The organism is Amycolatopsis sp. NPDC051716, from assembly GCF_040681595.1.
Classification (GTDB): domain Bacteria; phylum Actinomycetota; class Actinomycetes; order Mycobacteriales; family Pseudonocardiaceae; genus Amycolatopsis.
This window is the reverse complement of record NZ_JBFAZA010000023.1, coordinates 112,981-154,366: the sequence shown is the minus strand read 5'-3', so window position 1 is coordinate 154,366 and position 41,386 is coordinate 112,981. Positions and strand designations below refer to the sequence as shown.

45 protein-coding genes and 1 pseudogene are annotated in these 41,386 nt (G+C 71.6%); 19 read left to right on the top strand and 27 right to left on the bottom strand.

What is annotated here, in order from left to right; all coding sequences use genetic code 11:
- Positions 1-357 precede the first annotated feature (357 nt).
- The gene (locus AB0M30_RS29650) at positions 358-921 is read right to left on the bottom strand and encodes a cadmium resistance transporter (RefSeq protein ID WP_364590107.1); all 564 of its coding nucleotides are present in this window, start codon (positions 919-921) and stop codon (positions 358-360) included.
- 61 nt (positions 922-982) lie between these two features.
- On the opposite strand from AB0M30_RS29650, the gene AB0M30_RS29645 reads away from it, so the two are divergent.
- Positions 983-1,918, top strand: a complete 936-nt coding sequence (locus AB0M30_RS29645; RefSeq protein WP_364590104.1) for a GNAT family N-acetyltransferase — start codon at positions 983-985, stop codon at positions 1,916-1,918.
- 160 nt (positions 1,919-2,078) lie between these two features.
- Here the strand turns inward: AB0M30_RS29645 and AB0M30_RS29640 are convergent, their stop codons facing one another.
- The 6 genes from AB0M30_RS29640 to AB0M30_RS29615 all read right to left on the bottom strand — a co-directional run bounded on the left by AB0M30_RS29640 (position 2,079) and on the right by AB0M30_RS29615 (position 6,671).
- Complete coding sequence (locus tag AB0M30_RS29640) at positions 2,079-3,527, bottom strand: aromatic amino acid lyase (RefSeq protein WP_364590101.1); 1,449 nt, start codon at positions 3,525-3,527, stop codon at positions 2,079-2,081.
- Positions 3,524-4,531, bottom strand: coding sequence for an ornithine cyclodeaminase family protein (locus AB0M30_RS29635; RefSeq protein WP_103341413.1), 1,008 nt, complete (start codon positions 4,529-4,531; stop codon positions 3,524-3,526). The genes AB0M30_RS29640 and AB0M30_RS29635 overlap by 4 nt, the downstream gene beginning before the upstream one ends.
- Positions 4,528-5,070: a YbaK/EbsC family protein gene (locus tag AB0M30_RS29630; RefSeq protein ID WP_364590097.1), complete on the bottom strand. Its 543-nt coding sequence runs from the start codon at positions 5,068-5,070 to the stop codon at positions 4,528-4,530. The genes AB0M30_RS29635 and AB0M30_RS29630 overlap by 4 nt, the downstream gene beginning before the upstream one ends.
- A gap of 114 nt (positions 5,071-5,184) precedes the next feature.
- On the bottom strand, positions 5,185-5,478 hold the full coding sequence (locus tag AB0M30_RS29625) for a DUF2516 family protein (RefSeq protein ID WP_013222364.1): 294 nt from the start codon (positions 5,476-5,478) through the stop codon (positions 5,185-5,187).
- Between the two features lie 84 nt (positions 5,479-5,562).
- Positions 5,563-6,255, bottom strand: coding sequence for a hypothetical protein (locus AB0M30_RS29620; protein ID WP_364590094.1), 693 nt, complete (start codon positions 6,253-6,255; stop codon positions 5,563-5,565).
- Positions 6,252-6,671 (bottom strand): helix-turn-helix transcriptional regulator, encoded by a 420-nt coding sequence (locus AB0M30_RS29615; RefSeq protein ID WP_103341411.1) that lies wholly within the window; start codon positions 6,669-6,671, stop codon positions 6,252-6,254. The genes AB0M30_RS29620 and AB0M30_RS29615 overlap by 4 nt, the downstream gene beginning before the upstream one ends.
- A gap of 147 nt (positions 6,672-6,818) precedes the next feature.
- On the opposite strand from AB0M30_RS29615, the gene AB0M30_RS29610 reads away from it, so the two are divergent.
- Positions 6,819-8,000 (top strand): methyltransferase domain-containing protein, encoded by a 1,182-nt coding sequence (locus AB0M30_RS29610; protein ID WP_364590091.1) that lies wholly within the window; start codon positions 6,819-6,821, stop codon positions 7,998-8,000.
- On the opposite strand, the gene AB0M30_RS29605 is transcribed toward AB0M30_RS29610, so the two are convergent.
- The 3 genes from AB0M30_RS29605 to AB0M30_RS29595 are packed head-to-tail and all read right to left on the bottom strand — an operon-like array spanning position 7,997 to position 9,381.
- Positions 7,997-8,608, bottom strand: coding sequence for a nucleoside kinase (locus AB0M30_RS29605; protein ID WP_364590088.1), 612 nt, complete (start codon positions 8,606-8,608; stop codon positions 7,997-7,999). The two genes, AB0M30_RS29610 and AB0M30_RS29605, sit on opposite strands and share 4 nt — an antisense overlap.
- A gap of 1 nt (position 8,609) precedes the next feature.
- On the bottom strand, positions 8,610-9,005 hold the full coding sequence (locus AB0M30_RS29600) for a zf-TFIIB domain-containing protein (protein ID WP_364590085.1): 396 nt from the start codon (positions 9,003-9,005) through the stop codon (positions 8,610-8,612).
- A 7-nt stretch (positions 9,006-9,012) separates the two neighbouring features.
- A complete protein-coding gene (locus AB0M30_RS29595; RefSeq protein ID WP_364590082.1) occupies positions 9,013-9,381 on the bottom strand; it encodes a VOC family protein in 369 nt (122 codons plus the stop codon).
- A 91-nt stretch (positions 9,382-9,472) separates the two neighbouring features.
- Here AB0M30_RS29595 and AB0M30_RS29590 point away from each other — a divergent pair, with 91 nt between their 5' ends.
- Positions 9,473-9,934 carry a CGNR zinc finger domain-containing protein gene (locus tag AB0M30_RS29590; protein WP_364590079.1) on the top strand — a complete coding sequence of 154 codons (462 nt, stop codon included), beginning with the start codon at positions 9,473-9,475 and terminating at the stop codon, positions 9,932-9,934.
- A gap of 214 nt (positions 9,935-10,148) precedes the next feature.
- Here AB0M30_RS29590 and AB0M30_RS29585 read toward each other — a convergent pair whose 3' ends face one another.
- Positions 10,149-11,447 (bottom strand): DUF445 domain-containing protein, encoded by a 1,299-nt coding sequence (locus AB0M30_RS29585; RefSeq protein WP_364590076.1) that lies wholly within the window; start codon positions 11,445-11,447, stop codon positions 10,149-10,151.
- A gap of 29 nt (positions 11,448-11,476) precedes the next feature.
- Between AB0M30_RS29585 and AB0M30_RS29580 the strand changes: the two genes are divergently transcribed.
- Together AB0M30_RS29580 and AB0M30_RS29575 are read left to right on the top strand one after the other, a co-directional pair.
- Entirely contained in the window at positions 11,477-12,652 is a 1,176-nt protein-coding gene (locus tag AB0M30_RS29580) for a pyridoxal phosphate-dependent aminotransferase (RefSeq protein ID WP_364590073.1), read from the top strand.
- A 747-nt stretch (positions 12,653-13,399) separates the two neighbouring features.
- The gene (locus AB0M30_RS29575; RefSeq protein ID WP_364590070.1) at positions 13,400-14,800 is read left to right on the top strand and encodes a hypothetical protein; all 1,401 of its coding nucleotides are present in this window, start codon (positions 13,400-13,402) and stop codon (positions 14,798-14,800) included.
- A gap of 493 nt (positions 14,801-15,293) precedes the next feature.
- Here AB0M30_RS29575 and AB0M30_RS29570 read toward each other — a convergent pair whose 3' ends face one another.
- On the bottom strand, positions 15,294-16,742 hold the full coding sequence (locus AB0M30_RS29570) for a PLP-dependent aminotransferase family protein (RefSeq protein WP_364590067.1): 1,449 nt from the start codon (positions 16,740-16,742) through the stop codon (positions 15,294-15,296).
- 61 nt (positions 16,743-16,803) lie between these two features.
- On the opposite strand from AB0M30_RS29570, the gene AB0M30_RS29565 reads away from it, so the two are divergent.
- Positions 16,804-17,445 (top strand): hypothetical protein, encoded by a 642-nt coding sequence (locus AB0M30_RS29565; RefSeq protein WP_364590064.1) that lies wholly within the window; start codon positions 16,804-16,806, stop codon positions 17,443-17,445.
- On the opposite strand, the gene AB0M30_RS29560 is transcribed toward AB0M30_RS29565, so the two are convergent.
- A complete protein-coding gene (locus tag AB0M30_RS29560) occupies positions 17,442-17,969 on the bottom strand; it encodes a Clp protease N-terminal domain-containing protein (protein WP_364590061.1) in 528 nt (175 codons plus the stop codon). The two genes, AB0M30_RS29565 and AB0M30_RS29560, sit on opposite strands and share 4 nt — an antisense overlap.
- Entirely contained in the window at positions 17,969-18,178 is a 210-nt protein-coding gene (locus tag AB0M30_RS29555) for a sigma factor-like helix-turn-helix DNA-binding protein (protein WP_014154112.1), read from the bottom strand. Before AB0M30_RS29555 ends, AB0M30_RS29560 begins: the two co-directional genes overlap by 1 nt.
- A gap of 91 nt (positions 18,179-18,269) precedes the next feature.
- Here AB0M30_RS29555 and AB0M30_RS29550 point away from each other — a divergent pair, with 91 nt between their 5' ends.
- Both AB0M30_RS29550 and AB0M30_RS29545 read left to right on the top strand, forming a co-directional pair.
- Complete coding sequence (locus tag AB0M30_RS29550; protein WP_364590057.1) at positions 18,270-19,055, top strand: protein phosphatase 2C domain-containing protein; 786 nt, start codon at positions 18,270-18,272, stop codon at positions 19,053-19,055.
- 34 nt (positions 19,056-19,089) lie between these two features.
- Positions 19,090-19,656: pseudogene (locus AB0M30_RS29545) on the top strand (DUF998 domain-containing protein); the annotation flags it as partial.
- Positions 19,657-19,734: 78 nt separating this feature from the next.
- Here the strand turns inward: AB0M30_RS29545 and AB0M30_RS29540 are convergent.
- Both AB0M30_RS29540 and AB0M30_RS29535 read right to left on the bottom strand, forming a co-directional pair.
- Positions 19,735-20,763: a D-cysteine desulfhydrase family protein gene (locus AB0M30_RS29540; RefSeq protein WP_364590054.1), complete on the bottom strand. Its 1,029-nt coding sequence runs from the start codon at positions 20,761-20,763 to the stop codon at positions 19,735-19,737.
- Positions 20,764-20,791: 28 nt separating this feature from the next.
- Positions 20,792-21,349 (bottom strand): dihydrofolate reductase family protein, encoded by a 558-nt coding sequence (locus tag AB0M30_RS29535; RefSeq protein WP_364590051.1) that lies wholly within the window; start codon positions 21,347-21,349, stop codon positions 20,792-20,794.
- A gap of 128 nt (positions 21,350-21,477) precedes the next feature.
- Between AB0M30_RS29535 and AB0M30_RS29530 the strand changes: the two genes are divergently transcribed.
- From AB0M30_RS29530 to AB0M30_RS29520, 3 genes are read left to right on the top strand one after another with little or no spacing between them, the layout of a single operon-like run.
- The gene (locus AB0M30_RS29530; RefSeq protein WP_364590048.1) at positions 21,478-22,854 is read left to right on the top strand and encodes an amidase; all 1,377 of its coding nucleotides are present in this window, start codon (positions 21,478-21,480) and stop codon (positions 22,852-22,854) included.
- Positions 22,821-23,396 (top strand): TetR family transcriptional regulator, encoded by a 576-nt coding sequence (locus AB0M30_RS29525; RefSeq protein ID WP_364590045.1) that lies wholly within the window; start codon positions 22,821-22,823, stop codon positions 23,394-23,396. The genes AB0M30_RS29530 and AB0M30_RS29525 overlap by 34 nt, the downstream gene beginning before the upstream one ends.
- Positions 23,396-24,262, top strand: coding sequence for an oxygenase MpaB family protein (locus tag AB0M30_RS29520; protein ID WP_364590042.1), 867 nt, complete (start codon positions 23,396-23,398; stop codon positions 24,260-24,262). The genes AB0M30_RS29525 and AB0M30_RS29520 overlap by 1 nt, the downstream gene beginning before the upstream one ends.
- Before the next feature lie 414 nt (positions 24,263-24,676).
- Here AB0M30_RS29520 and AB0M30_RS29515 read toward each other — a convergent pair whose 3' ends face one another.
- Entirely contained in the window at positions 24,677-25,228 is a 552-nt protein-coding gene (locus AB0M30_RS29515) for a CGNR zinc finger domain-containing protein (protein WP_364590039.1), read from the bottom strand.
- Positions 25,229-25,282: 54 nt separating this feature from the next.
- Between AB0M30_RS29515 and AB0M30_RS29510 the strand changes: the two genes are divergently transcribed.
- From AB0M30_RS29510 to AB0M30_RS29490, 5 genes are all read left to right on the top strand, one after another.
- Positions 25,283-26,134: an alpha/beta hydrolase gene (locus AB0M30_RS29510; RefSeq protein ID WP_364590036.1), complete on the top strand. Its 852-nt coding sequence runs from the start codon at positions 25,283-25,285 to the stop codon at positions 26,132-26,134.
- 95 nt (positions 26,135-26,229) lie between these two features.
- Positions 26,230-27,627 (top strand): hypothetical protein, encoded by a 1,398-nt coding sequence (locus AB0M30_RS29505; protein WP_364590033.1) that lies wholly within the window; start codon positions 26,230-26,232, stop codon positions 27,625-27,627.
- Positions 27,624-28,016 carry a FixH family protein gene (locus AB0M30_RS29500; RefSeq protein ID WP_364590030.1) on the top strand — a complete coding sequence of 131 codons (393 nt, stop codon included), beginning with the start codon at positions 27,624-27,626 and terminating at the stop codon, positions 28,014-28,016. The genes AB0M30_RS29505 and AB0M30_RS29500 overlap by 4 nt, the downstream gene beginning before the upstream one ends.
- Before the next feature lie 11 nt (positions 28,017-28,027).
- Positions 28,028-29,170 (top strand): hypothetical protein, encoded by a 1,143-nt coding sequence (locus AB0M30_RS29495; RefSeq protein WP_364590027.1) that lies wholly within the window; start codon positions 28,028-28,030, stop codon positions 29,168-29,170.
- 55 nt (positions 29,171-29,225) lie between these two features.
- Positions 29,226-29,771 carry a hypothetical protein gene (locus AB0M30_RS29490; protein ID WP_364590123.1) on the top strand — a complete coding sequence of 182 codons (546 nt, stop codon included), beginning with the start codon at positions 29,226-29,228 and terminating at the stop codon, positions 29,769-29,771.
- A gap of 111 nt (positions 29,772-29,882) precedes the next feature.
- On the opposite strand, the gene AB0M30_RS29485 is transcribed toward AB0M30_RS29490, so the two are convergent.
- Complete coding sequence (locus AB0M30_RS29485) at positions 29,883-30,137, bottom strand: DUF397 domain-containing protein (RefSeq protein ID WP_103341780.1); 255 nt, start codon at positions 30,135-30,137, stop codon at positions 29,883-29,885.
- A 473-nt stretch (positions 30,138-30,610) separates the two neighbouring features.
- Here AB0M30_RS29485 and AB0M30_RS29480 point away from each other — a divergent pair, with 473 nt between their 5' ends.
- Positions 30,611-30,868: a hypothetical protein gene (locus tag AB0M30_RS29480; protein ID WP_360178141.1), complete on the top strand. Its 258-nt coding sequence runs from the start codon at positions 30,611-30,613 to the stop codon at positions 30,866-30,868.
- Between the two features lie 64 nt (positions 30,869-30,932).
- Here the strand turns inward: AB0M30_RS29480 and AB0M30_RS29475 are convergent, their stop codons facing one another.
- The 4 genes from AB0M30_RS29475 to AB0M30_RS29460 form a co-directional block, all read right to left on the bottom strand.
- Positions 30,933-31,541 carry a class I SAM-dependent methyltransferase gene (locus AB0M30_RS29475; protein ID WP_364590024.1) on the bottom strand — a complete coding sequence of 203 codons (609 nt, stop codon included), beginning with the start codon at positions 31,539-31,541 and terminating at the stop codon, positions 30,933-30,935.
- Positions 31,538-32,386, bottom strand: a complete 849-nt coding sequence (locus AB0M30_RS29470; RefSeq protein ID WP_364590021.1) for an SAM-dependent methyltransferase — start codon at positions 32,384-32,386, stop codon at positions 31,538-31,540. The genes AB0M30_RS29475 and AB0M30_RS29470 overlap by 4 nt, the downstream gene beginning before the upstream one ends.
- Positions 32,358-33,209 (bottom strand): SAM-dependent methyltransferase, encoded by an 852-nt coding sequence (locus tag AB0M30_RS29465; protein WP_364590018.1) that lies wholly within the window; start codon positions 33,207-33,209, stop codon positions 32,358-32,360. Before AB0M30_RS29465 ends, AB0M30_RS29470 begins: the two co-directional genes overlap by 29 nt.
- A 100-nt stretch (positions 33,210-33,309) precedes the next feature.
- Positions 33,310-34,173, bottom strand: a complete 864-nt coding sequence (locus AB0M30_RS29460) for a helix-turn-helix transcriptional regulator (protein ID WP_013222333.1) — start codon at positions 34,171-34,173, stop codon at positions 33,310-33,312.
- Between the two features lie 235 nt (positions 34,174-34,408).
- On the opposite strand from AB0M30_RS29460, the gene AB0M30_RS29455 reads away from it, so the two are divergent.
- Together AB0M30_RS29455 and gndA are read left to right on the top strand one after the other, a co-directional pair.
- Positions 34,409-35,329, top strand: coding sequence for an MBL fold metallo-hydrolase (locus tag AB0M30_RS29455; protein WP_364590015.1), 921 nt, complete (start codon positions 34,409-34,411; stop codon positions 35,327-35,329).
- Between the two features lie 86 nt (positions 35,330-35,415).
- Positions 35,416-36,855 carry an NADP-dependent phosphogluconate dehydrogenase gene (gene gndA / locus AB0M30_RS29450; protein WP_364590012.1) on the top strand — a complete coding sequence of 480 codons (1,440 nt, stop codon included), beginning with the start codon at positions 35,416-35,418 and terminating at the stop codon, positions 36,853-36,855.
- Positions 36,856-36,975: 120 nt separating this feature from the next.
- Here gndA and AB0M30_RS29445 read toward each other — a convergent pair whose 3' ends face one another.
- The 5 genes from AB0M30_RS29445 to AB0M30_RS29425 all read right to left on the bottom strand — a co-directional run bounded on the left by AB0M30_RS29445 (position 36,976) and on the right by AB0M30_RS29425 (position 41,369).
- Complete coding sequence (locus AB0M30_RS29445; protein WP_364590009.1) at positions 36,976-37,713, bottom strand: Clp protease N-terminal domain-containing protein; 738 nt, start codon at positions 37,711-37,713, stop codon at positions 36,976-36,978.
- Positions 37,714-37,780: 67 nt separating this feature from the next.
- The gene (locus tag AB0M30_RS29440; RefSeq protein WP_364590006.1) at positions 37,781-38,995 is read right to left on the bottom strand and encodes an FAD-dependent oxidoreductase; all 1,215 of its coding nucleotides are present in this window, start codon (positions 38,993-38,995) and stop codon (positions 37,781-37,783) included.
- A 53-nt stretch (positions 38,996-39,048) separates the two neighbouring features.
- On the bottom strand, positions 39,049-39,840 hold the full coding sequence (locus tag AB0M30_RS29435; RefSeq protein WP_364590003.1) for an IclR family transcriptional regulator: 792 nt from the start codon (positions 39,838-39,840) through the stop codon (positions 39,049-39,051).
- Between the two features lie 69 nt (positions 39,841-39,909).
- Positions 39,910-40,230, bottom strand: a complete 321-nt coding sequence (locus tag AB0M30_RS29430; RefSeq protein WP_364590000.1) for an NIPSNAP family protein — start codon at positions 40,228-40,230, stop codon at positions 39,910-39,912.
- Positions 40,230-41,369 (bottom strand): 5-methyltetrahydropteroyltriglutamate--homocysteine S-methyltransferase, encoded by a 1,140-nt coding sequence (locus tag AB0M30_RS29425; protein WP_364589997.1) that lies wholly within the window; start codon positions 41,367-41,369, stop codon positions 40,230-40,232. The genes AB0M30_RS29430 and AB0M30_RS29425 overlap by 1 nt, the downstream gene beginning before the upstream one ends.
- Between the last annotated feature and the right edge of the window lie 17 nt (positions 41,370-41,386).

Here is a 41,386-nt window from a genome sequence, read left to right as displayed (position 1 = left end):
ACGGTTTGCGGCGGGGTGGCCGCCGGCGCCGGTACGGCCACGGCCAGGACCGCGGCGAACGTGAACGTGATGGTGGCCAGAATTTTGGTTCTCAGTTTCATGATCGCCACACGCCTTGGCCTGTTGATCGGCTGCGTTGACGTCAGATTCGCCACAATGAGGCAACCTTGAGCGCCCCAGTGGAATCAGCTGCCTGTTGGGGTTAGCGATCGCGATTGTCCTCGGCGCGTGGGCGACCATGGCCGTTTTGAGCACCGCGCGCCGGTCTTTGAGCGCCGACCGTCACGGTTCCGCCTCCGGCCCCGCCCCGCCCCCGCCCCCTCCCCCTCCCCTCCCCCGCTTGCTCGTCGCCCCTCGCTAGAACGCGCCGATCAGGATCAGCACGCCGAGCGCGATCAGTACGGCCGGCAGCGCCACGTGGCCCCAGCGGGCGAGTAGCCGGGCGATGCCCGGGCGGGTCGCCAGGAACCGGCCCGCCGCGCACCACACCGCCACGCCCGCCAGGAACACCGTCACGTAGCCCACCAGGCCCGCGGGCCCGGTCGCCGCGAACGCCGGGACGTACACGCCGACGTTGTCTCCGCCGTTGGCGAAGCACACCGTCGCGATGCCGACCACCCCGGCCGCCGGTGGTGGCTCGTCCTCGTCCTGGCGCCACGCTTGCCACGCCGCGCGTATCCCCAGCAGCACCGGCAGCACGCCCAGCCACCGGACGGCGCCGTCCGGCAGCAGGCCGGCACCGAGCGCTCCGGCGACCGACACCGCCAAGATCGCCGCGAAGCCCAAGAACTGCCCCGCCACGACCTTGAGCTCGCCACGGCGTCCGGCCGCCTGGCCGAAGAACACCGCCAGCAGCACCAGGTCGTCGACGTTCGTCACCGCGAACATCGCGGCCGCGCGCCCGAGTAGCCCGACGTCCAACCCTCCACCTCCGCGGTAAACCGCTTGGCGAAGGCCGGCGCGGCACAGCACGATTCTGCCCATGCCCGCTCTCACGCGCCGCGGCTACGCCGGTCCGGCCGACCTGCGGGCCATGCAGAGCGTGGCCCAGCGGAACTGGTCGAAGGCGAGTTCGCTGCACGTCGGGGATCTCGCGTGGCAGCGGTTCCAGCACGCCGGCCGGGAAGCCGAGTGGCCGACCGTGCTGTGGGAAGCGGATGGCGAAGTCGTCGCGTGGGGCTGGATTTCGCTACCCGGTGAACTCGCGCTGCTCGTGGATCCGGCGCGCCCGGAACTCGCGCTCGAGGTGCTCGGCTGGTTCGAGGACACCGCCTCGGCGGCCGAGCTCGCTGTCACCGTGCTCGACGCCGAGAAGCATGTCGTCGCCGCTCTGGAACGTCGCGGTTACGCGCTTCAGGAGAGTTCCGTTCACCAGTCGTATATGTCTCGCCTCCTCGTCGATTTGCCCGAGCCGGTCGTGCCGGCCGGTTTCACGCTCCGGCCGGTCGTACCGGACGATCTGGCCCGCCGCGTCGCCGTGCACCGCGCGGTCTGGCACCCGTCGAGGGTGACCGAACCGAGCTACCGCAGCGTCATGGCCGCCTGGCCGTACCGGGCCGAACTGGATTGGGTCGTCGAAGCACCCGACGGCCGGTTCGCCGCCCAGTGCCTGATCTGGCTCGACGAACGCAATGCCGTCGGCGAACTGGAGCCCGTCGGAACCTTGCCGGAGTTCCGTCGCACGGGGCTCGCCCGCGCGGTGTGCCTCGCCGCGCTGCACGCGGCCCACCACGCCGGCACTCGCGAAGCCGTCGTGTATCCGGTGATCAACCATCCGAAATCCGCAGGTGCCCTCCCTCTGTATCGCGATCTGGGCTTCCGCCCGTATGCCCGCACCCTCACCTTCACGCGGACCCGCCGTCGTATCCCTCCTTTCCCGGGGTCCGCGTCCCCGGAGGGCGCACAACGACGAAGGTAGCGCCCCGCCCCCGCCGGATGTCCGATTCGGCGGCCTCCGGCGGCCGGTTGTCCACATCGGGGCAAACCTGTGGACAACCCCGCGGATTTCCCTGCGGGCGCCCCGAAATCGTCAGCGCCGCGCGATAGTGTCGAGACGGGGGGCGCCCCCGCGGGGTGGGTCAGGTGAGCGTCGCCAGATCGTCGAAGAAAGCCGCTCGGCAAACAGCAATCAGACGCTCGACTTCCGGTCCGAGAGAGCGGTCCTCGTCCAGCGGCGGTACCACTGACCGCACCCACCCGTAGGCCGCACGAAGCCCCGGCACACCGTCCCCACCGGCCAGGTACCGGGCCTGGGACACCGTGATCAGCTCGCACGCCGTGATCGCGAAAAGGTGCGAAGCCGCCGCGCGCAGTTGCTCGCCGGCCGCCGACGCGAACGCTTGCACGTCCTCCTGGCCGGCCGATGTGTCGATCGAGCCGAGGGTCGCCGGTGTCGCGAGCCGGCGCAGTGCGTGCAGTTCGCCGGCCGCCCGCTTGTGCAGCGGGACCAAGCCCGCCCGCGGCCCCGGATCGGCCGTGAGCTGCGGCGGCAACCCGCTGAACCGCTCGTCCAGCAACCGGTGCGTCCGCTGCACCGAAATCTCGCCGAGGTGCACCAGCGCGGCCGTCACCGCGTCCATCCGCAACCCCAGGTCCACCGCGTGATATCCGGTGCCCGGCACGAAAGCACCGTCGACGAAGGAAGGCGAATCACCCGGCATCGTTTCCCAGCGTCGCCGGGTTTCGTGCAAGTCGCGGTTGACGCGGGACGCGTGCGCCAGCGCCCGCGGCGCGACCCGCACCGAAAGCGGGGCCTGCACCAGACCGGGCCGCACCGGGCCGATGCCGACCAGCTCGGTCAGCTCATGCAGCAACGCACGCAGGTGATCGTCGCCGCCCGCCATGACCGGGGAAAACACCGCACGCGGCGCGCCGAGCACGTCGATCGCCATCGCCGCGGTGAGCGTCTGCAGGTCGATGAGCTGCTGGGTTTCGGTCCAGCCACGCGCGGCGTGCGTCATCGCCAGCGGAGAACCCTGAAGCAGCGAAGCACCTTCCTTCGGCCCAAGGACATAAGGCGTGGCACCACGCGCGGCGAGCGCCGACGCGGCCGGCACTTCGACGCCGTCCTCCAAAACCGTGCCGATGCCCAAGAACGTCTGAAACGCGTGGGAAAGCGCGATGATCTCGCCCGAACTGCCGAGCCCGAAGCGCGGCACCGCGGGCGTGAAGCGGTCGTTCAACCGGTCCACCAGGAACTGCACCAGCTCGGCGCTCACCCCCGACCACGGCCGCAGGAAGTCGCGCAGGCGAACGACGAGCAGCTCGCGGACGTCTTCGGGCGGCAGCCACGGCGGCCCGCCGACGGCCCGGCCGATGAGCAGGTTGCGCTGGTGTTCGGCCTGCTGCCGCGGATCCAGCACGACTCCCGCGAGGCGGCCCATCCCGGTGGTGACCCCGTAGACCGGATTTTCCGGCTCGGCAAGGGCTGTCAAGACCGCGTCCCGGCGACGCTTCAGGGCTTCTACCAGCGGTTTGTCCAGAATCAACCGTTCACTGTCAGCGAACTCGCTGTCGGAGACGATCATCGGTAAGGCAGCATGGTGCCGACGCCGGAAGCCTCGGCACGGGCGAGGATCATGTTCGCCACCGCAACGTCCGTTGTGGACAGTCCGCGGTGCCAGAACAGGATCCGTTCGGCGTCGTGCTCGCGGCCGGGTTTGCTGCCCGCCACGATGTCGCCGATCTCGGCGTGGACGTTGTCCGCGGTGAGGAGGCCGGCGTTGAGCTGCGGGCGCAGGGCGCCGAACCGCGGGTTGCCGGACCGCGATTCGCGCCAGTCGTCGACGACGACCTTGTCGATGTCGTCGAGCAGCGTGAGCTCGAGCGCGCTGATCGTGCCGTAGGGCACCAGGAAGGTGCCCGGCCGGAGGAACTCGCGGCGCACCAGCGCCTCGGGCTCGACGAGCCGGGAGGCCTCGACCTGGATGTCCGCGCCGTCCAGGGTCTCTTCGGCCGTGGCGCAGACGCGGACGTCCTTGCCGAGCCGCTCGGACAGCCGGCGGCCGAAGTCTTCACGCGACTCCGGGCGCTTGCTGGTCACGCGGATCTCGGCGAAGTCGAACAAGGAGTCCAGCAGCACGACGTTCCACCAGGCGGTACCGCGGGCGCCGATGTGCCCGAGCACCCGTGAATCCGGACGGGCCAGGTACTTCGCGCCGACGGCGGTCATCGCGCCGGTGCGGGCCTCGGTGATCATCGTGCCGTCGACGATCGCCCGCGGCATGCCGGTGTCCGGGTCGAGCAACAGGATCAACGCCATTTCCGAAGGGAGGCCCCGTTCGAAGTTCCCCACGAAGTCACCGACGACCTTCACCCCGCTGACCTGCTTGGCGGAGAGGTGGCCGCGGAGGATGTTGAAGTGGCCTTTGCCGCCGTTGTCCGGCACGAGGTGCGTACGCGGCTCGAAGACGACCTGGCCGCGGCCGTGGTCGGCGAGCACGTCCTCGACCGCGGCGACGATCTCGGCGTCGGTGACGCCGAGCGCGTCGATGTCGGCACCGGTCAGGTACCGGAGCCAGACGGACGTCACCGGGCGAGGTCCTCGACGACCTCCGCGCCGGGCAGAGCGGCCAGCGCGGCGCCGGAGATCAGCAGCTTGCTGCCGCGGATCCCGCTGCCGATGACGAGCTCGGGTGCGTCGGCGACGCGGCGGTCGAGCAGGATCGGCCATTCGGCGGGCAGGCCCACCGGCGTGATGCCGCCGTACTCCATCCCGGTCAGCGAGACGGCTTCGTCCATCGGCGCGAACGACGCCTTGCGGACGTCGAGGCGGCGCTTGATCACGCCGTTGACGTCGGCGCGGGTGGTCGCGAGCACGAGCGCGGCCGCGAAGCGGACTTCGCCCGCGCGCTTGCCGGCGACGACGACGCAGTTCGCGGACGCCTCTAGCGGCGAGCCGTAGGCCTCGCAGAAGGCGGCGGTGTCGGCGAGCGAGGAGTCGATCTCCGCGACGCCGACGGCGTCCGGGTCGGCGAGCGCGGCCAGGGCCTTGGCCACGGGCTCGGCGAGCAGGTCAGTACGCGTGGGGGCGGGAACGACGGTGAGGCTCCCGGCGATCGTCCAGGTCACGACCCCATTAAAACAGCGCCCCGCCGGAGCCGGCGCGGGCGGGAAGGAGGCGCACCCGGCAGGAGGGGATGGCAGGGAGAAGACGCACCCGGCGCAACGGCGCCAGGAGCTGGTTCACCAGCTGGAGCCGCCGCGCTGGACTTCGATCAGCTTCGGGCGGACGTCCACGATGTAGACCAGGGCCGCTGCCATGGCGGGCACGTAGAAGATCATCCCGGGGCCCATCACCGGAAACAGCACCATGGCGAGGGTTGCGCCGCCGGTGATCAGCATCCAGATGGGCTTGGTCTTGCGGTCGGCCGCGGAGTAGGCGTCGGCGCGCTGGAGCAGCGCGTGCACGAAGGCGAAGAGCCCGACCAGCGCGCTGCCCCAGTGGATGACATTGAGGATCCAGATGGCGACTAGCACAGCGACAGCTTACGGCAAACCACCCGAACGACCCCGGCCCCGCCACCGGGGGTGCGGTGGCGGGGCCGGGAGTTCACAGCGATGTCACTTGTCGGTCTTCGGCGCGGCCGGCTTCTTCGCGGCGGCGCTGGTGGTGGTCGTCGTCGTGGTCGTGCGGCGGGCCGGGGCGGCCGTCTTCGGGGCCGTCTTGTTCGCGGCCTTGCGGGCGACCGAGCGGGTCTCGTGGGCGAGGTCGTCACCCAGCTCCTCGACGGTGTCGGCGGCTTCGCCGGCGACCTTGGTCACCTTGCGGGCGGTCTTCTCGCCGGCCGAACGGGTGCGCTTGGTCACCTTGGCCAGCACGCCGTCGACGCGCTCGCGGACCTCGGTGGTCACGCCCTCGACCTGGCCCTGCGCGGTGGTCAGGGCCTCTTCGAGCTGCTCGATGGCCTTCTTGACCTGCGGCTGCGTGGCGATCTTGTCCCACGCCTGCTCGCCCGACTCGGCCAGCTTGTTGTACAGCTTGAGCGCGGCCTCGGTGTACTCGTCGATGGCCTTGCGCAGCTCGGCCGGGTCCAGCTTCTCGCGGAGGCTCTCGACGTCGGTCGGCAGCTCCTGCAGGTTCTTGCGGGCGACCTCGCCGCTCTTGGTCACGTTCTCCTTGGCCTTCGCCACGGCGTCGGTGACGGCGTGGGTGGCCAGGTTGCCGGCGCCGAGCGCGGCGAGCAGCGGGGTGCGGACCTGGTCGAGGGCGGTGGTGACGGCCTTCTTGACGTCTTCGGTCTTGGGGGTGGTCATGGTGACTCCTCAGTGTTCGCGGCTGGTGTGGTGTCTGCGGTTTCCGGGGCGGGAGCGGCGGCCGGCCGTGCCGCGGCGTTCTCCCGCCGGAAGGACTCGTACACGTCGAGCAGGACCTGCTTCTGCCGTTCGGTCAGCTCGGCGTCGGCGCGGATCGCGTCGCCCACCGGGCCGCCCGTCGGCAAATCGAGGATCCCGGCCTGCACGTACAGCGCTTCCGCCGAAATGCGCAGGCCCTTGGCGATCTGCTGCAGGATCTCCGCGCTGGGCTTGCGGACCCCGCGCTCGATCTGGCTCAGGTACGGATTGGACACGCCGGCGAGCTTCGACAGCTGGCGCAACGAGATCTTCGCGGTGTTGCGCTGCTGGCGGATGTACTCGCCGATGTCGGAAGCGATGTCCGCGACCTTCTCCATGGGACTGCCGGATCCTGACGTCCCACCGGTCTCTGTCATCCGGTCACCTCCTCGCGACACCTTCGACGGTACGCGGGAGTGCTAGCTATTGCAAGCACACTGCTTGCAACTTTCGGGTGTGGTGGTGCTCACCGCTACCGTGGTCCCATGACGCGCTCGGCCCGGCTGCGGCGACGCCTCGTCGAGCACCTCCTCGACGAGGACGTCCTGCACGCGCCGGAGTGGATCGCCGCCTTCCGCGCGGTCCCCCGCCACGTCTTCCTGCCGCGGTTCTTCGTACCGGCGGGCGGGCTGTGGGCGGCGGTCGACCGCGGCGACCCCGGCTGGCTGGAGACGGTCTACTCCCGCGACGTGCTGGTGACGCAGCTCGACGACGACCCGGACCGCTGGGAGCTCGCCCGGCGCACCGGCCCGGTGGCGGGCACGCCGACGAGCTCGTCGAGCATGCCCTCGATCATGGCGATCATGCTCGAGGACCTGCGGGTGCGCGACGGGCAGTGCGTCCTCGAGATCGGCACCGGCACCGGGTACAACGCCGCGCTGCTGAGCCACCGCTGCGGCGCCGGTCGGGTGTCCACAGTGGACATCGATCCGGTGCTCGTCGCGGCGGCGCGCGAACGGCTGGCCGCCGCGGGGCACCACCCGGCGTGCGCGGTGGGCGACGGCGCGCTCGGCTTTCCGGCCGGGAAGATCTTCGACCGGGTGCTGTGCACCGCTTCGGTGTCATCGATCCCGCCGGCCTGGCCGGCGCAGACCGCGCCGGGCGGGCTGATCGTCACGACGCTGAACCGCCCGATCGGCGCCGGGCTGGTCCGGCTCGTCGCCGGCGAGGACGGCACCGCGCAGGGCCGCGTCCTCGCGCGCGACGGCCGTTTCATGCCGCTGCGCGCCCACCGGCTCCCGGAGACCGGCCCGCTGCCGATGCCGTCACGCGGCGACTGGGAGCAGACGCGGCTGCCGATGTCGACGGTGCTCCAGCCCCGCAAGCAGTTCGAGTTCTTCGCGGGGCTGGCGCTGCCCGGCGTGCGGCCGGTGCGCGAAGGCGACGGCGAAACGCCGGGTCTCGCGCTGGTCCACCCGGACGGCTCATGGGTCCGCCACCGCAAGCGCGGCGGCGCCGACGAGGTCGCCCAAGGCGGCCCGCGGGCGCTGTGGGAGCTCGCCGAGGCGGCCTTCGTCGAGTGGTGCGAGCTGGGCAAACCGGACCGCGACCGGTTCGGGGTGACGGTGACCGGCGACCGGCAGGAGTTCTGGCTCGACTCGCCGGACGGCCGCACCTGGCCGCTGGACGAAACCGCGCCGGGGCGTGACCTCGACCCGGCGAGCTAAGGCAGCCGCGCCCGGATCCACTTCTCCACGTGGTCGGCCGTCGCCTCGCGGGACACGTCCGTGGTGTCGAAGAGGTCGACACCGAGGCCCGGGCCCGACTTCCGCAGCCAGTCGTTGAACTCCAGCATCTCGTCGATCCGCGGCTCGTCCCACTCCCGCCAGGCCGGCCGCGCCCGCAGCCGGGCGCGCAGCGACTCCGGCGACCCGACCAGCGCCAGGTAGTGGATGTCGCTGAAGAACGCGCGCTCCGGCAGCTGCTCGAACTCCGGCGGCGCCACCGTCCCGCACAGCACGACCGGGCGGCCGTTCTGCTGCACCATCGCCGCCATCCGCAGCCAGACCGAGCGGAACGACGTGACGTCGCCGCGCAGGGCATCGATCCAGAGGATGTCCTGCTCCAGCAGCACGACGTCGCCGGCGAACCGCCCGGCCAGCAGCGGCCCCATCGTCGACTTCCCGGCGCCGCTGGGGCCGGTCAGCGCGAAGAGGGGCAGCTTCCGGAACGCCCACTCGTGCCCGCACTTCGGGCACGTGATGACGGAGCCCGCGACGACCGGGTGTTCGGCCAGCTCGCCGCACGCCGGGCAGATCCGCAGGTCGAGACCCATCTCAGTCGAAAAGGTTCTCGAGGAAGCTGCGCTTGCGGTTCCCGTGCCCGTACGGCCGCGGCGAATCCGAGTACCCCCGGTGCGGCCGCGGCGAGTCGGGGTAGCCCCCGCGGTGCGGCCGCGGCGAGTCCGGGTAGCCACCGCGGTACGCCTTCGGCGAGTCCGGGTGACCGCCGCGGTAGGGCCGCGGCGAGTCGGGACGGCCGTGACCGCCCTGGTACGGCGGTGGCTGCCGGCCGTAGAACGAGCTCTCCGCACCGACGATGGCCTCGAGCTCACCGCGGTCGAGGAAGATCCCGCGGCAGCCGTCGCACTGGTCGATGTGGATGCCGTTCTTGTCGACGGTCCGCATCTGGTTCTGACACTTCGGACAAATCACACCGCCGAGCCTACGCAAAAACGCCTCAGCAGGCGCACAGGCAGAACGGGTGCCCGATCGGATCGGCGTAGACGCGGAACGTCTCCGGCTTGTCGTCGAGCAGCTTCGCGCCCAGCCCGAGCACGCGCTCGTGCGCCGCTTCCAGGTCCGTGACGTTCAGGTCCAGGTGCATCTGCTGCGGGTTCTCCGCGGACGGCCACGCGGGTGGCCGGTAGTCGGGCACCCGCTGGAACGCGAGGTCCGCGCCGCCGGCGGGGTTGGCCAGCGTCACCCAGTGCCCGTCCTCGGCCACTTCGGGCGCCTCCCACTCCAGCACCGCGCGGTAGAACCCGGCCAGCGCCACCGGGTCGGGGCAGTCGAGGGCCACCACGCCCAAGGTCGGTACCGCACTCATCGTCGCTCCCTTCGATCCTGAGTACCTGAGTAACCAGTGAAGCGATTATGTGGGTTAGCCCACCCGAAGGCAACCGCCGTACACTCGGTAAGTGCACACCGACGCCTCCCTGGTGGTGGAGTTCCTCAACACGGTCAACGTCGAAGAGGGCACCGACCTGCTCGAAGATCCCGGGCAGTGGCACGAGTGGGCGGCCGCGCACGAGCTGGCGGCGAATCCGGCCGGCGAAGCACGCGCGGCGCGGGACGCCCTGCGCGCGGCGATCGGCGACCCGCGGCTGCCCGGCGGCCGCGTCGACGTCGGCACCCGGATCTCCCTCACCGCCGACGGGCCGGCGCTCGTCGCGGACGACGTCGTGGGCGCGGTGTTCGCGGCCTGCGCGCGCCTGGTCGTGCGCGGCGACTGGATCCGGCTGAAGATCTGCCCCGCCGACACCTGCCTGTGGGCGTTCTACGACGAGTCGCGCAACCGCTCGCGGACGTGGTGCTCGATGCGCGTCTGCGGCAACCGCGAGAAGGCGCGCGGCTGGCGCGCCCGCGCCGCCGCGGGCTGAGAAGCCCTCATCCGAGCGGCGGACACTCGGACGGTTGTGGACAACTTGGGGACGGAGCACCACATATCCACGCCTCGGACCGCCCCGCCCCCATACGTTGTGGACAGCCGTTAGGCCATCACCGTGAAAACCTGTGGATAACCCCGGGGATAACTCAGCTTCCTGTGGACAACTGGTTTGAAGGTCCCTCAGGTGTGGTATATGACCAAGCTCCTCAGAACAGCAGCTCCGCGACGGCGTAGATGACGAGGCCGGCGAGCGCGCCCACCACCGTGCCGTTGATCCGGATGAACTGCAGGTCGCGGCCCACTTGGAGCTCGATCTTGCGGGACGTCTCCTCGGCGTCCCATCGCTCGACCGTGTCGGTGATGATCGTGGTGATCTCCCGTGAGTAGTTCTTCACGAGGTACGCCGCGGCCCCCTCGACCCAGCCGTCGGCCTTCGCGCGCAGCTGGTCGTCGGTGATCAGCCGCTGCCCGAGCGAGGTGAGCCCGAGCCGGACACGCCGGCGCAGCTCGCTCGACGGGTCCTCGGCCGCGGTCAGCAGCATCTCCTTCGCCGTGCTCCACGCCGAGCCGATCAGCCGCTGCACCTCTTCGTGGTGCACGATCTGGCCCTTGACCTGCTCGGCGCGGGCCATCACGTCCGGGTTGGTCTGCAGGTCCTGGGCGAACTCGCCGAGGAACTTGTCCAGCGCCAGCCGCATCGGGTGGTTGACGTCGGTCTTGACCGCCCAGGCGAAGGACAGCACCTCGCCGTAGACCTTGTCCGCCAGCATCTCGTCGACGAACTTCGGCGACCAGCTCGGCGCCCGGTCCGACACCACGCGCAGCATCGTCGTGTGGTTGTCGCGCACCCACTCGTAGCCGCGGTCGCACATCAGGTCCACGAGCTTGTGGTGCGCCCCGTCGGCGAACACGCCCTGCAGGATCTTGCCCAGCGGCGGGCCCCACGGCTTGTCGATGATCCGGCGCGCGACGGCCTGCTCCATGATCGCCTGGATGTCCTCGTCGCGGAGCACCTTCACGGCGGCGCGGACGGCCGTGGCCAGCTCGGACGTCACGCGCTCGGCGTTGTCCGGCTCGGCGAGCCAGCCGCCGAGCCGCCGGGCGATCTCGACGCGCTTGAGCTTGTCGCGCACGACCTCCTCGGAGAGGAAGTTCGATCCGACGAAGTCGCCGAGGCTGCTGCCCAGCGCGTCCTTCTTGTTCGGGATGATCGCCGTGTGCGGGATCTTCAGCCCGAGCGGGTGCCGGAACAGCGCCGTGACGGCGAACCAGTCGGCCAGCGCGCCGACCATGCCGGCCTCGGCCGCGGCGCGCACGTAGCCGACCCAGCCCGGCCAGCCGGCCGACTGCGCCCAGCTGGTCAGCAGGAACACGAGCGTCGCGCCGACCAGGAACGACAGCGCGACGAGCTTCATCTTGCGCAGCGCACGCCGCTTTTCCTCTTCACCGGCCGCGCCGCCCGGTGGGTCGGCGGGCGTCACCTTCGCGGGGGTCAGTTGCTCCACATCGCCATTGTCCGTGAGGATGGCTGATCGTGCGCGAACCTGCTCTCGTCCCCCGGCTCCGGCCGTTCACCTCGACCATCTTCGCCGAGATGACGGCGCTCGCCGTCCGGCACGACGCCGTCAACCTCGGCCAGGGCTTCCCGGACACCGACGGGCCGGCCGGGATGCTCGAAGCGGCGAAGAACGCCCTGTTCGGCGGGGCGAACCAGTACCCGCCGGGGCCCGGGCGGCCCGAGCTGCGGGCCGCGATCGCGCGGCACCGGCAGCGCTACGGCACCGAGTACGACCCGGACACCGAGATCCTGGTCACCGCGGGCGCGACCGAGGCCATTGCGGCAGCGCTGCTGGCGCTGACCGAGCCCGGTGACGAAGTGATCGTCATCGAGCCGTACTACGACTCCTACGCCGCCGCGGTCGCGATGGCGGGGGCCGAGCGGCGGGTCGTCGGCCTGGTCGAGGGCCCGGACGGCCGGTTCGGCCTCGACGTCGACGGCCTGCGCGCCGCCGTCACGCCGCGGACCAGGGCGATCCTGGTCAACTCGCCGCACAACCCGACCGGAACCGTCTTCACCCGCGCCGAACTGGAAGCGCTCGCCACGCTGTGCGTCGACCACGACCTGATCGCCATCTGCGACGAGGTCTACGAGCACCTGGTCTTCGACGTGTCGAGCGGAGTCGAGCACATCCCCCTCGTCACGCTGCCCGGCATGCGGCCGCGGACGGTGAGCATCTCCAGCGCCGGCAAGACGTTCAACTGCACCGGCTGGAAGATCGGCTGGGTCTGCTCGACGCCGGAGCTCGTCGCGGCGGTGAAGGCGGCGAAGCAGTTCATGACCTTCGTGTCGGGCGGGCCGCTGCAGCCCGCCGTCGCGCACGCGCTCGACCACGAGCTGCCCTGGGTCGACGGCCTGCGCGCGTCGCTGCAGGAGAAGCGCGACCGGCTTTCGGCCGGCCTCGCGGATGCCGGGTTCGCCGTCCGGCCGACGGCGGGCACGTACTTCGTCTGCGTCGACGTCCGGCCGCTCGGCTTCGCCGACGCCGCCGATCTGGCCTGGGAACTGCCGGGCCGGGTGGGGGTGGCCGCGGTGCCGGTGAAGGTCTTCACCGATCACCCGGACGAGTGGAACCACCTGCTGCGTTTCGCGTTCTGCAAGCGCAACGAGGTCATCGACGAGGCCATCACCCGATTGCGCAAACTGGTCTGATCATCGCGCTCCGGCTGAGTAGACGTCCTTCGCGGCCGTTCCGGCGGGGCACCGGGAGCAGGCGCGGTCTCGGCCGACGCGTCGGAGGCCGACCGGGCCTGACCGCGCGCCACCCCCTGCCGCTCCGGGCTGTCACTCTCCGCGACCACGGTGACTGCTCCCCGCGACGACCGCAGCGGCCACGGCACGCTCTCGCCGCGGAACTCCGCCTGGCGAGCACCGACCACACGGGACGTCTCGCGGGCGGCCGGTCGAGACCGACGTGATCACGGACCGCAGCCGGATCCCGGACCGGTTCGAGCCGCTCGGTTTCGGCACAGGACAAGCGAAGCCGCGTGGGGGACCCCGTTCGGCCCAGCGCCGGCCCCCATCCCGGGCCAATTCCGGTCGCGCGGCCGCACCCGCAGTCCGCGCACCGAGCGGAACCGACTCGACACAAAGCGCGTCCGGCCGCCCGGAAACATCAGGTCAACCGGAAACGTGCAAATTGCAGAACTCGTCCGAATGGCCGTAAGCGAACACCCGAACGGCACTGAGAGTGATCAACTTGTCGGCCGCAGATGCGTTGCCCGGGCGGGCTGCTGGTCCTTACGGGCTGGATCGAACGCGGGAGAGATGAAAGACTTCGAGCGGTGCTAGAACGAGTGCAGCCCCGGGGGAACTGCGACCTGGCCGGAGAAAGACCCCAGCAAGAACAGGCTCGAGCGGAAATCGCGGAAGCCTCAGGCGCGGACGGTGGTGGTGGCGGTGAGCAGCACGGCGGACGCGCGCCGCGACGCTCCCGTTCGGCCTGCGCTCACCCCCGGTGAACCGGAAACCTTGCACGCGCGCGCCCGGGCGCCGCGCCCGTGGACGACCTCGCTGCAGCGGCCCGCCGCCAAGATCCTGGTCGCCGGTGGGCTGACCCTCGCGGGCTGGCTGCTCGGCGCCGCGCTGTCCGGCAGCACCGCATCGGCGGCCGACCGGCCGGCGTGCCCCGAAGCGCCCGTGGTCTCCACTGTGGACCATGCCGTGAAGCCGCTTTGGCACGCCAGGCACCGCAAGGGCCACCACGAGACCGGGGCCGCCACCTGCGCGGGGCAGCCGAAGGCCGACAGCGCCGAACCGCCCGCGGCGGACGAGCCGCAGGCGGACGGGACCACAAAGGACAGCTCGGCCGGCGGAGAGGCGACGGCCACCACGCCGGACAGCGACCCCGCCGTCGAGCCGGTCGCCTCGGAAAGCTCTTCCACCGAGGAGCCCGCCGCCACGACGTCGGACGGCTCGACCGCCGCCGAGACCGTAGCCCCCGCCAAGCCGACTACCAAGTCGACGACCAAGGCGATCTCCGAGGACAGCTCCGAAGCACCGAAGGCCACCGCCTCCAGCGGGAACTTGCTCGGCTCCCTCGTCGGCGGCACGCTGAAGGCGGTCAGCGGAGCGACCACAAAGGACACCGCCGACGAGCCGGCCGCGCCGGCCAAGACCACCACTTCGACCGGCGGCGACCTGCTCGGCGGGCTCCTCGGCGGCGTCCTGGACGTGGTCGGCGGCACGCTCTCCACCGTCACGGGCACCGTCGGCGCCGTCACGGACACGCTTTCCCACACCGTGCTCGCGCCGCTCACCCAGCCGCTCACGGGCAACCCCGGCGGGCCCGTGCTGCTGCCCCTCGACGACATCCTGGGCCCGGTGCTCGGCGGCTCGAACTCCGGCGGCGTCATCGCGGTCGTGCCCGGCGTGACGGCGGCCGTCGTCACCCAGACGCCGGCCACGGTCGCCGAGACCGTCGTCCCGGCCGCCGTTCCGGTTCCCACGACGGCCGACCCGCAGCAGGCGGCCCGGGTCGTGGTCACGCGCTTCGTCGTCCTCCAGCACGCGGACTCGCTGCCGGTGGTCCACGAGCGGCCGCGCGACTCCGGCACCCACGCCACGGGTGGCGGCGGCGACTCCACGCCCGGCCTGCCCGGCGGCGGCACCACCGCGCCGAGCGCGCCGGCCCCCACCGCGGCCCCGGGCCACGACGGCCCCGGCGGCGCCCGCCACGCGTTCGCCGTCCACACCGACGACGTCACCACCACACAGCTCAAGCTGATCGGCACCAGCCGCGACCACGAAGTCGACGGCGCGGGCAGGGAAGCCGCCCTGCCCACCACCTCCCCCGACTGACGCCCGACCGCGCAGCCGGGGACAAGTGCGTCCAAATCAAGATCATCAAGGCGCACCCGCACGCCGTTGAGGCGTGATGTTTCCCCAGCTCCAGCCCGGAATCCGTGGCTCTTTCACGTCTCGTGACGCGTTGCCGCGTCCGACGTACCCCAGGGGCGAAACCATGCGAACCCACAAACTTTCCGACCGGCCGACCGCGCCCGGCCGGGTCGGATCCCGGTCCCGGCGCCGCGCTGCCCCCGCGGCGCCGGGACCCACACCGGGTGCGCTCCGGGAGCCCTTGCTCACCGCGCCGAGCGAGGACTCGCAGTACCGCGAGCGCACCTGAGCCGCCGGCTTCCCGGCACGTCGAGGGGCTGTGCCGGGAAGCCGCGGTACCCGCGAACGGGGTCACGTCCGTGAGCGGGTCGTGTGGAACACGAACCGGTGCGCTGGATGCACATGAACGCCGCCCATCCCTGGGAGCGGGCTCGCATCCAGCGCACCGGTTCGTTCATGCGATGGGCGCGTCCAGGGAAGCCGGGGTGCCGCGGACCGACGCTTCGGCCGCGCTCAGCCGCCGGACAGCTTCGTCGATCCGGTCCGGTGGCAGCGAAAACGGCAGCCGGATCCAGCGCTCCAGCCCGCCGTGGACGCCGAAGCGCGAACCCGGCGCCACCTGGACGCCGTGGCTCGCCGCCGCCACCGCCAGGCGTGAGCTCACCGGCTCCGGCATGCGGCACCACAGCGACAGGCCGCCGTCCGGCAGCGTGAACGTCCAGTCCGGCAGGTACCGGTGCACGGCGGCGGCCAGGGCATCGCGGTAACCGCGCAGCTCCTCGCGCCGACGGCCCAGCAACGTTTCGTCGGCCATGAGCTCGGTCAGCACGAGCTGTTCGAACACCGGCGACCCGAGATCGACCGCGTAACGCGCCGAAACCAGCCGGCCGAGCAGGTCCTCCGACGCGCGGATCCAGCCGAGCCGCAGCCCGCCCCAGTGCGTCTTCGACGCCGAGCCGACGCAGATGGCCAGGTCGCCGGCGAACGCGGCGAGCGGCGGCGGCCCGTGCAGGGGATCGCCCTCCAGGTCCAGTTCGACGAGCGTCTCGTCCACCACGACCGGCGTCCGGGCGCGGGCCAGCACGGTCCCGAGCCGGGAGCGGCCTTCGGCGTCCAGGCGCAGGCCGGTCGGGTTCTGGAAGTCGACGACGAGGTAGGCGAACCGCGGCGACGCTTGGCGCAGCGCCGCGTCGACCCCGGCGATGTCCCAGCCGCGCGCCCCGGTCGGGTCGAGCGCCACCGGCACCGGGATCGCGTGCGCGGCGCGGATCGCCTCCAGGGCGTTCGGGTACGTCGGCTGCTCGACGAGCACGCGGTCGCCGGGACCGGCGAGCATGCGCAGGACCAGGACGAACGCGTGGTGCGCGCCGTTGGTGACCATGATCTGCGCCGGTGTCGTCGGCAGCCCACGCTCGGTGTAGCGCCGCGCGATCCGCTCGCGCAGGCCGAGCAGGCCGCGTTCCTGGTAGCCGTGGTCGCCCAGGTGGCCGGCGAGCCGGCCGCGGGCGGCGTCGACCGCCGCGGCCGTGCCCGGGATGGCGGGCGAGGACGCATGGGTGAAGTCGATCGAGCCGTCGCCCACCGGCGCCAGCGGGCCGCGGCGGCGGCGCCCGGGCGCGGCGATCCACGAGCCCGCGCCGCGGCGGCTCGCGACGAACCCGTTTTCCCGCAACCGGTCCAGCGCCGCGCCGATCAGCGTCCGGCTGGCGCCGAGCGCGTCGGCCAGCTCGCGCTCGGCGGGCAGCCGGGTGCCGAGCGGGAGCTGGCCGTCCAGCACCTGCAGCTCGATGGCCGCGGCCAGGTCGGCCGCCCCCTGCCGGGAGCCGCCTTGCCGCCACGAGCCCAGCATGACGGCCAATCGCGGCCCTGAAATGCGTCCACCTACTGGGAGCCCGGCTTCCATAAGGCCAATATCCTGGAATTGGCTATGGTTTACAAGGCCACTTGCGGTCGATAGTGGAGATGTGGCTCAGACCGACCTCCGGCCCGTCCGGATCTCCCGTGACCCCGCCCGCCGCAGCGTCCAGCTGCTCGCCGGCCTCGCCCTCTACGGCACCAGCGTCGCCCTCGTCACCCGCGCCGGCCTCGGCCTCGAGCCGTGGAGCGTGCTGGCCGAAGGCGTCCTGAAGCACACCGGCCTGTCGTTCGGCACGGTCACCGGCCTGATCTCGGTGGCCGTGCTGCTGCTGTGGATCCCGCTGCGCCAGCGGCCCGGCATCGGCACCATCGCGAACGTCGTGGTCATCTCGGTCATGGTCGACGTCGTCCGCGCGGTGCTCCCGGACCAGCACGACCTGGTGTGGCAGATCGTGCTGCTGGTCGGCGGGGTGACGCTCAACGGCGTCGCGACCGCGACCTACGTCGGCGCCCGGCTGGGCCCGGGCCCCCGCGACGGCCTGATGACCGGGCTGGCCGGGCGCACCGGCTGGTCGGTCCGGCTGGTGCGCACCGGCATCGAGGTCACCGTGGTCGCGGCCGGTTTCCTGCTCGGCGGGACCGTCGGGATCGGCACCGTGCTCTACGCCCTCGCCATCGGCCCGCTCACCCAGGCGCTGCTGCCCTGGACCACCTGGCGGGAAGAGCAGGAGCCGCAGCAGCGTCACTAACCCGCCTTGCGCTGCTGCACGGCCCGGCGCAGCGTCTGGTAGTCCGCGCCGCGCCGGGCGAGCACGTCGTCGGTGCCGCGCTGCTGCGCCAGCGCGAGCAGGATGTGCTCTTGGCCGAGGTGCTTGTCGCCCAGCCGGACGGCTTCCTTGAGACTCAGCTCCAGCGTCTTCTTCGACTGCGCGGTGAAGGGGATGTGCCCGCGCTTGGCCGGGCCGAGCCGACCGGCCAGCGCCCCTTCGCCGTGGGTCTGCTCCACGCGGTCGACGATCTGCTCGACGTCGATGCCGAACTCGGTGAGGGCTTCGGCGTCGGCGTCGCTCACGCCGCCGCGGCGCCGGGTGCGGGCCAGCTCCGCCGCGATGTCGTCGGTGGAGATGCCCAGCTCGGTGAGCACACCGGCGCCGGTCTTCACCAGCCCGGCGAGCAGGTGGGCGGGCCCGACCTCCACCGAGCCGGACTCCCGCGCCACGATCTGCGCCTCGACGACAGCCAGCCGCGCGTCGGCCGTGAACCTCTCGAACATCAGTGCCTCCCATACTTCTTGTGCACGGCCTGCCGGCTGACCCCCAGCTCGGCGGCGATTTCCTGCCACGACCAGCCCTGCACCCGCGCGCTGCGGACCTGCACGGCCTCCAGTTGTTCCAGCAGCCGCCGGAGCGCGGCGACCGCGCGCAGCCCCACCCGGGGATCGCGATCACCCGCCCGGGCGGCCAAATCCGTCGCTTCCGTCATGCTTGTCAACCTACGTTGACATCTCGGCACTGTCAACTCACGTTGACACGCTCAGCGCGAAACCCGTGGAGGAGCGACGTACAGTCGGGTGATGCCCGAGATCGCGATCGCCGAGCGGGCCGGGGTGGGCGCCGACGGCCACCCACGCCCCACCGAGGACCACGTCGTCGTGCTGGACAACGCGGTCCTGGTCCTCGACGGCGCCACCTCGTCGGACCCCGCGCAACCCCCGGGCGGCTGGTACGCCGAACGGCTGGCCCGGCGCCTCGGCGACGACCTCCGCGCGGCCCCGGAAGCCGACCTGACCGAGGTCCTGACCAGCGCGATCGCCGCGCTCACGGCGGAACACCGGCTGCGGCCGCAGCGCTCGCCGTCCAGCACCGTCGCGGCCGTGCGCTGGCTCGAAGACCGCGTGGACGCGCTCGTCCTGGCCGACAGCCCGGTGGTCGGCTTCGGCGGCTTCGGGGTCGACGTCGTCTCGGACGACCGGCTCGCCCGGCTGCGGCGGCGCGGGATGCTCCAGACCGGCGCCGACGTCCGGCGCCGGCGCAACGCCCACGACGGCTTCTGGGTCGCCGAAGCCGACCCGGGCGCCGCCGCGCACTCGGTCCGGCGCAGCTGGCGGCGAGCCGACGTCGATGCGGTGCTGCTCGCCAGCGACGGCGTGTCCATCGGCGTCGACCAGTACGAGCTCTTCGGCTGGCGTGAGGTCCTGGCGGTCACCCGCGCGGACGGGCCCGACGCCGTGCTGGACGCCGTCCGCACCGCCGAAAAGCAGGATCCGGACGGCGAACGCTGGCCCCGGCCCAAGCGGCACGACGACCAGGCGCTCGTCCTCGTGGATTTCAATCAGGGGGTTATTCAGGGTCTTCCCTGATCACGACGGTCGCGTTTCCCGAGACCCTGGGCGCATGGGGACAGAAGCGGGGAAGCGGACGAGACCGTGGCGGCTCGTGGCGCTGGGTGCGATCGGGTGGGGCCTGTTCACGGCCGTGGTGCTGCACGTGGTCAGCTCGCGCAACCCGGTGTACGACACGTTGTCGAGCTACACGGTGACCGACCGCGGCGAAGGGCTGCTCGGGGCGAGCGTGCTCTCGCTGGCCATCGGGTCGCTCGCGGTGCTCGGTGCGCTGCAGGTCGCCGGGGTGCCGCTGTCGCGGACGACCCGGCTGCTGCTCGCGTTGTGGGCGCTCGGGATGGCCGCGGCCGCGATCTTCCCGGCCAGCTACCCCGAGGCGCCGGACCCGGTGAGCGGCGAGATCCACCTCTACGCGTGCCTGGTCGCGTTCTGCAGCCTGCCCGGCGCGGCGATCTCGCTGCTGGAGCCGCTGCGGGGACGGCCCGAGCGCGTCGCGCTGGTGCGGGCGATCCGGCTGAGCGCGGGGGCGTTCGCGCTCTTCGCCCTGAGCTTCGTGTTCGTGCGGCTGAGCGAGGCCGGTGTGACGCCGTTCCGCGAGATCTCCGACGCCTTCCCGATCGGCGTCATGCAGCGGCTGCTGCTGCTCGCCGACGTCGTGCTGCTGGGCACGCTGCTGTGGCTGGCGACCCGGCTGGAATCAGCCTTCGACGGCCGCCGCGAATTCGGGCGTGTAGCCGTACAGGCCGGGCATGCCGCCGGTGTGCAGGAACACCACGTGGTCGTCCGGGGCGAAGTGGGCCGCCCATTCGATCAGCGCGGCGGCCACTTTGCCGGTGTAGACCGGATCGAGCACCACGCCCTCGGTGCGACCGAAGAGCCGTAGGGCGTTCCAGACCGCGTCGGTCGGGATGCCGTAACCGGGGCCGAGCGTGGAATCGCCCATTCTCGTGTGGGCGAGCGGCGGCGGCTCCACGCCGAGGAGCTCGGCCGCGCCGTCGACGAGGTCGCGGAGGTTTTCCGTGGCCTCGTCGAGCGGGTGGCTGACGCAGGCGATGCCGACGCCCAGGTTTTTGAGGAGCGCGGTACCCAGCGCGACACCGGCCGCGGTGCCGCCGCTGGCGTGCGGGACGACCAGGTGGGCCCGCTCGATGCCGCGTTCTTCCAGCTGTTTCGCCAGTTCGTGGGTGGCGCGGACGTAGCCGAGAGCGCCGAGGGCGTTGGAGCCGCCGACTGGGATCGTCGCGACCTTCCGGCCCTCGGCGGCGGCTTCGGCGACCAGGCGGTCGTAGGTGCGGCCGGTTTCCTCGCCGTCGGCGCAGACGTGGACGGTCGCGCCGAAGAGCCGGTCGAGGGGCAGGTTGCCGCCGCGTTCGTACGCCTCGCCGTCGCGCGGGACCTTGGCGGTGAGCACGAGTTCGCAGCGCAGGCCGAGCTTCGCGCACGCGGCGGCGGTCTGGCGGCCGTGGTTGGTCTGGAGCGCGCCGAAGGTGAGCACGGTGTCCGCGCCGGCTTCCTTGGCCGCACCCAGGTGGTACTCCAGCTTGCGGAGCTTGTTGCCCCCGGCGCCGAGGGGGTGCACGTCGTCGCGCTTGAGCCAGAGGTTCCGCAGGCCGAGGGCTTCGGCGAGCCGCGGCGCTTCGTGCAGCGGCGTCGGCCAGCCACCCAGGTCGACGCGGGGTACCGCGGCCAGCGCGGCGTCGGGGAATCCGGCGAAGTCGAACGGCATCGGCCCTCCAGGCTCGGCTTTCTAACCACTATAGGGGGTTAAGCACCGCGAAGCGGAGTTCCGTGTGCGGCCCGACTTCACGCACGCCGAGCCGACGCAGCGCGACGCCGTCGAGATCGGGGTCGCCGAACAACGGCAGCCCGGCACCCAGCAGCACCGGAGCGATCTGGACGTGCAACTCGTCGGCCAGCCGGGCCCGCACGGCCTGCCGGACCATGCTCGCGCCGATCACCTTGACCGCCCGGTCCCCCGCGGCCACCTTCGCCTGCTCGACCGCCGACGCGACCCCGTCGGTCACGAAGGTGAAGGTGAGGTGCTCGTCCTGCGCGGGCAGCGTGGCCGGCGGTGTGTGGGTGACGACGAAGATCGGCACCTGGAACTCGTAGTTGCCGACGTACCAGTCCGGGTCCTCGGCCATCGCGAACGTCCGGCGGCCGAGGACGACCGCGCCGGTCTCCTGGATCAGGTCGGTCATCCACTCGCTGCCGTTCGACGCGGCGGGGCCGGACAGCCGGGCCGTGCCGCCGTGGCGGTCGGCGACGAAACCGTCCAGCGACATGCTCATGCCCGCGTGCACCGTGGCCATGGAATCTCCTCACGTAGTCGTTTGACCGGGTAGACGTCCGGGCGGCCGAAAACTCATCGAGGAGTAGCCGGAAACCGTCGGTATCCGGTAACGTTCGTTCGAACGAACGAGAACCTTCGGGGGCCGCCATGACCGCTATGAGCCTCGACTTCACGGGCCTCGCCGCCCAGGCCGCGCGGCTCGCCGCGGGCGACGTCACCTCCGCCGAGCTCACCGCGGCCGCGCTCGGACGCGCCCACGCCAGCCAGGCGACGCTCAACGCGTTCCGCCACCTGCGTGACGACGAGGCCCGCCGCGAAGCCGCCGAGGCCGACCTGCGCCTGGCCGCCGGGGACCGGGCGCCACTGCTCGGCGTGCCGGTCGCGATCAAGGACGACGTCGACCTCACCGGCCTGCCCACGTCCTTCGGCTGCCCCGGCGAATTCCCGTGCGCGACGGCCGACGCGCCCGCGGTCGCGCTGCTGCGCGAGGCCGGAGCTGTGATCATCGGCAAGACGAACACCCCCGAGCTGGGCCAGTGGCCGTTCACCGAGGGCCCGGCCTTCGGCGTGACGCGCAACCCGTGGCACCCCGGCCACACCCCCGGGGGTTCTTCGGGCGGGAGCGCGGCCGCGGTGGCGTCGGGGGTCATCGCGGCCGCGCTCGGGTCCGACGGCGCCGGCTCAGTGCGCATCCCGGCCGCGTGGACCGGGCTCGTCGGCATCAAGCCCCAGCGCGGCCGTATCCCGACCGACGGCGAGCTGTTCCACGGCCTGACCGTGCTCGGCCCGCTGGCCCGCACGACCGAAGACGCCGCCCTGCTGCTCGACGCCGCGGCGGGGACACCCGGGGTGTTCCGCGCGGCCGCCGCGCGCGAGCCGGGGAAGCTGCGGATCGGGCTGTCGACGCGGATCCCGTTCACCGCCACCAAGACCCGGCTCGACCCGGTCGTCGAAGCTTCCGTGCGGCGGCTCGCCGAGTCCCTCGCCGGGCTGGGTCACGAAATCGTCGAGATCGAGCCGGACTACGGGCTGATCGGGCTGACGTTCCTGCCGCGTTCGCTCACCGGCGTCCGCGACTGGACGCTGCGGGTGCCGGACCGCACCGGGCTCGACCCGCGCACGCGCAGCAACGCCGGCCACGGCCGGTTCCTGGCCGGGCCCGCGCTGCGGCTCGCCCGCGCCCTCGAGCCGGGCCTGCACCGGCGGATCGGCTCGGTGTTCGGCCGCGTCGACGTGCTCCTCACCCCGACCACCGCGACCCCGCCGCCGCCGGTCGGCACGTTCGACGGGCTGTCCGGCTGGGAGACCGACCAGGCCATGATCGCCGCCTGCCCGTACGCTTGGCCGTGGAACGTGCTGGGCTGGCCGGGGGTCAACGTCCCGGCCGGGCTCACGGCCGGCGGGCTCCCGCTCGGGGCCCAGCTGCTCGGCCCGTCGCACGCCGAGGAGCGGCTGATTTCGCTTGCCGCGCAACTGGAAGAGGTCGAACGGTGGCCGGAGCGGCATCCCGAGACAAGCTGGTAAGCACCCGGGACGCCATCCTGCGCGGCGCGCTGACCGTCGTCGGCGAACACGGCGTCGGCGGGCTGACGAACCGCCGGATCGTCGCCGCCGCCGGTGTCTCGCTCGGCACGCTGACCTACCACTTCGCGAGCCAGACGGCGTTGCTGCGCGAGGCGATGCTGATGTTCGCCGAGGAGGAGACGGCGAAACTCGGCGCGATCGTCGACGGCTACCGCGCGGCGGGTCTCAGTCTCGAGCAGGCGGCTTCGGTCGTCGAGCACGTCATCGCCCAGCTGCCGTTCGGCGCCGACGAGCTCGGCGCGCACGAGCTGTACCTCCAGTCCGCCCGCGATCCCGAGCTGCACGAAGCTTCTTCGCGCTGCTTCGCGGCGTACGACGAGCTGGCCGTGACGATCCTGGAGGCGTTGGGCGTCCCGGAGCCTGCCCGGCTGGCCGGTCCGGTGGTGGCGCTGATCGCGGGGTTGCAGCTGCGGCGGCTCGCGACCGGCGAGACGGACACCCCGGTGGCCGAGCCCCTGATGATGCTGCTCCGCGGAGCTTGATGGCGCGGCCGGTCGTCCGCGGCACGGCGGCGTGGAAGTACTTCGGCGACTTCCGCGACGCGCTGCTGGCCGAGCAGGTGCTGGTGCTGCAGGTGGCGCACCCGGTCGTCGCGGCGGGCGTGCGGGACCATTCGGACTACGCGGCGGATCCTTGGACGCGGCTCATGCGGACGGTCGCGTCGCTGTCGATCTACGTCTACGGCGGCGAGTCCGGGGCACGGGTGGAGGCCGCCCGGTTGCGTGCGTTGCACCGGACGTTCACGGGCATCTCGGACGGCCGGCGCTACAGCGCGCTCGACCCCGCGGCGTACGCGTGGGTGCACGCGACCCTGGTGAAGGCACCGGTTGACGCACAACGGTTCTTCGGGCGGTCACTGTCCACATCGGAGCTTTCGGAGTATTACGCGCAGATGCGCGACATCGGGCGGGTGCTCGGGGTCCGGGAGCGGGATCTGCCGCGGGATTGGGCGGAATTCGAGCGGTACTACGACGCGATGGTGGCGGGGTTCGGGACGAACGCCACGATCGAAACACTCCTCGAGACGATCCGGACGGTGCCGAAGCCGGTGAAGGGGCTGCCGGATTCGTGGTGGCGCGGCTTGCAGCGGGGGCAGATGTTCTTGGTGCGGGCCACTTTGCCGCCGTCGTTGCGGGAAACGCTTGATCTACAGTGGACGGATGCGGACCAGCGGCGGTTCGAGCGGTTTTCGGGGTGTGTGCGGATCGCGAGCACGCCGATCCCGGCCTGGGTGCGGACGGCGCCCATGCGGTGGGTCGGGAAGCTCAACGTGTGGCTGCGCGCGCACCCGAAGGTGTATCGGGCCTTGGTCCGCGGCGACGGGCCGGGCGCGCAGCCCCGGCTCTGACCGCGGCGGGTCGACCCGCGTGATTGCCGAGCGATCTCGCGTGAACGGAGGGTCATCTCGCGTGATTGAAAGGTCAACTCGCGTGATTGGAGCGCCGACTCGCGTGGCTGAAGGGTCAACTCGCGTGACTGGGCGGGCAACTCGCGTGATTGGGAGCGCAACTCGCGTGATTGGGCAGGCATCTTGCGTGACTTGGCGGGCAACTCGCGTGACTGGGCGGGCAACTCGCGTGACTGGGCGGGCATCTCGCGTGATTGGGGGGTCAACTCGCGTGATTGGGGGGTCAACTCGCGTGACTGGGCGGGCATCTCGCGTGATTGAAGGGTCAACTCACGTGATTAGAGGGTCAACTCGCGTGATTAGAGGGTCAACTCGCGTGATTGGGGGGTCGACACGGCGGTGTCCTCGCGGGCGTTAGTCGCGGGTGAGGGTTCGGGCGTAGTGCGCGCGGGCCTTGGCGCGGTTTCCGCAGCGGGCCATCGAGCACCACTGGCGGTTTCGGCGGGGTGAGGCGTCGCAGAAGCGCTGGCCGCAGTCGTCGGCCGCGCAGATGCGGACTTCCGCGTCGCTCGTGGCGAGGTCGATCGCGTCCGCCGCCAAGGCCGCGAACGCCGCCGCCACCGGGTCCTTCGGGGCCGGGACCTCCCGGCGCAGCACGCCACCCACCAGCGCCAGGCGCGGTGGGGGCGCCGGGGCCGAGGCCGCCGCGTTGTTGACCAGCTCGACGTCCATCCGAGACAGATCCTCCGGCGGCAGCAGCACCCGGTCGATCGCCTCCCGCAGCGCCTTCGCCGCCAGCACGTTGCCCGCCGTCACCGGCACCGGGCCCGTCGTCAACCCGGCCAGCGAAAGCCACTCGGCCAGCGCGTCCGGGCCGGTCAGCAGCTCCACCCCCCCTTCGTGCCGGCTGCGCTTCGTGTTGACGAGGTCGAGGCACGGCCGTCCGCCGTCGAAGACCCATTCCATGACCCTCACTCTAACCCTTGAAGACAGTTAGAAGCAGCGGTACCGTCTAACCCCATGAACCGGTTAGAAAGCATGGCCACCGTGAACGGCATCCGGATGCACTACCGGCGAGCCGGCGACGGCCCGCCGCTGTTCCTGCTCCACGGCTGGCCGCAGACGTCGCACTGCTGGCGCGAGGTCATGGCGCCCCTCGCCGAGACGCACACCGTGATCGCCCCCGACCTGCGCGGCTACGGCCGCAGCGACAAACCCCAGTCCGGCTACGACAAGCGCACGATGGCCGCCGACGTCGCCGCCCTCGCCGACCACCTGGGCTTCGCCAAGACGGCCGTCTCCGGCCACGACCGCGGCGGCCGCGTCGCCCACCGCTGGGCCCTCGACCACCCGGACCAGGTCGACCGCCTCGCCGTGTTCGACATCGTGCCCACCCGCGCGATGTGGCAGCGGCTCGACGTCATCGCGAAGCCGTCCTGGCACTGGCTCTTCCACCTCCAGCCCGACCTGCCGGAACTCCTGGCCGGGCCGAACATCGCCGCCTACCTCGGCTACTTCTTCGAACGGTGGACCTACCAGCGCCACGCGCTCGACGCCCACGCGCAGGCCGAGTACGTCCGCGCCTTCTCCCAGCCGGGCGCGCTCCGGGCCGGTTTCGACGACTACCGCGCCTCCTTCCCCGACGACGCCGAACTCGACGACGCCGACTTCGAAGCCGGAAAGCGCGTCACCCAGCCACTCCTCGCCCTCTGGGGCGCCAACGGCCTGATCGGCACGCTCCCGGCGCTCGAGATCTGGCGGGAGTACGCCGACGACGTCACCGGCGAAGCGCTCGCCGAGTGCGGCCACTTCCTCCCCGAAGAGCAACCCGCCGAAGTGGTCGCCCACCTGCGGAAATTCCTCCGCCCCTGAGACTCCCGGGGCTTGAAGTCCCCCGAACCGGGGACCGGAGTTCCCTCGCCGCCGTGACGCGCGCCACCGGTCCCGCCGGTTAGGTTCGTCCCACAATGGGGAGCAAATCGAAAGCAGCGCTGCTGATACTGCTGGCCGTACTGGGGATCGCGGCCGGCAGCGGCACCGCGCACGCCGACGGCGCACCGGCCGGCGCCGACATCCAGGTCGCCCAGACCCTCGGCGCCCGCGAGCTGACCGTGATCATCCGCCGCGTCGACACGACACCGTCGCCGCTGCGGGTGGACGTCGTGACGCACCAGGGCACCGCGCCCGGCACGCTGCACCTGGCCGTCGCGGCCGGCGGGGTCCCGAGTTCGCGCGCCGACGTGGTCCTCGGCGCCACCCCCGGTGTCTACGCGGGAAATCTCCAAGTCGACAAACCGGGACCGTGGGAACTTTCGCTGGATGATGGCGCCGGGCCAAGAGCCACCATCCCGTTCATCGTGCCCGCGCGGGTGGTGCCGCCGTGGGAGAAGGCGACCTACGGTGGCTTCGTCGCCGCCGGCGCGTTCCTGCTCATCGCCCTGCTCGTCGGGGTGCGGGCCCGGCGGACCGCGTACGCGCTCATCCCGGGCGCCGGCGTGGTCGCCGCGCTCGCCGTCGCCGTCACCGGCGCGCTGCTGTCGGCGAGCACTCCCCCGCCGCCCGCGCCCGGCAGTCAGCTGGACCCGACGTTCGACAACGTCACCGATCCGTACGCGAACGCGCGGCTGTCCACAGTGGATTACTCACGACCGCCGGTGAACCTCGCCGTCGAAGCCCGGCAGGGCGACCTGAAGCTGCGGCTCACCGACGGCGCCACCGGCCGCCCGGTCGACGACCTGCTGGTCCACGACAACGCGCTCGTGCATCTGGTACTGGTCTCGCCGTCCGGCCGGCTGAGCCACCTGCACCCGGTGCGCGTCGGCCCCGGCGACTACCGGGTCCGCCTCGCCGATCCGGAAGCGGGCACGTACGCCGTCGCCGCGGAACTGGCCCGACGCGGCGGCGGGGTCCAGCTCGCCCGGTCCACTGTGGACATGAAGGGCAGCGCGGCTCCCGCACCCGAACCACCTGGGCCCGGACCGCGGACCATCGACGGCACCCCGGTCGACCTCACGATCAGCCCGGGGACGCCCACCACCATCACCGCGCACTTCCCCGCCCAGGACCTCCAGCCGTGGCTGGGCATGCTCGGCCACCTGATCGTCACCGGGCCGTTCACCGGCCCCGCCGGCGAAGGCGCCGCCAAGGCCCCGACGTGGGCGCACGTCCACGCGATGGTCCCGCCGGTCGCGGGCCAGCTCGACCGTCCTGATGAGACGGTCGCCGCGTACGGCCCGGACGTCAGCTTCACCTACACCTTCGCCGAGCCCGGCCGGTACCGGATCTGGCTGCAGGCCGAACGCGGTTATCAGGTGCTCACCGTCCCCGCCGTGGTCGACGTCCCGACGACAGGAGCCGCCCGATGAAACGCCCGACGTTGCTGATCGCCCTCGTCGCGCTGGTCGCCGCGGCCGGTGCCGCCTGGTTGCTGTGGGGCGGCAAGGGCGCGGACTCCACCACGCAGCAGGCGGTTTCGGGCCCGTACACCGTCCAGTTCTCCGCGGACCAGCCACGCATCGGCGGCAACACGTTCGCGGTGGCGGTGGCCGGGCCCGCGCCCGAAGCCGTCACGGTCGCGCCGGTCATGGCGCAGATGGGGCACGCGCTCGCGCCGGTGCCCGCCGGGCCGGACGGGCCCGGCCACTTCCGCGCCGCGGACGTCGGGCTGCCGATGGCCGGGCAGTGGGAGATCACCGTTTCGCTGCGCGGACCCGGCGGGCCCGCGCAGGTCGTCTTTCCCGTGTTGGTCAAGTAGAAGGAGGGGGAATGGATCTCACCGCATCCGGCGTGCGCAGCACGTCGGTGACGAAACAGGCGCGAACGGGGTTGCTGCCGGCGAACGTCGTGCTCGGCGGGTCCCTGCTGTCGCTGGTCGGGCTCACCTGGGACATCCAGTGGCACGACGACGTCGGGCCGGACACGTTCTTCACGCTGCCGCACCTGTTCCTGTACGCGGGCAGCGCGGTCGTCGGCCTGGCGAGCCTCGCCGTCGTGCTGCTGACGACGGCGGCGCGGCGCGCGGGACGGCCGGTCGACCCGCGGATCGGCGGCCGCGTGGTCAACGTGTTCGGCCGGACGTTCGCGGCCCCGCTGGGCTACCTGGTCTCCGGGGTCGGCGCGGCGACGTTCCTGCTGTACGGCCTGTGGGACCAGTGGTGGCACGGACTCTACGGCTTCGACGCGGTCATCGACTCGCCGCCGCACATCGGGCTGCTGCTGTCGATCACGGTGTCGCTCATCGGCACGACCGCGGTGTTCGCCGCGGCGCGTGAGCACCGCTGGGGCCGGCTCGGCACGCTGGCGTCGCTGACCGTGCTGCTCACCTTCGGGCCGGTGCTGGCGCTCGGGTTGCAGCAGGTGCCGGACGACTACGCCGACGCCGTCGCGATCGGGACGGCGATGATGGCGGTGCTGCTGGTCGCCGTGGGGGCCGGGTTCTTCCGCCGTCCGGGCGGCGCGGTGGGCACCGCGGCGCTGGTCGCGGTCGTGCAGGCGGTGTTCTGGTGGTTCTCGCCGTGGGCCGCGCAGGCGTACGCCGACCTGGTCGGCCTGCCGATGCGGGACGCGGTTTCCGGTGTGCCGGCGATGCCGTCGCTGACGCCGATGGCGCTGCTGCCGGTGGCCGCGCTGATGGAACTGGTGTACCTCGCCGGCCGGCGCCGGGGGTGGCGCCCGGGCCGGGTGTCCGTGGTCGCCGGTGGGATCGCCGGGCTGCTGCTCGGCCTGAGCCTGCCGGTCCAGCGCTTCCTGCTCTACACCGGCGCGCACCTGCCGCCGGCCTGGTACCTGATGACGACCGCCGTGCTCAGCGCGGCGCTGGGGCTGCTCGGCGGGTTCGCCGGGTGGCGGTTCGGCGGGATGCTCTGCCTGCTGGCGCCCGCGAAGAAGGGGGAAACCGCTGATGCGTAAGACAATGTCATCCGGAGCTCCGCTCCGGCCGGGGGCTCCGCCACCCGGAACCCCCATAAGGCGGGTTGTGCTGGCCTTGGCCGCTGTAGCCGGACTGCTGTTCGCCACCGCGGCACCGGCGAACGCCTACGAGCCGGTCAACATCGTGCACACCGAACGGGTGCAGGCCGGGCCGTACGGGCTAACCGTCGGGTTCAGCACCTGGCCGCTGAAAGCCATGCAGTCGCTGGACTTCACCTTCATCCCCGACGGCGGGATCGAGGGCAAGTCCGGCACGCTCACCATGGTCAACCCGGAAGGCGGGCAGAACCGGAAGCAGCCGCTGGTCCGGCACCCGCGCAAACTCGACGTGTGGGGCCTCGACGTCCGCTCGATGCCGCGGCCGGGTGACTGGACGTTCCGCTTCGCGGTCAACGGCCCCGCCGGCTCCGGCACCGGCGAGCTGCGCGCGCTGCCGGTGCTGGAACAGCCGGGGCCGCCGATGGGCCTGAGCTGGGCGATCAGCACGCTGCCGCTGATCGGCCTGGTGGTGCTCATCGTGGTGGCCTGGCGCCGGACCCGCGGCCGGCTGCGCGGCGGGGAGCTTCCGGCAATCGGGTGAGATTCCCCTCACATTGAGCGTCCGGACGTATTCGGGCGGTCGCGAAGGCCTCCTTCACCGTAGAGAGCGGGGAAGGGGGCCTTCACCATTTGTCTTCCGCGGCACGGGCGATCAAGCGGGCAGGTCGAACTGCCCGGCCTTGACGGCGATCAGGAACGCTTCCCACTCGGCGGTGTCGAACACGAAGACGGGGCTGGTCGCGAGCTTGGTGTCGCGGACGCCGATCAGGCCTTCGGAGCCCAGGTTGACCTCGACGCAGCTGCCGCCGTTGGGCTCGCTGGCGAACGACTTCTCCCAGGCGGCCTCTTCGAACAGGGTCACGGCCGTGTTCGGATCGTAATCCGCGAACGACGGATAATCCGCCATGGGTCGTACCTCCGAGGATCGTTGGGCGGCGCGGTCGTGACCTGGTCGAAGGCACCCGCTCCCGGCTACTCAGTGTCTCAATGGAGCAAGCCACAGGGCCAAGCGGGTGATCAACTGAGTACGGCCTCGACATGAAGATTATTCCAGGAGTAGGATTAATCGCATCGGCCGGGGCGCTGGTGTCGGTGAATGACTGCCTGCTCGCGGCGGGCGGTCGTCGAGACGGGCCGAAGTGTTCGCACGACCAGCGCCGGAACCAAACCAAAGCCAAGCCATCGCAGGACCTCATGGGGGAGGAACAGCGTGATCGTCGAGGACAGTGCGCCACCCGGCGCGCTCGCCGTGACCAGGCTCGCCGTCTTCGGACGCGCAGCCGCCACGGCCGCGACCGAGCTGGTCCGGACCAGAGGTGCGGAAGCGTTTTCCCACCAGGGCGCCGAAGCACCGCGACGAGAGTTGGGGGTGTAGACGACATGGCCGTCCGGGTGAACTCGCTCTTCTGCCGCGAGGACGAAGAACACCGTGGCCGCCGGGGCATCGGGAACGAACTGCGGAACCGCTTCGGCTTCAGCCTGATCCAGGCGCCGCTTCGCAAGACCACGACCTGGGCGACGGACCAGGACCTCCCGCTGCGGCGCCACGCCGACGGGGTTCGCACGACCCGCCCGCTGGAAGCCGCGATCGACCTGACGCCGCTGATGCGCGGCGGCCGCATCGGTTCGCGCGCCTGAACCGCCGTACCAGCACGAAACAGCCCCGGCTCCCTGACGGAACCGGGGCTCTTTTCGTTCGTGGCTACGGTTTCCGGAGCAACAGGCAGCCGTGCCGCATCGGGCGCTCCCCCGCGCCCGGCTCGCGGTACACCCGGCCCACCTCCAGGAGCCCCGCCGCGGCGGCGAATCCGGCCAGTTCGTCCAGCGGCCAGCTGTAGGCCGTCGTCACCTTGTGGTCGAACGGCGTCAGCGGGCCGCCGCCGGATTCGAAGCACCCCAACAGAACGTGACCGCCGGACGCCGACATTCGGGCGAATTCCGCGAAGTAGCCCGGCACCTCCACCGGCGGCGTGTGGATCAGCGAGTACCACGACAGGATCCCGGCGAGCGACGCGTCCGGGAGGTCCAGCGCCGCCATCGAGCCCACCTCGAACCGCAGGTCCGGATGGGCGGCCCGGGCGAGCGAGATCATCGCCGGGGACAGGTCGACGCCGAACGCGTCGAGCCCCAGCGAACGCAGGTGCGCCGTCAGGTGGCCGGGGCCGCAGCCCAGGTCGGCGACCGGGCCGCGCCCGCGGACGGAATCCGCGAACGCCGCCCACACCGCCCGCTCCAGCGCGTGCTTGTCCCAGGCCTCGGCGGCGAATTCCGCGTACTGGACGGCGATAGCGTCGTAGGCGGCCGCCGTCACGGCTTGCGGCCGAGGCCGCAGAGGTGGCCGACGAACGCCGGGTCGTTCGCGAGCTTCCTGGTCGCCCGGGACTCGATCTCCTCCGGGTGCCACTCCGGCAGGTAGACGATGCCCGGCTCGACCAGCTCCAGCCCCTCGAAGAACGACGTGAACTCCGCGCGCGTGCGCAGGTGCAGCGGCGTGCTGGACTGGTTGTACTGCTTCATGATCTTCTCGCGGCTGTCCGCGTCGGCCATCTCCTCCAAGCCGTCGCTCGTCAGGTGCGAGGACAGGAAGTACGAGCCGGCCGGCAGCAGCGACAGGTACTTCCGGATGGTCTCGGCCACCGGCTCGTCGGCGCCGAGGAAGTACAGGACGCCGACCATGATCAGGCCGATCGGGCGGTTCGGGTCGAGGACGCCGGTGTCGAGCGCGCGCTTCCAGATGTCGGCCGGGTCGCGCAGGTCGCCCTGCAGCACCGCGTGCCGGCCCGCGACACCCTCCTGCTCCAGCAGGATCTGGGAGTGGGCGACCGCGACCGGCTCGTTGTCGACGTACACGCACCGCGCGTCCGGGTTCACGTCCGTGGCGACCTCGTGGACGTTGCCGACCGTCGGGACGCCGGAGCCGAGGTCGAGGAACTGGTCGATACCGTTGCGCGCCAGGTACCGCACCCCGCGGCCGAGGAAGTCGCGGCCGGCGCGCGCGACGGTCTTGATCATCGGGAACGTCTTGACCGCCTGCTCCCCGAACTGGCGGTCGATGGCCCAGTTGGCGTCGCCGCCGAGGAACCAGTCGTAGATGCGGGCCGCGTTCGGCCGGTCGAGGTCCACGCCTTCAGGGGCTTCGGGGTCCTGCGTCGTCATTGCGTCCTCCAGGCTTGCGGCCGACACCGCCGACCACGCTCGCGAGGGGGACCGTGGCGGCGCCGGGCTCCGGGCGCCACTCTCCCACAGGCACGATCCCGGGCTCGACGACGTCGAAGGTACCGAAGAACGCGGCGATCTCGTCGAGGGACCGGGAAACCGCGGGCGAGCTCGACCGTTCGGACAGCTTCACGAGTTTCCGGATCTGCTCCAGCTCTTCGCCTTCGACGCCGGATTCGGTCGCGTGCGAAAGCACGTACGCAGACCCCGGCGCCAGGAGCGTCCGGTAGTCGCGGATGGCTTGGCGGACGCCGGTGACGTCCGGCAGGAAGTGCAGCACCGCCACGGTCAGCAGGCAGATCGGCCGGTCCGGGTCGAGCACGCCGGTGGCGAGCGCGGCTTCCCAGACTTCTTCGGCGTCCCGCAGGTCGGCGTGCAGCACGGCGTGGCGCTCGGGGTCGCCGGCTTCGTCGAGCAGCATCCGCCCGTGCGCGACGGCCACGGGTTCGTGGTCGACGTAGACGCACCGGCTGTCGTCGGCGTAGTCGTCGGCGACCTCGTGCACGTTGCCCGCGGTCGGGATGCCGGAGCCGAGGTCGAGGAACTGCGTGATGCCCTCGGCGAGGCAGTAGCGCACGGCCCGGCCGAGGAAGTCCCGGTTGCCGCGGGCGAGGGCCTTCGCCAGCGGGAACGCCTGCACCGCCTGCTCGCCGTACTGCCGGTCGATCGCCCAATTCGCGGTGCCGCCCAGGGCCCAGTCGTAGATCCGCGCGATGTTCGGGCGGTCGAGATCGATGACATCGGGAAGGAAGTCGGGGTCCACGACGTCCCCTTCGGGCGGCACTTCCGGTGGATTCGGGCGCAACAGAGTGACTCTACCGAAAGTTGTTCACGGCCCGGGACAGTTCAGGCCGCCATTCGCCCTATTGGAGCTGCTGCATCTGGGCGCGGTAACCCTCCGCGAGCTCCTTCAGGAACTGCCGGGTCTCCTGCCGCTCCAGCGCCGCTCCACGCAGCCGGTCCCACGAGTCGACGAAGATGTTGAAGTCCTTGACGTCGTCGAGGTACAGCCCGCCGGCGGAGTGCTCGATGTAGACGAAGTCGCGCGTGCGGTCCGGGAACCGCATGATCGTGAAGTCGTTGGGCACCGCGGCCAGCCGCGCGCCGAACGGCAGTACGTGCACGTAGACCCGCGGGTGCTTCTCCAGGGAGAGCAAGTGCTCGACCTGGTCGAGCATCACCGCGGGCGCGTACCCGCCGGGTGCCCGCCGCAGCGCGCCTTCGCTGATGATGAAGCGGTAGTAGGGCGGCTGCTGCTGCTCGAACACCGCCTTGCGGTCGAGCCGGTTGCGGACCAGCGACGTCACGTCCGTCGCGCCGGCCTCGGTGAACTGCTTGAGCATGTAGTGCTCGGACTGCAGCGGGCCCGGGATGCGCTCACCGTGCCAGGTGAGGATCTCCGCGGCCGCGGGTTCCAGGTCGGTGAAGGTGCGGAACCAGTGCGGCACCACCGAGCGGTAGCCGGACCAGTGGCCGCGCTGCCCGGCGGCGGCCCGCGCCAGGTTCATCAGCGTGTCGGCTTCTTCGCCGTTGATCCCGAATGCGTTCAGCATGGATCGCACATCCCCGAGCTTCACCCCGACGGCACCGGACTCGATCTTGTTGACCTTGCCCTGGGTGCAGCCGAGGACCTCGGCGACCTGCTGCTGTGTCATCCGCGCCGCGGTGCGGGCATGCCGGAGCTCGTTCCCGAGCTGCTTCCGGCGCGAGGTGACGGTGCTGGCCATCGCCCTGCTCTCCCGGACCACTACCAAGCGACGACGGCCACCGGCCGCCGTCGCACGCGAACTATCGAACCCACCCAGGTTAGTGCTTCACCTTGCGGATCTCGATGATGACACCGCGCAGCGTTCCAGGAAACGCCGCAGAATGCCAGTCACCTGCGCTATCACTCGCCTGGACCAGTGAAATTCCGAATTATTCCGCCAACCGGCGGAGCCCCGTCTCGGGCATAGTGGCCGCGTGACCGATCGCTCCCCCTCCGCCGCCGCCGTCACCCGGCTGGCCGACCAGGTCCACGGCTACGTCCAGCCGGACGGCTCCTGGTACATCAACAACTGCGGGTTCGTCGACGCCGGCGACCACACCGTGCTGATCGACACCTGCTCGACCGAGCAGCGCACGCGCGCGCTGCTGGAGACGGTCGAAGCCGCGACCGGCGGCCCGGTGACGACGCTGGTGAACACCCACCACCACGGTGATCACACCAACGGCAACTACCTGGTCGCGGGCGCGACGATCATCGGCCACCGCAAGACGCGCGAGCTGATGGTCGCGGAGGGCATCCAGACGTTCGACGGCATCTTCGTCGGCAACGACTGGGGCGAGCTCGAGTCGCGGCCGCCGGAGGTCGTGTTCGACGACCGGCTGACCGTGCACGCCGGCGACGTCACCCTCGAGCTGATCCACCCCGGCCACGCGGCCCACACGACCAACGACGTGCTCGTCTGGCTGCCGGAGCAGCGCGTGCTCTACGCCGGTGACCTGGTGTTCCACGGCGGCAGTCCGTTCGCGCTGATGGGTTCCTTGGCCGGCTGGCGCGCCGGGCTCGACGTGATCCGCGAACTCGAGCCGGAGGTGATCCTGCCCGGCCACGGTGGCCCGTGCGGGCTCGACGTGGTGGACACCGTCGACCGGTACCTCGCCTTCGTCCAGCAGACCGCCGAGCGCGGGAAGGCTGCCGGGCTGTCGCCGCTGGAGGCCGCGAAGGAAGCCGACCTCGGCGAGTTCGCGTCGCTGAGCGAGCAGGAGCGGCTGCCGGGGAACCTGCACCGGGCGTACGCCGAGCTGGACGGCGCCGAGTGGGGTGCGCAGATCGACCTGGTCGCGGCCATCACGGACATGCTCGCCTACAACAAAGGCCCGATCCGCTGCTTCTCCTGAACTGAGTGAGCTGCTCCTCCGTGGCCTCCCTTGAGGCGTCGATCGGACTAGGGTCTGAATCGAGAGAGTTCTTCGGAAGGATTCGGATGAGCAAGAAGGCGAGCATCGGGGTCACCGGCCTGGCGGTCATGGGCCGCAACCTGGCCCGGAACCTGGCCCGGCACGGCCACACGGTGGCCCTGCACAACCGGTCCGAGGAGCGGACCCGCGCGCTGGTGGAGCAGTTCGGCGACGAGGGCGACTTCATCCCGGCGTACTCCGCGCAGGACTTCGTCGACGCGCTGGAGCGGCCCCGCCAGGTCGTGATCATGGTCAAGGCGGGCGGCCCGACGGACGCCGTCATCGAGGAGTTCGCGCCGCTGCTCGAAGAGGGCGACGTGATCATCGACGCCGGCAACGCGCACTTCGCCGACACGCGCCGCCGCGAGAAGGCGCTGCGCGAGCGTGGCCTGCACTTCGTCGGCAGCGGCGTCTCCGGCGGCGAGGAAGGCGCGCTGCACGGGCCGAGCATCATGCCCGGCGGCTCGAAGGAGTCGTACGAGTCGCTCGGCCCGCTGTTCGAGGACATCTCGGCGAAGGTCGACGGCGAGCCGTGCTGCACGCACATCGGCGCGGACGGCGCCGGCCACTTCGTCAAGATGGTGCACAACGGCATCGAGTACGCCGACATGCAGCTGATCGCGGAGTCGTTCGACCTGCTCCGGCACGCGGGCGGTTACGCACCCGCCGAGATCGCCGACGTGTTCCGCACGTGGAACACCGGACGGCTGGACTCGTACCTGATCGAGATCACCGCCGACGTGCTGGCCCACGTCGACAAGGCGACCGGCAAGCCGTTCGTCGACGTCGTCGAGGACGCCGCCGAGCAGAAGGGCACCGGCCGCTGGACGGTGCAGATCGGCCTCGACCTGGGTGTCCCGATCTCGGGCATCGCCGAAGCCGTCTTCGCGCGTTCGCTGTCCGGGTCCAAGTCGCTGCGGGCGGCGGCCCGCGGTCTCGGCGGTCCTTCGGCCGCCCCGCTGTCGGGTGCCTCGCTGGAGCGCTTCGCCGACGACGTCGAGCAGGCGCTGTACGCGTCGAAGGTCGTCGCTTACGCCCAGGGCTTCAACCAGATCCAGGCGGGCGCGACCGAGTACGGCTGGGACATCGACCTGGGCAAGGTCGCCTCGATCTGGCGCGGCGGCTGCATCATCCGCGCGAAGTTCCTCAACGACATCACCGCGGCCTACGCCGACGAGCCGGAGCTGCCGACGCTGCTCACCTCGGGCGGCTTCCGCAAGGCGGTCGAGGACGCGCAGGACTCGTGGCGCTCGGTGATCTCGACGGCGGTCAAGCTCGGCATCCCGACGCCGGGCTTCTCGACGGCGCTGGCCTACTACGACGGCCTCCGCGCGGACCGGCTGCCGGCCGCGCTGGTGCAGGGCCAGCGCGACTTCTTCGGTGCCCACACCTACCGCCGGGTGGACCGGGAAGGCTCGTTCCACACGGCCTGGGCCGCCGACGGCCGCCCGGAGTCCGACGCCTGACGCGACGCGCGGGCCCTCACCTCGGCGAGGGCCCGCGCGGCCGGGAAGACCCCCTGGTCCTTCCCGATCAGAGCAGCGTCACGAGGACCACCGCGAGCACGATGGCCCACCAGAGCGGTCTCACTGCCCCCGGGCGGCGAGGATCTCCGCCAGCACCTCCACGATCTTCGCCTCGGCCTTGTCCTTCTTGACGCCGAGGCCGTCGAGCACCTCGAAGCCGGTGCCCTCGCCCTGTTCCAGCAGCGCCAGCAGCAGGTGCTCGGTGCCGATGTAGTTGTGCCCGAGCCGCAGGCCTTCGCGCATGGTCAGCTCGAGGGTCTTCTTCGCGGCGGCGGAGAAGGGAACCACGTTCGGCATCGGATCGATCGGCTCGGGCAGGCGCGCTTCGGCGGCTTCGCGAACGGCGTCCAGCGAGACGCCTTGGGCCAGGATCGCCCCGGCCGCCAGCGCGGCGGGCTCGGTCAGCAACCCCAGCACGATGTGCACGGTGTCGATCTCCGGGCTGGCGTGGTCGACCGCCGCCTTCTGCGCCTCGACGACGACGTGCCGGGCCCGGTCGGTGTAGCGGCCGTAGAGGCGCTCGATGGCGCCGCTCGGGTCGCCGCCGGGATCGACCTTCGGCACGAACCGCTTCTGGGCCGCCTGCTTCGTGACGCCCATGCTGGCGCCGATCTCGGTCCAGGACGCCCCGGACCGCCGGGCCTGGTCGACGAAGTGGCCGATCAGGTGGTCCGCGACTTCGCCGAGGTGCTGACCCACGTACACCGCGTCGGTCAGCTGGGCGAGGGCGTCCTGGTCGTGGTTGCTCTTGATGGCGTTGATGAGGTCGTCGAGCTTGATGTTGGTCGGCAAGGTCATGTCGTCAACTGTAGGTTGACGATCTGCTTGCGTCAACCACGGGTTGACGATCTTAGGCCTGCGCGCGTCACGCCGCTCGCGACTTCAGATGCGCCTTGAGGTCGAAGGCGCTGGCCTCGAGATCGGCGTAGGCGGGCTTCGGCTCGGCGGTGAACAGGCGGCGGGCGGCGATGTGGTCCGCGGGCCGGTTCACCGACTCGACGGCGATGAGGACGTCGTCGCGGAAGGACAGCACGGAGAACTTGCCCGCGGCCCGGTCGCCCACGACCACCGTCCGGCCCGCGCCCGAAAGAATGCCGGCGATCTGCAGCTTGGCGCCCGCCTGGTCGGTCCAGAACCAGGGCAGGCTGGCGTACGGCTCGGCGGTGCCGGTGATCGCCGCGGCCACGCAGCGGGCCTGGTCGACGGCGTTCTGCACCGACTCGAGCCGGGTCTCGGCGCCGGCCTGCACGCACGGGAAGTTGGCGCAGTCGCCGATGGCGAAGATCCGCTCGTCCGCCGTCCGCAGGTGGGCGTCGACCACCACGCCGTTGCGCACCGGCAGCCCGGCGGCCTCGGCGAGCGTGGTCTCGGGCACCACCCCGACGGCGACGACCACCAGGTCGGCGGGCAGCCGGGTGCCGTCGGCCAGCTCGACTTCCCGTACCCGCGAGTCGCCGTGCATGGCCGCGACACCCTGGCCGAGCAGCACCGTGTGCCCGGCGTCGCGGTGCAGGTCGGCGAAGTACGCGGAGATCTCCGGCGTCGCGACGCGGTTGAGGAGGCGGTCCTGCGCCTCGACGATCGTCACCGGGCGGCCGGCGTGCGAGGCGAACTCCAGGCCGATGAACCCACCGCCCGCGACGACGACGTTCTCCGCTCGGGCGAGGGACTCCCGGAGCCGGTCGGCGTCGTCGCGGGTGCGCAGGGTCAGCACGCCCGGCAGATCCGCGCCGGGCACGGGCAGCGTCCGGTTGCGGGCGCCGGTGGCCAGGACGAGGTGGTCGTAGTCCAGCTCGCGGCCGTCCTCGAGCTCGGCTTTCCGCGCCGCCCGGTCGAGCCGCCCGACGCGGCCGGCGACCAGCTCGATGTCCTTCTCGGCGAAGAAGTCTTCACCGCGCAGGTGCAGCTGTTCGAGCCCGGCGGTCCCGGCGAGGTAGGCCTTCGACAGCGGCGGCCGCTGGTACGGCACGCCCGGCTCGTCCCCGACCAGCACGATCCGGCCGGCGAAGCCCCGGTCCCGCAGCGAAGCCACGGCCTGGAACCCGCTCTGACCGGCACCGACGACGAGCACGGTCGTCATTCGTTCTCCTCACCCCATCCGGCAGCCCCCGGTCTCATCCGACCACAACCGGCTCAAGCCGTCGAGGAGCCGCCGGCCGGGCGCACCGCCCGGGGTGCCCCCAGCACCCGCGAAATCCCGCGCGCCGCGGCCCGGACCGCCGGGACCAGCGTCCGCGGGTCCGTCCCCTCCGCCGGGACGACCACCGAGATCGCGGCGACGACCTCGTCCGTCGTGTCGCGGACCGGCGCCGCCACCGACAGCGCGACCAGCTCGACCTGGCCGTCGCTGATCACGTAACCGTCGCGGCGGACGTCGGCCAGCACCCGCCGCAGCAGCGCGGGCGAAGCGATCGTCTTGGGCGTGAACGTCTTGAGCGGACCGGCCAGGACTTCCTCCTGGACCTCGGCGGAGGCGTGCGCGAGGAGCACCTGGCCGACGCCGGTGGCGTGCGCGGGCAGCCGCCCGCCGACGCGGGTCAGGACGTTGACAGCGCCGCGGCCGGAGATGCGCTCGACGAAGACGACCTCGGCCCCGTCCAGCACGGCGAGCTGCACGTTCTGGTGCGTGGCTTCGTAGAGGTCTTCCAGGAACGGCATCGCGCTCTCCCGCAGCTCCGCGCCGTGCGGGGCGAGCGAGGCGACTTCCCACAGCCACAGCCCGACGCGGTAGGCGCCGGTTTCGTCGCGCACGAGGGCCCCGCGCCGGGCGAGCTCGCCGGCGAGCCGGTGCGTGGTCGACAGCGGCAGCCCGGCCCGCCGGCTGAGCTCCGACAGCGTGAGCCGCGGCCGTTCGGCGGTGAAGGCGCCCAGGAGGTCGAGGACGCGATCCACCACCGACGGCGGCCGCCGCGCGCTGTGTCGCATGGGGGCAGTCTTCACCTGGCGCCCCTGATCCGCCGGGTCGCCCCGGAAGTACTCCCGGGGCGATCCGCGTCAGGCCTCTTCGTCGTCCGGCAGCAGCGGGCGCATGAAGGTGCGCCGGTACCGCACCACGCACCCGCTCTCTTCCCGGATCTTGTCGGCCTCGATGAAGTCCGGGTCGACGCCGAACAGCGTCCGGTACCGCTCGTACGCGGCCAGGCTTTCGAAGCTGAACAGCGCCCGGGCCTCGTCGCTCGCGCCTTCCGACGGCAGGAAGTACCCGTGGTGGATGCCGCCTTCGCGCTGCACCAGCCGCATCCACGCGGCGGCGAAGCGTTCGAAGTCCGGGAGCTTCGCGGGATCGATGACGTAGTCGACGACGCACGTGATCATCAGTGGCCGCCCCAGACGCGGTCGGCCGTCGACACCAGCAGCTCCAGTTTGCGCAGCTGGTCGTCCGTGGTCAGGTCGTTACCCTCCTCCGTCGAAGAGAAGCCGCACTGCGGTGACAGGCAGAGCCGGTCGATGTCGACGTACTGCGACGCCTCCTCGATCCGCCGGACCAGGACGTCCGCGTCCTCCAGCTCCGGCCGCTTGGTCGTGACCAGGCCGAGCACCACCTTCTTGTCCTTCGGCACGAACCGCAGCGGCTCGAACCCGCCGGAGCGCTCGTCGTCGTACTCGAGGAAGAACCCGTCGACCGCGAGCTCGCCGAACAGGGCCTCGGCGACGAACTCGTAGCTGCCCTCCGCGGCCCACGACGAGCGGAAGTTGCCCCGGCACAGGTGGGTCGTCACGGTCAGGCCCTCTGGACGGCCCTCCAGCGCCGCGTTCATCGTCGCGATGTTGCGCAGGTGCTGGGTGTCCGGGTCGCCGCCCATCCGCGCGACGAGCTCCCGCTGCGCCGGGTCGTTCAGGTAGGCGAGGCTCGTGTCGTCGAGCTGCAGGTACCGGCAGCCGAGGCCGGCCATCGCCGCGACCTGCGCGGAGTACGCCGAGCTCAGGTCGGCGAAGAACTCCTCGAGGTCCGGGTAGACGGTCTCGCTGACCGCGGCCCGGCCGCCGCGGTAGTAGACCATGCTCGGCGACGGGATGGTCAGCTTCGGCGTCACGCCCGGGTCCACATGGGACTGCAGGAACCGGAAGTGGTCGGCGAAGATCGGTTCGTCGAGCCGCACCTTGCCGTCGACCTGCAGCCCCGGCGGGCTGAACTCGAGGTCGCCCGCCAGGTTGTGGAACTTGACGTGCAGCCGCTGGTCGCTCTTCGAGATGCCGCCGAGCGCGTAGATGAAGTCCATGTGCCAGGAAGCGCGCCGGAACTCGCCGTCGGTCGCCGAACTCAGCCCGGCGGCCTTCTGCATCTTGATGACGTCGCGGATCGCGTCGTCCTCGACCGCGCGGAGCTGCTCCGCGTTGATCTCACCGCTTTCGTGCCGCCGTCGTGCGTCGCGCAGAACCGGGGGCCGCAGCAGGCTCCCCACGTGATCGGCGCGAAACGGCGGGCCCACCTGGGAAATGCCACCCGAAGTCATGCACCGATGGTCACACA

Bases quoted from the DNA above. Each gene is read 5' to 3' on its own strand.
- AB0M30_RS29645 (WP_364590104.1), top strand. From the start codon at position 983: ATGCCCGCTCTCACGCGCCGCGGCTACGCCGGTCCGGCCGACCTGCGG.
- AB0M30_RS29640 (WP_364590101.1), bottom strand. From the start codon at position 3,527: ATGATCGTCTCCGACAGCGAGTTCGCTGACAGTGAACGGTTGATTCTG.
- AB0M30_RS29620 (WP_364590094.1), bottom strand. From the start codon at position 6,255: ATGACCACCCCCAAGACCGAAGACGTCAAGAAGGCCGTCACCACCGCC.
- AB0M30_RS29615 (WP_103341411.1), bottom strand. From the start codon at position 6,671: ATGGAGAAGGTCGCGGACATCGCTTCCGACATCGGCGAGTACATCCGC.
- AB0M30_RS29610 (WP_364590091.1), top strand. From the start codon at position 6,819: ATGACGCGCTCGGCCCGGCTGCGGCGACGCCTCGTCGAGCACCTCCTC.
- AB0M30_RS29605 (WP_364590088.1), bottom strand. From the start codon at position 8,608: ATGGGTCTCGACCTGCGGATCTGCCCGGCGTGCGGCGAGCTGGCCGAA.
- AB0M30_RS29595 (WP_364590082.1), bottom strand. From the start codon at position 9,381: ATGAGTGCGGTACCGACCTTGGGCGTGGTGGCCCTCGACTGCCCCGAC.
- AB0M30_RS29570 (WP_364590067.1), bottom strand. From the start codon at position 16,742: ATGGAAGCCGGGCTCCCAGTAGGTGGACGCATTTCAGGGCCGCGATTG.
- AB0M30_RS29560 (WP_364590061.1), bottom strand. From the start codon at position 17,969: ATGTTCGAGAGGTTCACGGCCGACGCGCGGCTGGCTGTCGTCGAGGCG.
- AB0M30_RS29555 (WP_014154112.1), bottom strand. From the start codon at position 18,178: ATGACGGAAGCGACGGATTTGGCCGCCCGGGCGGGTGATCGCGATCCC.
- AB0M30_RS29550 (WP_364590057.1), top strand. From the start codon at position 18,270: ATGCCCGAGATCGCGATCGCCGAGCGGGCCGGGGTGGGCGCCGACGGC.
- AB0M30_RS29540 (WP_364590054.1), bottom strand. From the start codon at position 20,763: ATGCCGTTCGACTTCGCCGGATTCCCCGACGCCGCGCTGGCCGCGGTA.
- AB0M30_RS29535 (WP_364590051.1), bottom strand. From the start codon at position 21,349: ATGGCCACGGTGCACGCGGGCATGAGCATGTCGCTGGACGGTTTCGTC.
- AB0M30_RS29530 (WP_364590048.1), top strand. From the start codon at position 21,478: ATGACCGCTATGAGCCTCGACTTCACGGGCCTCGCCGCCCAGGCCGCG.
- AB0M30_RS29520 (WP_364590042.1), top strand. From the start codon at position 23,396: ATGGCGCGGCCGGTCGTCCGCGGCACGGCGGCGTGGAAGTACTTCGGC.
- AB0M30_RS29515 (WP_364590039.1), bottom strand. From the start codon at position 25,228: ATGGAATGGGTCTTCGACGGCGGACGGCCGTGCCTCGACCTCGTCAAC.
- AB0M30_RS29510 (WP_364590036.1), top strand. From the start codon at position 25,283: ATGAACCGGTTAGAAAGCATGGCCACCGTGAACGGCATCCGGATGCAC.
- AB0M30_RS29505 (WP_364590033.1), top strand. From the start codon at position 26,230: ATGGGGAGCAAATCGAAAGCAGCGCTGCTGATACTGCTGGCCGTACTG.
- AB0M30_RS29500 (WP_364590030.1), top strand. From the start codon at position 27,624: ATGAAACGCCCGACGTTGCTGATCGCCCTCGTCGCGCTGGTCGCCGCG.
- AB0M30_RS29495 (WP_364590027.1), top strand. From the start codon at position 28,028: ATGGATCTCACCGCATCCGGCGTGCGCAGCACGTCGGTGACGAAACAG.
- AB0M30_RS29485 (WP_103341780.1), bottom strand. From the start codon at position 30,137: ATGGCGGATTATCCGTCGTTCGCGGATTACGATCCGAACACGGCCGTG.
- AB0M30_RS29480 (WP_360178141.1), top strand. From the start codon at position 30,611: ATGGCCGTCCGGGTGAACTCGCTCTTCTGCCGCGAGGACGAAGAACAC.
- AB0M30_RS29470 (WP_364590021.1), bottom strand. From the start codon at position 32,386: ATGACGACGCAGGACCCCGAAGCCCCTGAAGGCGTGGACCTCGACCGG.
- AB0M30_RS29460 (WP_013222333.1), bottom strand. From the start codon at position 34,173: ATGGCCAGCACCGTCACCTCGCGCCGGAAGCAGCTCGGGAACGAGCTC.
- gndA (WP_364590012.1), top strand. From the start codon at position 35,416: ATGAGCAAGAAGGCGAGCATCGGGGTCACCGGCCTGGCGGTCATGGGC.
- AB0M30_RS29445 (WP_364590009.1), bottom strand. From the start codon at position 37,713: ATGACCTTGCCGACCAACATCAAGCTCGACGACCTCATCAACGCCATC.
- AB0M30_RS29440 (WP_364590006.1), bottom strand. From the start codon at position 38,995: ATGACGACCGTGCTCGTCGTCGGTGCCGGTCAGAGCGGGTTCCAGGCC.
- AB0M30_RS29435 (WP_364590003.1), bottom strand. From the start codon at position 39,840: ATGCGACACAGCGCGCGGCGGCCGCCGTCGGTGGTGGATCGCGTCCTC.
- AB0M30_RS29430 (WP_364590000.1), bottom strand. From the start codon at position 40,230: ATGATCACGTGCGTCGTCGACTACGTCATCGATCCCGCGAAGCTCCCG.
- AB0M30_RS29425 (WP_364589997.1), bottom strand. From the start codon at position 41,369: ATGACTTCGGGTGGCATTTCCCAGGTGGGCCCGCCGTTTCGCGCCGAT.